43 protein-coding genes and 10 pseudogenes (2 of these 53 cut by a window edge) are annotated in these 57,671 nt (G+C 71.2%); 21 read left to right on the forward strand and 32 right to left on the reverse strand.

The window, feature by feature from the left end:
- Positions 1–118, forward strand: partial view of an alpha-ketoglutarate-dependent dioxygenase AlkB gene (locus ACWV17_RS02355; protein ID WP_455358268.1) — the end only. Its footprint begins 512 nt before the window's first position; 118 of the gene's 630 nt are visible here — the last part of the coding sequence; its start codon lies off the left edge, out of view; it ends in the stop codon at positions 116–118.
- A gap of 12 nt (positions 119–130) precedes the next feature.
- On the opposite strand, the pseudogene ACWV17_RS02360 reads toward ACWV17_RS02355, so the two are convergent.
- The 7 genes and pseudogenes from ACWV17_RS02360 to ACWV17_RS02390 form a co-directional block, all read right to left on the reverse strand.
- Positions 131–381 (reverse strand): annotated as a pseudogene (locus ACWV17_RS02360) (mycothiol transferase).
- Between the two features lie 163 nt (positions 382–544).
- Positions 545–679 carry a hypothetical protein gene (locus ACWV17_RS02365; protein WP_455358269.1) on the reverse strand — a complete coding sequence of 45 codons (135 nt, stop codon included), beginning with the start codon at positions 677–679 and terminating at the stop codon, positions 545–547.
- Positions 680–721: 42 nt separating this feature from the next.
- Complete coding sequence (locus ACWV17_RS02370; RefSeq protein ID WP_455352127.1) at positions 722–1,882, reverse strand: XdhC family protein; 1,161 nt, start codon at positions 1,880–1,882, stop codon at positions 722–724.
- Positions 1,883–1,937: 55 nt separating this feature from the next.
- Positions 1,938–3,401 carry an NCS2 family permease gene (locus ACWV17_RS02375; RefSeq protein ID WP_455352126.1) on the reverse strand — a complete coding sequence of 488 codons (1,464 nt, stop codon included), beginning with the start codon at positions 3,399–3,401 and terminating at the stop codon, positions 1,938–1,940.
- 261 nt (positions 3,402–3,662) lie between these two features.
- The gene (locus ACWV17_RS02380) at positions 3,663–6,080 is read right to left on the reverse strand and encodes a xanthine dehydrogenase family protein molybdopterin-binding subunit (RefSeq protein ID WP_455358270.1); all 2,418 of its coding nucleotides are present in this window, start codon (positions 6,078–6,080) and stop codon (positions 3,663–3,665) included.
- Entirely contained in the window at positions 6,080–6,673 is a 594-nt protein-coding gene (locus ACWV17_RS02385) for a (2Fe-2S)-binding protein (RefSeq protein ID WP_455358271.1), read from the reverse strand. The genes ACWV17_RS02380 and ACWV17_RS02385 overlap by 1 nt, the downstream gene beginning before the upstream one ends.
- A 2-nt stretch (positions 6,674–6,675) precedes the next feature.
- Complete coding sequence (locus ACWV17_RS02390) at positions 6,676–7,566, reverse strand: FAD binding domain-containing protein (protein ID WP_455358272.1); 891 nt, start codon at positions 7,564–7,566, stop codon at positions 6,676–6,678.
- Between the two features lie 314 nt (positions 7,567–7,880).
- Here ACWV17_RS02390 and ACWV17_RS02395 point away from each other — a divergent pair, with 314 nt between their 5' ends.
- Positions 7,881–9,548 carry a PucR family transcriptional regulator gene (locus tag ACWV17_RS02395; protein WP_455358273.1) on the forward strand — a complete coding sequence of 556 codons (1,668 nt, stop codon included), beginning with the start codon at positions 7,881–7,883 and terminating at the stop codon, positions 9,546–9,548.
- Positions 9,549–9,782: 234 nt separating this feature from the next.
- Positions 9,783–10,553, forward strand: a complete 771-nt coding sequence (locus ACWV17_RS02400; protein WP_455352121.1) for a hypothetical protein — start codon at positions 9,783–9,785, stop codon at positions 10,551–10,553.
- 1,617 nt (positions 10,554–12,170) lie between these two features.
- Here ACWV17_RS02400 and ACWV17_RS02405 read toward each other — a convergent pair.
- Positions 12,171–12,902: a GntR family transcriptional regulator gene (locus ACWV17_RS02405; RefSeq protein WP_455358274.1), complete on the reverse strand. Its 732-nt coding sequence runs from the start codon at positions 12,900–12,902 to the stop codon at positions 12,171–12,173.
- Between the two features lie 184 nt (positions 12,903–13,086).
- Between ACWV17_RS02405 and ACWV17_RS02410 the strand changes: the two genes are divergently transcribed.
- Together ACWV17_RS02410 and ACWV17_RS02415 are read left to right on the forward strand one after the other, a co-directional pair.
- Positions 13,087–13,965: a (2Fe-2S)-binding protein gene (locus ACWV17_RS02410; protein ID WP_455358275.1), complete on the forward strand. Its 879-nt coding sequence runs from the start codon at positions 13,087–13,089 to the stop codon at positions 13,963–13,965.
- 202 nt (positions 13,966–14,167) lie between these two features.
- The gene (locus ACWV17_RS02415; protein WP_455352118.1) at positions 14,168–15,217 is read left to right on the forward strand and encodes a DUF2637 domain-containing protein; all 1,050 of its coding nucleotides are present in this window, start codon (positions 14,168–14,170) and stop codon (positions 15,215–15,217) included.
- A 91-nt stretch (positions 15,218–15,308) separates the two neighbouring features.
- Here ACWV17_RS02415 and ACWV17_RS02420 read toward each other — a convergent pair whose 3' ends face one another.
- Together ACWV17_RS02420 and ACWV17_RS02425 are read right to left on the reverse strand one after the other, a co-directional pair.
- Positions 15,309–17,051, reverse strand: a complete 1,743-nt coding sequence (locus ACWV17_RS02420) for a pyruvate dehydrogenase (protein WP_455358276.1) — start codon at positions 17,049–17,051, stop codon at positions 15,309–15,311.
- 75 nt (positions 17,052–17,126) lie between these two features.
- On the reverse strand, positions 17,127–18,746 hold the full coding sequence (locus ACWV17_RS02425) for a protein phosphatase 2C domain-containing protein (RefSeq protein ID WP_455358277.1): 1,620 nt from the start codon (positions 18,744–18,746) through the stop codon (positions 17,127–17,129).
- A gap of 128 nt (positions 18,747–18,874) precedes the next feature.
- On the opposite strand from ACWV17_RS02425, the gene ACWV17_RS02430 reads away from it, so the two are divergent.
- From ACWV17_RS02430 to ACWV17_RS02440, 3 genes are all read left to right on the forward strand, one after another.
- Positions 18,875–19,357, forward strand: coding sequence for a DUF456 domain-containing protein (locus ACWV17_RS02430; protein ID WP_455358278.1), 483 nt, complete (start codon positions 18,875–18,877; stop codon positions 19,355–19,357).
- Between the two features lie 109 nt (positions 19,358–19,466).
- The gene (locus ACWV17_RS02435; RefSeq protein ID WP_455352114.1) at positions 19,467–19,844 is read left to right on the forward strand and encodes a PPOX class F420-dependent oxidoreductase; all 378 of its coding nucleotides are present in this window, start codon (positions 19,467–19,469) and stop codon (positions 19,842–19,844) included.
- 99 nt (positions 19,845–19,943) lie between these two features.
- Positions 19,944–20,516, forward strand: coding sequence for an O-methyltransferase (locus ACWV17_RS02440; protein WP_455358279.1), 573 nt, complete (start codon positions 19,944–19,946; stop codon positions 20,514–20,516).
- Between the two features lie 47 nt (positions 20,517–20,563).
- Here the strand turns inward: ACWV17_RS02440 and ACWV17_RS02445 are convergent, their stop codons facing one another.
- The 5 genes and pseudogenes from ACWV17_RS02445 to ACWV17_RS02465 all read right to left on the reverse strand — a co-directional run.
- Positions 20,564–21,016, reverse strand: coding sequence for a protein kilB (locus ACWV17_RS02445; protein WP_455358280.1), 453 nt, complete (start codon positions 21,014–21,016; stop codon positions 20,564–20,566).
- 34 nt (positions 21,017–21,050) lie between these two features.
- The gene (locus ACWV17_RS02450; RefSeq protein ID WP_455358281.1) at positions 21,051–21,842 is read right to left on the reverse strand and encodes an inositol monophosphatase family protein; all 792 of its coding nucleotides are present in this window, start codon (positions 21,840–21,842) and stop codon (positions 21,051–21,053) included.
- A 69-nt stretch (positions 21,843–21,911) separates the two neighbouring features.
- Positions 21,912–22,748, reverse strand: coding sequence for an SDR family NAD(P)-dependent oxidoreductase (locus ACWV17_RS02455; RefSeq protein WP_455358282.1), 837 nt, complete (start codon positions 22,746–22,748; stop codon positions 21,912–21,914).
- Positions 22,745–23,263 (reverse strand): nuclear transport factor 2 family protein, encoded by a 519-nt coding sequence (locus ACWV17_RS02460; RefSeq protein ID WP_455358283.1) that lies wholly within the window; start codon positions 23,261–23,263, stop codon positions 22,745–22,747. Before ACWV17_RS02460 ends, ACWV17_RS02455 begins: the two co-directional genes overlap by 4 nt.
- Positions 23,264–23,437: 174 nt before the next feature.
- Positions 23,438–23,548 (reverse strand): annotated as a pseudogene (locus ACWV17_RS02465) (IS5/IS1182 family transposase); the annotation flags it as partial.
- 267 nt (positions 23,549–23,815) lie between these two features.
- On the opposite strand from ACWV17_RS02465, the gene ACWV17_RS02470 reads away from it, so the two are divergent.
- From ACWV17_RS02470 to ACWV17_RS02480, 3 genes are all read left to right on the forward strand, one after another.
- Complete coding sequence (locus ACWV17_RS02470; protein ID WP_455358284.1) at positions 23,816–26,740, forward strand: ATP-binding protein; 2,925 nt, start codon at positions 23,816–23,818, stop codon at positions 26,738–26,740.
- A 166-nt stretch (positions 26,741–26,906) separates the two neighbouring features.
- Positions 26,907–28,736: a PKD domain-containing protein gene (locus ACWV17_RS02475; RefSeq protein WP_455352107.1), complete on the forward strand. Its 1,830-nt coding sequence runs from the start codon at positions 26,907–26,909 to the stop codon at positions 28,734–28,736.
- A gap of 195 nt (positions 28,737–28,931) precedes the next feature.
- Positions 28,932–30,143 (forward strand): S8 family peptidase, encoded by a 1,212-nt coding sequence (locus ACWV17_RS02480; protein WP_455352106.1) that lies wholly within the window; start codon positions 28,932–28,934, stop codon positions 30,141–30,143.
- Positions 30,144–30,222: 79 nt separating this feature from the next.
- Here ACWV17_RS02480 and ACWV17_RS02485 read toward each other — a convergent pair whose 3' ends face one another.
- Positions 30,223–30,345, reverse strand: a complete 123-nt coding sequence (locus tag ACWV17_RS02485) for an alpha/beta hydrolase (protein WP_455358285.1) — start codon at positions 30,343–30,345, stop codon at positions 30,223–30,225.
- 82 nt (positions 30,346–30,427) lie between these two features.
- On the opposite strand from ACWV17_RS02485, the pseudogene ACWV17_RS02490 reads away from it, so the two are divergent.
- A pseudogene (locus ACWV17_RS02490) lies at positions 30,428–30,766 on the forward strand (transposase); the annotation flags it as partial.
- A gap of 17 nt (positions 30,767–30,783) precedes the next feature.
- Here ACWV17_RS02490 and ACWV17_RS02495 read toward each other — a convergent pair.
- The 4 genes from ACWV17_RS02495 to ACWV17_RS02510 all read right to left on the reverse strand — a co-directional run bounded on the left by ACWV17_RS02495 (position 30,784) and on the right by ACWV17_RS02510 (position 35,047).
- Positions 30,784–31,290, reverse strand: a complete 507-nt coding sequence (locus ACWV17_RS02495) for a methylated-DNA--[protein]-cysteine S-methyltransferase (RefSeq protein WP_455358286.1) — start codon at positions 31,288–31,290, stop codon at positions 30,784–30,786.
- Positions 31,287–32,735, reverse strand: coding sequence for a DNA-3-methyladenine glycosylase 2 family protein (locus tag ACWV17_RS02500; RefSeq protein ID WP_455358358.1), 1,449 nt, complete (start codon positions 32,733–32,735; stop codon positions 31,287–31,289). The genes ACWV17_RS02495 and ACWV17_RS02500 overlap by 4 nt, the downstream gene beginning before the upstream one ends.
- 135 nt (positions 32,736–32,870) lie before the next feature.
- Positions 32,871–34,043, reverse strand: a complete 1,173-nt coding sequence (rsgA, locus tag ACWV17_RS02505) for a ribosome small subunit-dependent GTPase A (RefSeq protein WP_455358287.1) — start codon at positions 34,041–34,043, stop codon at positions 32,871–32,873.
- Positions 34,044–34,321: 278 nt separating this feature from the next.
- Positions 34,322–35,047: a recombination directionality factor gene (locus ACWV17_RS02510; protein WP_455358288.1), complete on the reverse strand. Its 726-nt coding sequence runs from the start codon at positions 35,045–35,047 to the stop codon at positions 34,322–34,324.
- Between the two features lie 671 nt (positions 35,048–35,718).
- On the opposite strand from ACWV17_RS02510, the pseudogene ACWV17_RS02515 reads away from it, so the two are divergent.
- Positions 35,719–36,397, forward strand: a pseudogene (locus ACWV17_RS02515) (transposase); the annotation flags it as partial.
- Between the two features lie 233 nt (positions 36,398–36,630).
- Here ACWV17_RS02515 and ACWV17_RS02520 read toward each other — a convergent pair.
- The 3 genes and pseudogenes from ACWV17_RS02520 to ACWV17_RS02530 form a co-directional block, all read right to left on the reverse strand.
- Positions 36,631–37,761 (reverse strand): annotated as a pseudogene (locus tag ACWV17_RS02520) (PP2C family protein-serine/threonine phosphatase).
- A 91-nt stretch (positions 37,762–37,852) separates the two neighbouring features.
- Positions 37,853–39,970, reverse strand: a complete 2,118-nt coding sequence (locus ACWV17_RS02525; RefSeq protein WP_455358289.1) for a SpoIIE family protein phosphatase — start codon at positions 39,968–39,970, stop codon at positions 37,853–37,855.
- Positions 39,971–40,072: 102 nt separating this feature from the next.
- Entirely contained in the window at positions 40,073–40,657 is a 585-nt protein-coding gene (locus ACWV17_RS02530) for a protoglobin domain-containing protein (protein WP_455352100.1), read from the reverse strand.
- 501 nt (positions 40,658–41,158) lie between these two features.
- Here ACWV17_RS02530 and ACWV17_RS02535 point away from each other — a divergent pair.
- Together ACWV17_RS02535 and ACWV17_RS02540 are read left to right on the forward strand one after the other, a co-directional pair.
- Positions 41,159–41,920, forward strand: a pseudogene (locus ACWV17_RS02535) (PAS domain-containing protein); the annotation flags it as partial.
- Positions 41,921–41,954: 34 nt separating this feature from the next.
- Positions 41,955–42,809, forward strand: coding sequence for a PP2C family protein-serine/threonine phosphatase (locus tag ACWV17_RS02540; RefSeq protein WP_455358290.1), 855 nt, complete (start codon positions 41,955–41,957; stop codon positions 42,807–42,809).
- On the opposite strand, the gene ACWV17_RS02545 is transcribed toward ACWV17_RS02540, so the two are convergent.
- Positions 42,763–45,804: an AfsR/SARP family transcriptional regulator gene (locus tag ACWV17_RS02545; protein WP_455358291.1), complete on the reverse strand. Its 3,042-nt coding sequence runs from the start codon at positions 45,802–45,804 to the stop codon at positions 42,763–42,765. The two genes, ACWV17_RS02540 and ACWV17_RS02545, sit on opposite strands and share 47 nt — an antisense overlap.
- A 280-nt stretch (positions 45,805–46,084) precedes the next feature.
- On the opposite strand from ACWV17_RS02545, the gene ACWV17_RS02550 reads away from it, so the two are divergent.
- Positions 46,085–46,633: a hypothetical protein gene (locus ACWV17_RS02550; protein ID WP_455358292.1), complete on the forward strand. Its 549-nt coding sequence runs from the start codon at positions 46,085–46,087 to the stop codon at positions 46,631–46,633.
- 128 nt (positions 46,634–46,761) lie between these two features.
- Positions 46,762–48,177, forward strand: coding sequence for an outer membrane protein assembly factor BamB family protein (locus ACWV17_RS02555; protein ID WP_455358293.1), 1,416 nt, complete (start codon positions 46,762–46,764; stop codon positions 48,175–48,177).
- Positions 48,178–48,457: 280 nt separating this feature from the next.
- Here the strand turns inward: ACWV17_RS02555 and ACWV17_RS02560 are convergent, their stop codons facing one another.
- Complete coding sequence (locus tag ACWV17_RS02560; RefSeq protein ID WP_455358294.1) at positions 48,458–48,781, reverse strand: hypothetical protein; 324 nt, start codon at positions 48,779–48,781, stop codon at positions 48,458–48,460.
- 65 nt (positions 48,782–48,846) lie between these two features.
- Between ACWV17_RS02560 and ACWV17_RS02565 the strand changes: the two genes are divergently transcribed.
- Positions 48,847–49,362, forward strand: coding sequence for a DinB family protein (locus ACWV17_RS02565; protein WP_455352094.1), 516 nt, complete (start codon positions 48,847–48,849; stop codon positions 49,360–49,362).
- A gap of 319 nt (positions 49,363–49,681) precedes the next feature.
- On the opposite strand, the pseudogene ACWV17_RS02570 reads toward ACWV17_RS02565, so the two are convergent.
- From ACWV17_RS02570 to ACWV17_RS02580, 3 genes and pseudogenes are all read right to left on the reverse strand, one after another.
- Positions 49,682–50,159: pseudogene (locus ACWV17_RS02570) on the reverse strand (transposase); the annotation flags it as partial.
- A gap of 183 nt (positions 50,160–50,342) precedes the next feature.
- The gene (locus ACWV17_RS02575; protein ID WP_455352093.1) at positions 50,343–50,903 is read right to left on the reverse strand and encodes a hypothetical protein; all 561 of its coding nucleotides are present in this window, start codon (positions 50,901–50,903) and stop codon (positions 50,343–50,345) included.
- A 45-nt stretch (positions 50,904–50,948) separates the two neighbouring features.
- Complete coding sequence (locus ACWV17_RS02580) at positions 50,949–52,154, reverse strand: hypothetical protein (protein ID WP_455358295.1); 1,206 nt, start codon at positions 52,152–52,154, stop codon at positions 50,949–50,951.
- 246 nt (positions 52,155–52,400) lie between these two features.
- Between ACWV17_RS02580 and ACWV17_RS02585 the strand changes: the two are divergent.
- A pseudogene (locus ACWV17_RS02585) lies at positions 52,401–52,568 on the forward strand (carboxyl transferase domain-containing protein); the annotation flags it as partial.
- Between the two features lie 136 nt (positions 52,569–52,704).
- On the opposite strand, the pseudogene ACWV17_RS02590 reads toward ACWV17_RS02585, so the two are convergent.
- The 4 genes and pseudogenes from ACWV17_RS02590 to ACWV17_RS02605 all read right to left on the reverse strand — a co-directional run.
- A pseudogene (locus tag ACWV17_RS02590) lies at positions 52,705–52,970 on the reverse strand (IS110 family transposase); the annotation flags it as partial.
- A 235-nt stretch (positions 52,971–53,205) separates the two neighbouring features.
- The gene (locus tag ACWV17_RS02595; RefSeq protein WP_455358296.1) at positions 53,206–53,784 is read right to left on the reverse strand and encodes a DUF4158 domain-containing protein; all 579 of its coding nucleotides are present in this window, start codon (positions 53,782–53,784) and stop codon (positions 53,206–53,208) included.
- A 25-nt stretch (positions 53,785–53,809) separates the two neighbouring features.
- A pseudogene (gene rsgA / locus ACWV17_RS02600) lies at positions 53,810–54,251 on the reverse strand (GTPase RsgA); the annotation flags it as partial.
- A 248-nt stretch (positions 54,252–54,499) separates the two neighbouring features.
- Entirely contained in the window at positions 54,500–55,168 is a 669-nt protein-coding gene (locus ACWV17_RS02605) for an ArsR/SmtB family transcription factor (RefSeq protein ID WP_455358297.1), read from the reverse strand.
- Positions 55,169–55,254: 86 nt separating this feature from the next.
- On the opposite strand from ACWV17_RS02605, the gene ACWV17_RS02610 reads away from it, so the two are divergent.
- Together ACWV17_RS02610 and ACWV17_RS02615 are read left to right on the forward strand one after the other, a co-directional pair.
- Positions 55,255–56,613 (forward strand): MBL fold metallo-hydrolase, encoded by a 1,359-nt coding sequence (locus tag ACWV17_RS02610; protein ID WP_455358298.1) that lies wholly within the window; start codon positions 55,255–55,257, stop codon positions 56,611–56,613.
- Positions 56,610–57,671 carry the 5' portion of an MFS transporter gene (locus ACWV17_RS02615; protein WP_455358299.1) on the forward strand. It continues 240 nt past the right edge of the window, so 1,062 of the gene's 1,302 nt are visible here — the first part of the coding sequence; it begins with the start codon at positions 56,610–56,612; the stop codon falls past the right edge of the window. Before ACWV17_RS02610 ends, ACWV17_RS02615 begins: the two co-directional genes overlap by 4 nt.

A 57,671-nucleotide genomic window follows, 5' to 3' on the forward strand; every position in this document is an offset into this window, starting at 1 on the left:
CGACCTGCTAGTGATGGGCGGGTCCTGCCAGCGCACCTGGGAGCACGCCGTACTCAAGACCAGCAGGCCCGTCGGCCCCCGCATCAGCATCCAGTTCCGCCCGCGCGGTGTGAGCTGACGGCGGTGTGAGCTAACGACCGACGGACCCGCCGATCTGCTCACGGAGAATGTCGGCATGGCCGGCGTGCCGGGCGGTTTCCTCGATCATGTGTACCAGGAGCCAGCGCATCGATGGCGGAGCCGTCTCGCGAAGCGATCGAGCGCCCGGCCAGTCCAAGTCGTCGCAGGCGTCGATGATCTCGTTGAGGCCCAGGCGAACCAGTTGAGCTCAACCGCGGTCAGATGCTTGACCAGGCCGAGCACACTCGTGCCGGAGGGCACCCCGGCGGTGCGGAGGCCACCAGTGTCGTCTTCTCATCGGCGTTGAGGCTCGGCGGGCGCAGATCGCCGCGTGCATCGGTATCCGTCACGTCGTGACCCTACTCGTCCACCGCAGAACCGCAGCGGATCAAGCGACCCCCGGCCCAAGGCAGTTCGCCGCCGACTACGACACTCCCCCACGCAACAGCACCGGCAGCATGCTGAATCCGTTGGCGATGAACGACTCCACCCGGCGCGCGGTGCGGCAGTAGTGGACGCCGTGGCCGAACCGCTTCTCCGTACGGCAGTTGTTGGCCACGTCGGCCCCAGGGCGTCAGGGGCCGGGCAGCCGAACGGCCGGTCAGGCCACCGAGCCGATCCGCCCCACCGGAGCGTCCGGGCCGTCGTGGTGGATCGGGGTGTGTGCGCCGGTGAGGGAGACCCCGCTGCCGCCGCGGCGGCCCGCGACGATCTCGGCGGCGATCGACAGGGCGGTCTCCTCCGGCGTACGCGCGCCGAGGTCGAGGCCGATCGGCGAGTGCAGGCGCGCCAGTTCGAGTTCGGTCACGCCGACAGCCCGGAGCCGCTTGTTGCGGTCCTCGTGGGTGCGGCGGGAGCCCATCGCGCCGACATAGGCGACGGGAAGCTTGAGCGCCAGTTCGAGGAAAGGGACGTCGAACTTGGCGTCGTGGGTGAGGACGCAGAGCACCGTACGGCTGTCGACCTCCGTCGACTCCAGGTAGCGGTGCGGCCAGTCGACGACGATTTCGTCCGCCTCGGGGAAGCGGGTCTTCGTCGCGAAGACGGGCCGTGCGTCGCACACGGTCACGTGGTAGTTCAGGAACTTGCCGACGCGCACCAGCGCGGCGGCGAAGTCGATGGCCCCGAAGACGATCATGCGCGGGGCGGGCACGCTCGATTCGACCAGCAGGGTGAGCGGCCGACCGCACAGCCTGCCGTCGGCGCCGATCTCCAGGGTCGCGGTCCGGCCGGCGTCCAGCATCGCGCGGGCCTCGTCGGCGACCGCACGGTCCAGCTCGGGGTGTCCGCCGAGCCCGCCTTCGTACGCGCCGTCGGTGGCGCCGGTACGTACGAGAAGCACCCGGCCCAGCAGTTCGGCCGGCCCGTCGGTGACTCGCGCGACCGCCGCCGCCTCCCCTCCGGCGGCGGCGGCCAGCGCTGCCGCGAACACCTCCCGCGAGGGAGAGTCCGCACGTACCGGGGTGACGAGGATGTCGATGATGCCGCCGCAGGTCAGACCCACGGCGAAGGCGTCCTCGTCGCTGTACCCGAAGCGCTCCTGGACGGTCCGGCCGTCCTCCAGCGCCTGCCGGCACAGGTCGTAGACCGCGCCCTCCACGCATCCGCCCGAGACCGAGCCGATCGCCGTGCCCTCGCTGTCCACTGCGAGGGCTGCTCCCGGCTGCCGCGGCGCGCTGCCGCCGACCGCCACCACAGTGGCTACGGCAAAGTCACGCCCCTGCTCGACCCACCGGTTCAGCTCGTCTGCGATGTCCAGCATGTCGGCCTCCTCTGCGGGTCGGTTTCAGTATCGGATGCGTGGAGGGCTACGGGCGTCAGCCGACGCCCAGCCAGTGCTCGATCGGGTTGATCGCGAAGAACATGACGAAGATCACCGTCAGGCCCCACATGAAGGCACCGACCTCGCGGGCCCTGCCCTGGGCGACCTTGATGGCCACGTACGAGATGACACCGGCGGCGACACCCGCGGTGATGTTGTACGTGAACGGCATCAGGACGACGGTCAGGAACGTCGGGATGGCGACGGACCGGTCGCTCCAGTCCACGTGCCGGGCGTTCTGCATCATCATCGCGCCGATGACGACCAGTGCCGCGGAGGCGACCTGCGCCGGCACGATCGCGGTGAGCGGGGTGAAGAAGAGGCAGGCCGCGAAGAAGAGACCCGTGATGACCGACGCGAAGCCGGTACGGGCGCCCTCACCGACACCGGTGGCGGACTCGACGAACACGGTCTGGCCGGAGCCGCCCGCGACACCGCCGATCGCGCCGCCGGCGCCGTCGACAAACAGCGCCTTGGACAGGCCGGGCATCCGGCCCTTGTCGTCGGCGAGCTTGGCCTCGGTGCCGACACCGATGATCGTGGCCATGGCGTCGAAGAAGCCGGCCAGTACCAGGGTGAAGACGATCATGCCGACGGTGAGTGCGCCGACGTCGCCCCAGCCGCCGAACGTGACCTCGCCGAAGAGCGAGAAGTCCGGTGCGGAGACGATGCTGCCGTTCAGCTCCGGCGGAGAGTTGTTCCACGCCTTGGCGTCGAGACCGACGATGTTGTGGATGATCACGGCCACGATCGTGCCGATGACGATACCGATCAGGATCGCGCCGGGGATGTTGCGCGCCTGGAGCATGAAGATCAGCAGCAGGGTGATGCTGAAGACCAGTACGGGCCAGCCCTGGAGCTCACCGTTCACACCGAGGGTGAGTGGTGTGCCGAACTCCGGGCCGCGGCCGACGATGCCGCCCTTGAACAGGCCGATGATCGCGACGAAGAGGCCGATGCCGATGGTGATGCCGTGTTTCAGCGGGAGCGGGATCGCGTTCATGATCAGCTCGCGCAGACCGGTGACCACCAGGAGGCAGATCACCACGCCGTACATGATGCACATGGCCATGGCCTGCGGCCAGGTCATCACGGGCACGACCTGCGAGGCCAGCACACCGGACACGGAGAGACCGGCCGCGAGGGCGAGCGGGACCTTGCCCACGAAGCCCATGAGCAGGGTGGTGGCGGCGGCCGCCAGGGCGGTCGCGGTGATGAGCGCCGGCTGGCTGAGGACGTTCTTCTCGACGTCCGGACCGCCGAGGATCAGCGGGTTGAGCAGGAGGATGTACGCCATCGCCATGAAGGTGGTGACGCCGCCACGCACTTCACGCGAGACGGTGGATCCTCTTTCGGATATGTGAAAGTACCGGTCGAGCCAAGACCTGCCGGCGGGGGTACGAGAGCCGGAGCCCGCGTCCTCGGCGGTGGTCTTCGGCTCCACTGACGACTGGGTCATGGTGTGCCTACTCCCAAGGTTCAAAGGGGCACCCGCATAAAGATTGGTAGCTGCGGGATTTGGGATGGTGCGTGGGCTGCACGACCCGGGGGACGGCCCGAGACGAACTGGGCTTGGAACTGGTGGTGCTGGTGGTGCTGGTTAGACCGGTGTTGCGGGTGGTGCTGTGCTGAGGACCGCGAGCGGGGCGGTACTTCAGACTCCGGGCGGGGCGCCGTGGAAGTGTGACGTTCCCTGGGCCCCCCGCCCGGAGAGCTTGTGTCAGGTTCCGGTGATGTGCTCGGGGCGCACCGGCGTCCTGTTGAGCTCCAGCCCGGTCGCGTTCCGGATCGCCGCGAGGACGGCCGGAGTGGACGACAGGGTCGGGGCCTCGCCGATGCCGCGCAGGCCGTACGGCGCGTGGTCATCGGCCAGCTCGAGTACGTCGACGGGGATCGTCGGCGTGTCGAGGATGGTGGGGATCAGGTAGTCCGTGAAGGAGGGGTTGCGCACCTTCGCGGTCTTCGGGTCGACGATGATCTCCTCCATGACCGCGACGCCCAGGCCCTGGGTGGTACCACCCTGGATCTGGCCGACGACGGACAGCGGGTTGAGCGCCTTGCCGACGTCCTGCGCGCAGGACAGCTCGATGACCTTGACCAGGCCGAGCTCGGTGTCCACCTCGACGACCGCGCGGTGCGCGGCGAAGGAGTACTGGACGTGTCCGTTGCCCTGGCCGGTGCGCAGGTCGAACGCCTCGGTCGGGCGGTGGCGCCACTCCAGTTCGAGGTCGACCGCCTCGCCCTCCAGGACGTCCACCAGGTCGGCGAGGACCTCGCCGCCGTCGGTGACGACCTTGCCGCCTTCGAGCAGCAGCTCGGCGGTGGCCCAGGCGGGGTGGTACGAGCCGAACTTGCGCCGGCCGATCTCCAGGACCTTCTCCCGGACGTTCTCACAGGTGTGCTTGACCGCACCGCCGGTGACGTAGGTCTGGCGGGAGGCAGAGGTGGAACCGGCCGAGCCGACCTTGGTGTCGGCGGGCTGGATGGTCACCTGCTGGACGCCCAGCTCCGTGCGGGCGATCTGGGCGTGGACGGTGACACCGCCCTGGCCGACCTCCGCCATCGCGGTGTGCACGGTCGCGACCGGCTCGCCGCCCACGACCTCCATGCGCACGCGGGCGGTGGAGTAGTCGTCGAAGCCCTCGGAGAAGCCGACGTTCTTGATGCCGACCGCGTAGCCGACGCCTCGTACGACACCTTCGCCGTGCGTGGTGTTGGACAGACCGCCGGGCAGCGCGCGGACGTCGACCGACGAGCCGGTGGCGTCGCCGGTCAGCCACTGCTGCTCGGGCGGCAGCGGCCTGGCCTTGACACGGCGCAGGAGTTCGGCGACCGGGGCGGGCGAGTCGACCGGCTGGCCGGTCGGCATGAGCGTGCCCTGCTCCATGGCGTTGAGCTGGCGGAACTCGACCGGGTCGATGCCCAGCCTGGCCGCGAGCTTGTCCATCTGGGCCTCGTACGCGAAGCACGCCTGGACCGCGCCGAAGCCGCGCATGGCGCCGCAGGGCGGGTTGTTCGTGTAGAGCGCGATCGCCTCGATGTCGACGTCGTCGATGACGTACGGGCCGACGGAGAGGGAGGAGGCGTTGCCGACGACGGCCGGGGAGGCCGAGGCGTAGGCGCCACCGTCCAGGACGATCTTGCACTTCATGTGCGTGAGCTTGCCGTCCTTGGTGGCGCCGTGCTCGTAGTAGAGCTTCGCCGGGTGACGGTGCACATGTCCGAAGAAGGACTCGAACCGGTTGTAGACGATCTTGACCGGCTTGCCGGTGCGCAGGGCCAGGAGGCAGGCGTGGATCTGCATCGACAGGTCCTCGCGGCCGCCGAAGGCACCGCCGACGCCGGAGAGCGTCATCCGGACCTTCTCCTCGGGCAGGCCGAGGACGGGGGCGATCTGGCGCAGGTCCGAGTGCAGCCACTGGGTGGCGACGTAGAGGTCGACGCCGCCGTCCTCACCCGGTACGGCGAGGCCGGACTCCGGGCCGAGGAAGGCCTGGTCCTGCATGCCGAAGGTGTACTCGCCCTTGACGATCACGTCGGCGCGCTTGGCGGCCTCGTCCGCGTTGCCACGGATGATCGGCTGGCGGTGCACGATGTTGGGGTGCGGGACGTGACCGATGTGGTGGTCGTCGCGGCCCTCGTGGATCAGCAGCGCGTCCGGGGCGGTCGCGGAGGCCTCGTCGGTGATGACGGGCAGCTCGGCGTAGTCGATCTTGATCTTGGCGGCGGCGCGGCGCGCGGTCTCCGGGTGGTCGGCGGCGACGAGGGCCACCGGCTCACCGTGGTGCCGGACCCTGCCGTGGGCGAGCACCGGCGTGTCCTGGATCTCCAGGCCGTAGTTCTTCACCGCGGTGGGCAGGTCGTCGTACGTCAGTACGGCGTAGACGCCGGACATCGCGAGCGCCTCGGAGACGTCGATCGACCTGATCTCGGCATGAGCCACAGTGCTGCGGAGGGTGTGGCCCCACAGCATGTCCTCGTGCCACATGTCGGAGGAGTACGCGAACTCACCCGTCACCTTGAGGGTGCCGTCCGGACGGAGCGTCGACTCGCCGATACCGCCCTTGGTCTTCGACCCCTGGGAGATGTTGGTGGGAGTGCCGGCCGGAGCGGTAGCGACTCTGGTGTTCCGTGGCATCAGACCGCCTCTTCCTGACGGGCGGCCGCCAGGCGGACCGCGTCGAGGATCTTCTCGTAACCGGTGCAGCGGCACAGGTTGCCGGAAAGCGCCTCACGGATGTCCTGGTCGGACGGGGAGGGGTTCTTCTCCAGCATCTCGTCGGCGGCGACGAGGAGGCCCGGGGTGCAGAAACCGCACTGCACGGCGCCGGCGTCGATGAACGCCTGCTGGATCGGGGAGAGTTCGACACCCTCGCCGGTCTGCGAGTCCGAGGCCTTCCGGGGGTTCGCCTCCCACTGCTTGGCCTGGTCCAGGCTGGTGCCGCAAGCTCCGGAGGCGCAGCCTGCCTGCTCGGCGCGCTGCTGGGCGAAGTCCGCGAGGCCCTCGACGGTGACGACGTCGCGGCCCTCGACCTGGCCGGCGGCCACGAGGCAGGAACACACCGGCACGCCGTCCAGGCGGACCGTACAGGAGCCGCACTCGCCCTGCTCGCACGCGTTCTTCGAACCGGGCAGGCCCATCCGCTCACGCAGCACGTAGAGAAGGGACTCGCCCTCCCAGACGTCGTCGGCCTCCTGCTTACGGCCGTTGACCGTGAAATTCACGCGCATTGTTATGCAGCTCCTTCAAGCGTGTCGCCGGTGCCGCGGTACTGCTCCCAGGTCCAGCCGAGCGTGCGGCGAGCCATGATGCCGACCGCGTGACGGCGGTACTTCGCGGTGCCACGGACGTCGTCGATCGGGTTGCAGGCGCCGGAGGCCAGCTCCGCGAACTGCTTGGCGATCGAGGGGGTGATGATCTTGCCGCTCTCCCAGAAGCCGCCCTCTTCCAGCGCGGCGTTCAGGAAGTCCTCGGCGGCGCGGGCCCTCACGGGGGTGGGGGCCGCGGAGCCGATGCCGGTCTTGACCGTGCGGGTCTCGGGGTGCAGGGCCAGACCGAAGGCGCAGACCGCGATCACCATCGCGTTGCGGGTGCCGACCTTGGAGAACTGCTGCGGGCCGTCGGCCTTCTTGATGTGCACGATCTTGATGAGCTCGTCCGGCTCCAGCGCGTTGCGCTTGACGCCGGTGTAGAACTCGTCGATCGGAATGAAGCGGGTACCGCGCACCGACTCCACCTCGACCTCGGCGCCCGCCGCGAGCAGCGCCGGGTGGGCGTCGCCGGCCGGGGAGGCCGTACCGAGGTTGCCGCCGACACCGCCGCGGTTGCGGATCTGGGGCGATGCCACCGTGTGCGAGGCGAGCGCCAGGCCGGGCAGCTCGGCCCGCAGGTGCTCCATGATCTGGGTGTACGGGACGGAGGCACCGAGCCGGACGTTCTCCTCGCCGACCTCCCACTCCCCCAGCAGACCGATGCGGTTCAGGTCCAGGAGGTATTCCGGGCGGCGGTGGTCAAAGTTGATCTCGACCATCACATCGGTGCCACCCGCGATCGGCACAGCTGTGGGGTGCTCGGCCTTCGCGGCGAGCGCCTCCTCCCAGCTGGCGGGGCGAAGGAAGTCCATGTGCGGCCTCTTCATTCGTAAGTCGGTTCTACGTCGGTCGGGGGCGTTCACTTCAAGCCAGGAGGCCACAGGCCCTCGACTGGACGTTCACGTGTTGTTAACGCGGTAGGCCCAAGTACACAAGCCCGGAGCTCCCGGGGTGCAGTCACCGAAACCATGAAGGAGTTGGCTGGTCGCCTCCTTCGTCTTGTAGATTCGTATGAAGGGTGGAGATCAGTAATCTCACCGTTTTCCCTGGGGCACACCAGACACAGCCCTCGGGAAGCCTCAGACACGGTTCCACGGCAACATCGAGACAGATCGGCGGCGAGACCATGCGGCTGCGCGCACTGCTGGAAACCAATGCGCTGGGCCTGCGGCTGCTGGGCGGCGAGGACGAGCTCGACCGCACGGTCCGGGGAGTGATGACCACTGACCTGCGGGATCCCAGCCGGTACCTGTCGGGCGGCGAACTCGTCCTGACCGGACTGGCCTGGCGGCGTGACGCCGGCGATTCCGAGCCATTCGTACGCATCCTCGCCGGGGCCGGAGTCGCCGGGCTCGCGGCCGGCGAGGCCGAGCTGGGAGCGATTCCGGACGATCTCGTCGCCGCTTGTGCCCGCAACCGGCTGCCGCTGTTCGCCGTGAACGAGGACGTCGCCTTTGCGACCATCACCGAGCACGTGGTGCGGCAGGTGTCCGGGGAGCGGGCCGGGGATCTGGCCGCCGTCGTGGACCGCCATCGCCGGCTGATGACCTCTGGCCCCGCGGGCGGCGGGCCGGAAGTCGTGCTGGATCTCCTCACCACAGACCTCGATCTGCGCGCGTGGGTGCTCTCCCCCACCGGCCGGCAGATCGCGGGCGCCGGAGAGCCGCTGCCTTCCAGCGTATGCGCGGCCCTCGCCGGGGAGCATCTCGCCGCCGTGCGCACCGGCCGCCGCGGCCCGCACCGGATCTCCCTGCACGGCAGTACGTACTCGCTGTTCCCCATCCGGGGCAACGGCCGCGGCGCGGGCCTCGCCTCCCGCGACGTGCGCGACAGCGTGCTCTCCGACTGGCTGCTGGCCGTCGAGGCGGACGCGGGTGACTGGCCCGCCGAGCGGCTGGACCTGTTGCAGGGGGTCACCCAGCTGATCGCGGTCGAGCGCGACCGGCGCGACGCGGCCCGTACGGTACGGCGCCGGCTCGCCCATGAGGTCCTGGAGCTGGTCCAGACGGGCGCCGCGCCCGCCGAGATCGCCGCGCGCCTGCGGGTCGCGGCGCCCGTGCTGCTGCCCGGGCTGGGCTCGGCACCGCACTGGCAGGTCGTCGTGGCCCGGGTCGACTGGGAGGGCGCCGACATCGCCGCCGGCCCCGTCGCCCAGTCGCTGCTGGAGGAGATCCTGGTCGACCCGGCGGCCTCCGGCCCCGAACCGTCCGACCGGATCGCCGTGGCCCACGCGGGTGACGAGGCCATCGCGCTCGTACCGCTGCCCGCCCTCAGCACCGACGAGGGCGGCCCGGACACCGCCCTGCACGCCGATGCGCTGCTGGAGGTGGTGCGCGCGCCGCTCTCCGGCGGCCTCGGCGACGACGGCCGGCTGACGCTGGGCGTCAGCGCCGCGGTGCACTCGGCGGAGGGTCTGCGCGGCGCCCTGGAGGAGGCGCGGCACGCCCGCCGGGTCGCGGCGGCCCGCCCGGGCCGTGTGTGCGCGGCCGGCCACCACGAGCTGGCCTCGCATGTGCTGCTGCTGCCGTTCGTGCCGGACGACGTGCGCCGGGCGTTCACGGCCCGGCTGCTCGACCCGCTGCGCGACTACGACCGCCGCCACCGCGCGGAACTCATCCCGACGCTCGAAGCGTTCCTGGACTGCGACGGTTCGTGGACGCGCTGCGCGACCCGGCTGCATCTGCACGTCAACACCTTGCGGTACCGGGTGGGGCGGATCGAGCAACTGACGGCGCGTGATCTGTCGCGTCTGGAGGACAAGCTCGACTTCTTCCTGGCGCTGAGGATGAGCTGAGGGGGCGCTCTTAGGCCGGGGGCGGGGGCCGGGGGCGGTAACGGCGAACGGCGAACGGTGAGGAACGGCGACGAACGGCGACGGTGAAGGCCACCGGCCGCCCCCGGCCGCCCTGCGACCTGACGCTTTGTGAATTGATTCACCCATCCCCTTGGCTGATCACCTGAATTCGTGCTGAGATTCGGCCCACAGCTCAATGACGCGCTTGGGGAGGGCAATGTGGCGGATACCGCCATGTCCGGGTCAGGAACTGTCTGGGGGGACGATCCAGTCCAGATCGCGGTATGGCGGCTGCGTTCGCGCGGCTGTTGGACGGATGCGGCAGCGCTGCTCGAACCGGACGCGTCGCGTGCGGGGCCCGCGCTCCAGCGCGCCTCGCTCCTGGTGGAGCGCTGTCTGTTCACCGAGCAGGGCTGGCCGGAGGCGGAGGACGCGCTGCGTACGGCCGAGGCGGTGGCGCGGGACGACGACGAGCGCGGCGCGGCCGCGTGCGAGCGCGGGCAACTGGCGTACGCCTCCACCGTGCTGGGCATCCGCGACCGCGCCGACGAGGCGCGTGCCGCGCTCGGCCGCGCGGCCGCGCTGCTGGCCCCCGACTCCCGGGCCCGCCCGCTGCTGGACTTCCGCCGCGGCCTCGTCGCGGAACACCTCGCCGACTCCCCGCAGTCGGCCCACGCGGCCTACCGCCGCGCACACGCCGGCGCCACCTCGCACGGGGATGTGCTGCTGCTCTCCCACACGTGGCGCCACCTCGCCGGTCTCGCGCTGCGCGACGGCGAACTGGCCGAGGCGCGGCACGGGTTCGCCGAGTCCCTGCGGATCCGCGAGGAGCTGGGCTTCCTGATCGGCACGGCCCCGGCGCTGGTGGCCCTGGCGGAGGCCGAACCGGAGCCGGAGGCGGCCCGCCTGCGGGCGGAGGCGGCACGGCTGTTCCGCCTGCTGGGAGGCGTCCCGACCTGGCTGGCGGGCCAGTTGACACCGCCGGCGGCGGTCACGTCGGGGTGAGGGTGGGTGCGGCCGACGTCCGTGTCCGGGGGCGGGTAGTGCGGGTGGGGGGCCGCCCGGCCGGTGATGATGGCGGCTCCAGGCCGGGCGTCAAGGGCGCTCCCTACGGTCGCGTCGCTGCGCGATGGGCTGCGCCCACCCTGGACTCCCGTCCCTCCACCGCTACTGCTTGTTGAGGGGGCGGCCCCCGGAGCCGGGCCCCGGGGATCCACCGGCTGCTGGTCCCGGTCCGCCCCCGGCCGACGGCCGGTGAGTGGTCGCGGGGCGCGGCAGGCCCGGGATGGGCCCGGCCCCGGCTCAGCGGCCACCGGGTGGTGGGTGGGTGGGCGGCATCCTCGCCCGGGAGCGAGCAGTGCGGGGAGGGGGCCGCCCGGTTGGTGATGATGGCGGCTCCGGGCCGGGCGTCAAGGGCGCTCCCTGCGGTCGCGTCGCTGCGCGATGGGCTGCGCCCACCCTGGACTCCCGTCCCTCCACCGCTACTGCTTGTTGAGGGGGCGGCCCCCGGAGCGGGGCCCCGGGGCTGCTGATCGGTTGGTCCCGGCCCGCTGCCGGCCGCAGGCCGGTGGGCGGTTACGGGACCCGGTCTCTCCGGAATGGGCCCGGCCCCGGCTCAGCGGCCACCGGGCAGTGGGTGATGCGCAGTCGCCTCGGGAGGGGCCGGCCCCGGCTCAGCGGCCGCCGGGTGGTGGGTGATGCGCCATCGGCTCGGGATGGGCCCGGCTCCGGCTCAGCGGCCACCGGGTGGTGGGTGGTGGGTGGTGCGCGATCGCCTCGGTATGGGCGCGGCCCCGGCTCAGCGGCCACCGGGTAGTGGGTGATGCGCCATCAGCTCGGGATGGGCCCGGCTCCGGCTCAGCGGCCACCGGGTGGTGGGTGGCCAGGCGGCGCGACAGGCCCGGGATGGGCCCGGCCCCGGCCAAACGGCCACAGGCCGGTGGGCAGGACGCCACTCGCGGGGGCCCGGCCCGCTCAGCGGCCGCAGGCCGGTGGCCAGGCCGCCATCTTCTCGCGGGGGCCCGGCCACGGCCAAGCGGCCACAGGCCGGTGGGGCGTTGGCGAGTTCGGCAGGCCCGGAAGTGCCCGGACAGGGCTCTGAGCGACTGTCAGGCCGTTGGAACCGAGGTGTGGCGACATCAGTCCGCATGCGGGGTCCGCCGAGCCTCAATCGTGCCCGATTTGCCGGGGTTTATGGCCTGCCTGCGGGCCCCCTCGGCCGCTTGGCGTCGTCCCACCTCGGATTGGGCGTTGTCGTAGGCCAACAGACGGCCGTCGGCCGCTATGCCGGGGCCCGTAGCCCCCGAACCTGGTGCGGGTTTTGCCCCACCTGCCGGGCTGAGGTCACCGACGAAAGCCGGGCCACTCCCGGGGCTCAGGTGGGGCCCCGCTCCCCGGGGCCGCCCGACACTCATCTGCACCAGCGGGACGCGGCTGCTTGTCAAGGGGGGCCGAAGGCCATCGCGCAGCGACGCGACCGTAGGGAGCGCCCTTTACAGGCAGGCGTGGCCCGCCATACTCACAAACCGGGCGGCCCCGGGTTCCCGTCCACGCCTCGCCCCCGGGCACAGTCACCCCCGGCCCCCGCACCCCCCGCCCCCGGCGACCCGCACCCGCCTCCGGTCAGGCTTCCGACCCCGCCAAGTGTTCCCGTACCAGCGACTCCACCACCGTGAGGTCCTGGGCGATCAGGGCCTCCAGCAATGCCGAGTGTTCCGCCGCGTCCGCGACCAGGTCCGCGTGGCGGGTCGGCGGGGCGCTCGACGCGGGCCACTGGGCGCGGCGGTGCAGGTCCGCCGCCACCAGCAACAGTTGCTGGTTGCCGGCGAGGGCCAGCACCGCGCGGTGGAACGCGCGGTCCGACTCGGCGTACGCCGCGCGGTCCCCCCGTGCCGCCGCGAGGCCCGTGGCCTCGGCGAGGGGGCGCAGTTCGGCCCAGCGCTCGGCCGGCACCGTACGGGCCAGCCCGAGCATCACCGGGACCTCGATCAGGGCCCGGATCTCGGCCAGCTCGGCGAGTTCGCGCGTACTGCGCCGGACCACCCGGAAGCCGCGGTTGGGCACGACCTCGACCGCGCCTTCGAGGGCCAGCTGCTGCATCGCCTCGCGGACCGGCGTGGCCGAGACGCCGAAGCGTTCGCCCAGCGCCGGAGCGGAGTACAGCTCACCGGGGGCCAGATCGCCGTCCACCAGAGCCGTGCGCAGCGCGTCGAGGATCTGGCCGCGCACGGAGTGCCGGACGAGCCGTGACGCGGACGGCTCGCCGTGGGTGTGCTCCCCGCGGGCCTGCTCCGGCACCCGGGGCACGGCAGACACGGCCGACGCGGCGGCGTCACGCGCTCGGGCCTGCTCCACTCGGGTCCTCCTCCGGCGGTCCTGTCCGGCCCCGATCACGTGCGGCGGGGCCTGCCTGCACGATAGGCGGGCGAGGTCACAAATGGGCCTCTGGGAATGCCCCCCAGAGGGTAAGGGCAAACATCGAACGCATCGGGTAAGGTAAGGCTAACCTGCTAACGATCGCGATTCGGTGGTCCCGCGCATGACCGTTCCGGCTTTGCTCCCCAGCGCAGCGACGCGCGCCCCGCGCGCCACTGTTCCGACCGGCTCCCCGGTCGCGGACTCGTACGCGCGGCTGGCCGAGGTCTTCCCGGGGCTGCAGATCAGGGAAGCCGCCGAGGGCACCGCCGCCCCACGCGGCCCCGGCTGGGTCGGCGCGGACGAGCTCGCGGCCGGCGGCCCCGCTCTCGACGCCTTCCTCGCCTGGGACAACGCGCAGGTCCTGAAGGACTACGGGCAGCAGGCCCGCCCCGACGTGATCGCCAGCTTCGGGTTCCACCGGTACGCCTGGCCCGCCTGCCTGCTCGTCACGGTGCCGTGGTTTCTGCACCGCCGGGTCCCCCGCGTCCCGGTCGGGAACGTCAGCTTCCACCGCACGCTGGGCCGGATGACCGCCCAGGTCGAGAGCTTCGCCTGCCTGCCCGGCGACCCGGCCGGCCAACTGCCCGGCGCCAGGATCGTGGCGGACGAGGAGGCCCTGCGCGCCGAGGTGCGGGAGGCCGTCGCCGAGCACATCGGGCCGGTCCTGGAGGGCTTCGGCCCGCGGATGCGGCGGGGCAGGCGCGCCCTGTGGGGCATGGCGACGGACGAGATCGTCGAGGGCCTCTGGTACATCTCGCACCTCCTCGGCGAGGAGCAGCGCGCGATGACCGAGCTCGAACTGCTGCTCCCCGGCACCACGGCCCCGTATGTCGGCTCCACCGGTTTCCGTACCCTCACCGGCCCGAACGGCGAGGCGCTGCCCACCCGCGACCGGGCCAGCTGCTGCCTCTTCTACACGCTGCGGCCCGAGGACACCTGCGTCACCTGCCCGCGTACGTGCGACGCCGACCGGATCGCCCGGCTGGCCGCCTCCGCATAGCCTCACGCCACTCGATGCAGTGAGTTAAATCGAACTCAACCACCCGCGCACGAGCGGCAGTTCGACTCAGATCGCCCTATCCGGAGGCTCCCGCACTCCGTTGGCGTCCTCTTGCTCCGAACCCTCATCAGCGCCAACCGGAATCCGCAACCATGGCGGCCGAAACAGCCTGACGCGATGTACGCGATGCAAGGGACACCGGATGAGACTGACCGACATATCGCTGGACTGGCTGCTTCCGGGCGCCCTGTTGCTCCTGGGTGTCATGGCGGCGGTGGCGGTGCTCGCACGCGGGAAGCGCGCCGGGGACAAAGCCGCGGCCGAGGACACCTGGGAACGCAGCGAGGAACGCCGCCGGCGCAAGGAAGCGGTCTACGGAACCGCCTCGTACCTGCTGCTCTTCTGCTGCGCCGCGGTCGCCGCCGCGCTCTCCTTCCACGGCCTGGTCGGCTTCGGCCGGCAGAACCTCAACCTCACCGGCGGCTGGGAGTACCTGGTCCCCTTCGGCCTCGACGGCGCGGCCATGTTCTGCTCGGTGCTCGCCGTACGCGAGGCCAGCCACGGCGACGCGGCCCTCGGCTCCCGCCTGCTGGTGTGGACGTTCGCGGGCGCGGCCGCCTGGTTCAACTGGGTACACGCGCCCAGGGGCCTGGGCCACGCCGGCGCCCCGCAGTTCTTCGCCGGCATGTCGCTCTCGGCCGCGGTGCTGTTCGACCGGGCGCTCAAGCAGACCCGCCGGGCGGCGCTGCGCGAGCAGGGCCTGGTGCCCCGCCCGTTGCCGCAGATCCGGATCGTACGGTGGCTGCGGGCCCCCCGCGAGACGTTCGGCGCGTGGTCGCTGATGCTGCTGGAGGGCGTACGCACGCTGGACGAGGCGGTCGACGAGGTCCGCGAGGACCGGCGGGAGAAGGAGCAGAACCGGCTCCGCCGACGGGATCAGCAGAAGCGGGAACGCGCGCAGATCAGGGCGCTGGGCCGGCAGTACCGGGCGTTCGGCCGGGGTGGCGGCCGCCAGGTGGAGGTGACGGGCATCTCCCCCGGAGCCGCGCCCGCGCAGCTCGGCGCGGACCCTGCCATAGCAGAGCCGGGACAGCTGCCAGTGCGCCCCCGGCCCTCCCTCCAGGCCGTGACCGGTACGACCGGCTCTGAGGCCAGGACCGTCGACCTCACCGCCGAGGACGACACCCAGACCCTCCCTCGGCTCGACTCCCTGGAACGCAAACTCAAGGACCTGGAGCAGCAGTTCGGCTGAACCCGGGCGGGGTGTCCCCCATGAGCGCGCGGGCACCCCGTCCGGTCGTACCCCGTCCGGTCGTACCCCGTCCGGTCGGACCCCACCGGCACTAGAGGCGGGGCACATTACGCAGGTTGGAGCGCGCCATCTGCACCATCCGGCCCACTCCGCCGTGCAGCACGATCTTGCTCGTGGAGAGCGCGAAGCCCGTCACCATGTCGGCGCTGATCCTGGGCGGGATGGACAGCGCGTTCGGGTCGGTGACCACGTCCACCAACGCCGGGCCCTTGTGCTTGAACGCGTCCTTCAGCGCGCCCGCGAGCTGCTTCGGCTTCTCCACGCGCACGCCGTACACGCCGGCCGCGCGGGCGATCGCCGCGAAGTCCGGGTTGTGGTTCGTCGTTCCGTACGAAGGAAGCCCGGCGACCAGCATCTCCAGCTCGACCATGCTCAGCGAGGAGTTGTTGAACAGGACGATCTTCACCGGCAGGTCGTACTGCACGAGGGTGAGGAAGTCGCCCATCAGCATGGTGAATCCGCCGTCGCCCGACATCGAGATGACCTGGCGGTCTCGGTCGGTGAACTGCGCGCCGATCGCCTGCGGCAGGGCGTTCGCCATCGAGCCGTGGCTGAACGAGCCGATGATGCGCCGCCGGCCGTTCGGGGAGAGGTAGCGGGCCGCCCAGACATTGCACATCCCGGTGTCCACGGTGAACACCGCGTCTTCGTCGGCGAGTTCGTCCAGCACGGACGCCACGTACTCGGGGTGGAGCGGTACGTGCTTCTCCACCTTGCGGGTGTACGCCTTGATCACGCCTTCGAGGGCGTCCGCGTGCTTCTTCAGCATCCGGTCCAGGAACCTGCGGTCGGCCTTGGCCCGCACCCGCGGGATCAGACAGCGCAGCGTCTCGCGCACGTCGCCCCACACCGCGAGGTCGAGCTTGGAGCGGCGGCCGAGATGCTCGGGGCGGACGTCCACCTGGGCGATCTTGACGTCGTCGGGGAGGAAGGCGTTGTACGGGAAGTCGGTGCCCAGCAGGATCAGCAGGTCGCACTCGTGTGTGGCCTCGTACGCGGCGCCGTAGCCGAGCAGTCCGCTCATCCCGACGTCGTACGGGTTGTCGTACTGGATCCATTCCTTGCCACGCAGCGCGTGCCCCACCGGTGACTTGATCCGCTCGGCGAACTGCATCACTTCGGTGTGCGCTCCGGCCGTGCCGCTGCCGCAGAAGAGGGTCACCCGGTCCGCCTCGTCGATCATGCGCACCAGCTTGTCGAGCTCCGCGTCGCCCGGCCGGACGGTCGGGCGCGAGGTGACCAGCGCGTGCTCCACCGTCTTCTCGGGAGCCGGCTGCGCGGCGATGTCACCCGGGAGGGTGACGACGCTGACCCCGCTGCGGCCGATCGCGTGCTGGACCGCCGTCTGGAGCAGGCGGGGCATCTGCTTCGGGCTGGAGATCATCTCGCTGTAGTGGCTGCACTCGCGGAACAGCTGGTCGGGGTGGGTCTCCTGGAAGTAGGCGAGGCCGATCTCGCTCGACGGGATGTGCGAGGCGAGGGCCAGCACCGGGGCCATGGAGCGGTGCGCGTCGTAGAGCCCGTTGATGAGGTGCAGGTTGCCGGGACCGCAGGAGCCCGCGCACGCGGCGAGCCTGCCGGTGATCTGGGCCTCCGCGCCGGCCGCGAAGGCGGCGGTCTCCTCGTGCCTGACGTGGATCCAGTCGATGGCGGAGTTGCGGCGGATGGCGTCGACGATGGGGTTGAGGCTGTCGCCGACGACTCCGTACAGGCGCTGTACGCCCGCACGGACGAGGATGTCGACGAACTGCTCCGCCACGTTCTGCTTGGCCATGAGTGCGCGCGCCTTCCGGTCTGGTCTGGTCCGGTGTGGTGGATCTCCGGATCCATCAACCCATGCGCGTCCCGCTTACGCCTCCCAGACGGCGGCCGCCGTACGGTCGTCCGCGTACCCCTTCACCCGGAGCTGCGTGTCCGCCAGGAACGCCGCGAGGCCGGGCGCGTCGGGCGGCGCCCAGCGCTCGGCGAGCAGCTCCGCGAGCGCGGGCTCGCCGCGCAGCGGTTCGGCGAGGCCGTTGCTGCAGAGCAGGAGAGTGTCGCCCGGACGGGCCACGGACGCCCGGAAACGGAAGGGTTCCGTACGGGGCGGCAGGCTCTCGACGTACGGCGACGGGGCCGTGGTGATGCCCAGGTCCATCGTGAGCCGGTCCCCCTCGGCGCTCTCGCTCGGCACCGAGCCGTAGCCGACGACGGGTTCGCCGGTTGCCGCCGCGACCTGCGGCTCGATGTCCTGCCAGGCGCCGTCCCGGAGGCGGAACAGGCCTCCCGCGCCGATCCCGAAGAACACCCGGGTCCGGCACTCCGGGTCGGCGGGCAGCAGCAGGCAGCGCAGCGTGGCGGTGTACTCGCCCGGCTCCAGGCCCAGTTCGGCGGCGCGGGCGCGCAGCTTGCCGTAACTCCGGTCGGTGAGCCGGTGCAGCCCGGACTTCAGGTCACCGCGCCGGCCTGCCCTTATGTCCTCGGACAGCCGGGCGTGGCTGCGGCCGACGGCCCCGCCGATCCACCGGCAGACGTCGGCGGCGGCCGGCTGGGCGCCCTCGGCGGCGCGGGCACCGCCGGCCAGGGCGACCAGGACGAGGGCGGCCTCACCGGTGCCGAAGCGAGCGGTGAGCAACGAGTCGCGGCGCGGCTCGCCGCGGTAGCGGGCGGAGTCGCCGCGCAGGGAGACGGCGCGCAGGGTGTACGTGCCGTACCGGGCGCCGTCGAGCACGGTGTCGGCGACCAGGTCGTCCAGCGTGGCCGGTTCGGCGGCGGGCAACGCGGTGGGCTCGGGGTCGTACGTGGGCGGCCGGCCCCCGACGTACCCGACGACGGGCGGGGGCGGCGGGGGCGCGGGGGCGGGTGCGGCGTGGCGCGGCCGACCGCCGGTGCGCGCAGCACCGGCGGGGCGGGGCGGGGCGGGCGGGCTCACCGGGGGCGGGGTCGACGGTGGGGCGGGAGGCACCTCCCGGCCGGCCGAGGAGGGCGGCGCCGACGGGTCCGGCGAGGCCGCCGGTACGGCGGTGTCCGACGGCTTCGGCGGTACTGACGGGGGTGGCGGGTCCGGTGGCCCCTGGGCCGGGGGCGGCGGGGGCGCGGGCGGCGCCGGGGCTGCGGGGCCGTCGCTCTGTGACGCGTGTGCGCCCGGCCGCGCCGCCCTCGGGTCCTCGGCCGCCAGGGGGGTGGAAGGTTCCGGTGGTTGTTCAGGGATCGGCGGGGGCGCGTTGTGCGCGGCTGCGGGGCCTGCCGCGGCGAAGTCCGTTGCCGTGGCAGGCGGTTGGGCGGCTGGAGGCTCCCACGGGGCTCGGGGACGGGGTGGGGCGGCCGAAGGCGGGGGCGGTGGAGTCACCGTTCCCGCCGCCGAGTTGAAGCGGTCTTCCAGGGTGTCGGTGTCGCCCGGCGCGGACGCCATGTCCGGGGCGGATTCGTCGTACAGCCGGTTCCACCAGTCGTCCTCGCCGCTGGTGGACCTCTCCCCCTGCTGACTCATGCCCCTATTGTCGACCGCGCGGGCCACGCGAAAACGGGGCAGCACGAAAAAGAAGTCCGTCGGGCGACCCCGCGTGCCGCGGCGGCCCGCGACCTGCGGTTCCCGGTCCGGTCCTGCACGCTGGTCAGATGGGCGTGTCGCAGCTCCTCCTGGTCGGGCTGGTGATGCTGCTCGGCCTGCTCGGGGTGCTGGTTCCCGGCGTGCCCGGCACCTGGCTGGTGTGGGCGGCCCTCCTGTGGTGGTCGCTGCATGTGAAGACCGGCCCGGCCTGGTGGCTGCTGGTGGGCGCCACCGTGCTGCTGCTGGTCACCCAGGTGGTGAAGTGGCTGCTGCCGCCCCGCCGGCTGGGTGAGGTGGGCGTCAGCCGCCGGATGGCGGTGTTCGCCGGGGCCGGGGCGCTGGCCGGCTTCGTGCTGCTGCCGGTGATCGGCGCGGTGCCCGGGTTCATCGCCGGGATCTACTGCTGCGAGCGGCTGCGGCTGGGCCGGCACGGCGAGGCGGCGGCCGCCACCCGGGCGGTGATGCGGGCGATCGGGACGAGTGTGCTGGTGGAGCTGTTCGCCTGCCTGCTGATCTTCGCGGCCTGGGTCGGAGCGGTGGTCGCGGGCTGAACGTGCGGGGTCCGCGCCGGGTCCGCGCTGCCGGTCCGCGGACGTAGGACCTCCGGGCCGGGTCCCGCGTCCGATGCGCGAGTGGCGGGAGGCGTGTGAGGCTGGGCGTATGACCGAATTCAGCGAGGCCGAGCGCGTGTACCTCAGGTCCCAGCACCTCGGGCGACTGGCGACGGTGGACCCGCAGGGCCAACCGCAGGCGAACCCGGTCGGCTTCTACCCGCAGGAGGACGGGACGATCCTGGTCGGCGGACTGGCCATGGGCAAGACGAAGAAGTGGCGGAACCTGACGGCGAATCCGAAGGTCGCCCTGGTCGTGGACGACATCGTCAGCCTCAGGCCGTGGCGGGTGCGGGGAGTCGACATCCGCGGCGAGGCGGAACTCCTCACGGGCCCGCACAGCCTGGGACCGCACTTCAGCGAGGAGATCATCCGCATCCACCCGCGGAAGATCCACAGCTGGGGCCTGGAGAGCGACGCCCCCTAGGGTGCTTTGACCGGGAAGTTTGCCGGTTCTGGATGGGCGAAACTCCTGGTGGACGCCTCTGTAGGCGGATAGCGTCATGCTCACGGTGAAGGAGGGTTCGTGATCATGGCAGAGCGTGCGATTCCGCCTCGCGTGGTGGCCGCGGGGCGTGTCGCCTCCGAGGCGGGTTTCAAGAAGAGTTGCATCCCTGAGGTGGGCAGGTTGCTCAGGCTGGCCGCCGCTGCGAAACCCCACGGAGTCATTGCGGAGAGCGGCACCGGCTCGGGCGTGGGCACCGCCTGGCTGCACAGTGGGCTTGGCGCCGGTGCCCGCCTGGTTACCGTGGAGTGTGACGAGGAACTGGCCCGTCGAGCGGCCGGTGTCTTCGGGGACGACGACCGCGTCAGCGTCCTTGCTGGGGACTGGCGGCTGCTTGAGCAGCACGCCCCCTTCGATGTCTTCTTCTGCGACGGCGGAGGCAAGCGTGACGACCCCGAGGGGGTCGTCGGGTTGCTCGCTCCCGGTGGCCTTCTTATCCTGGACGACTTCACCCCATCGCCCCATTGGCCGCCTCGTTTCGGTGGCGAAGTGGATGAGCTCCGCCTGTTCTACCTCACTCATCCAGCCCTGGACGCCACTGAAATACTCACAACACCCACCAGTTCAGCGGTTGTTGCGGCACGCCGCCTCTAGGGCCTGTCCGGCGGATCAGGGCCGGACAGGCCCTAGCCAGAAAGAAGTCAGGCCATGGCTCGGCCGGCGGCGGCGACCAGTTCCTCAGCCGCTGCGATGGCGGCCTCGCGGCAGGAGGCCAGGTCGGCGTGGTTGGTGGCGTTCCGCAGGTTGAACGCGGCCAGGGCAGCCCGGCGAGCCGGCTCAGCAAGGGCCTGTTCCAGGACAGAGACCGCGACCAGTGGGCCGGTTACGGCCGAGCGCGTGGCGCGGGAAGCCGTGCGGGCCGCCTCGATGGCTTCCTCGCTCGCGCCGTCCAAACACAGGACTTGGCGATGCCACATGGCCCGTCGGTGGTCGCCCAGGGCGGCCACCAATTCGCCCAGCGCCCTCCGCAGTGCTTCGGCCCTCTGGTCAGCACGGGCAGCCTGCTGAGCGATCCGCGCACTCTTGATCTGAAGCAGCCCGGTGAGCGCGCCCCCGAGCAGTGTGCCGACCACGGCAATGATGCTGGGCCACATCGCGAAGTCCTCCTTGGACAGCAGTAGTGAAGCTTCAGCTACGGATCATCGACATCAGCAGCTGGTGGGTTTCGCCGTCCGCGGCCGCCACAAGTCCGCGGCCCGCCTGTCCGATCGGGCCGCCGTCGATCCCGGTGACTACGCAGCCGGCGGCCTGGCACAGAGCGATGCCGGCAGCGAAATGCACGCTCCCGGACAGGTCGCCGCCATCCGTGACGTATGCGGCGCGCTTGCCCGCGGCGACCCAGGCCAACGCCAGAGTCGTGGACACGACCCGGGGCCGGAACCGTTCCACGAACCGGTGCTGGGCCAGCAGGTCCACAGCCCGGAAGCCGGGCGCGCTGGGAAACGGCGGATCCAGATTGACATCCACGAGTTGGGTGGCAGATGTGGGCGCCAGCTGGGCATCGGCACCATCGCGTCGCACCCAGGCGGTCTCACCATCGGTGAAGAAGATCTCGTCGCTGAAGGGGTCGGCCACCGCGGCCGCACTGCCGCGCAGCGCCACGTTGACGGCCACGAGCTTGTTGCCGACGGCGTAGTTCAGCGTGCCGCACAGGGGATCCACCAGCCACTGGCGCGCGGCCTCCGCGGCACCCTGCTGCCCGCCCTCTTCGCCCAGCACAGCGTCGTCGGGCCGGGCAGCATGGATGATGCTGAGGATCGTCTCCTCGGCCTCAACATCGGCGGCGGTGGCGAAGTCCCCGGCGCCCTTGTCGGTGCGGGCGAGTCGCCGGCCGTACATGTCGCGCACGACGTCCGCGCCGGCACGTGCCGCAGCTATCGCGACCTCAGCATCGTCAAGGCCCGCATACGAGTTGATCACGTCACGCAGGATATCGGCGGCAGAGAGGCTCAGATCTTCGCCTGCCAGTGCGGTGGGGCCGGTCGGCCGTCAGTACAGCGGGCCGCCGCCGAAGGCCGCGCGGTGTGAGGCGGCGCGCCGGCCGTCCGGCTCGGTCAGGCCGTACTCCTCGGCGAGTTCGGCGACGACGTGCGTGTGCCCGCTGCGCTCGGGCAGCCAGGTGTCGTCCGCGAGGCGGGCGATGACGGAGCCGACGAACTCGGGCGACTCGGCGTCCGCCAGCTTGAACCCGGCCACCTCCTCCACACCGGCCTCGACCAGCCCGTCCGTGCGCACCAGCCCGGGCCAGAGGGAGAGAGCCGACACCCCCGCCGCGCGCAGCTCGTGCGCCATGTCGGCGGCCATCTTGTCCAGGCCCGCCTTGGAGATGCCGTAGAGCACCGAGTGCAGCGGGGCGCGGGCGCCGAACGAGGAGATGTTCACGATCAGTCCGCTGCCGCGGGCCACCATGTGCCGGGCCGCGTGCACCGAGGCGACGTAGTGGGCGCGCAGCCCGATGCCGACCAGCGGTTCCCAGTCGGAGACGGGCCGGGTCCAGAACGGCTCCTCGAACCCGGCCATGCCGTCGGGCGCCGCCCACACGTTGTTGACCAGCAGGTCCAGCCGGCCCCGCTCGCTCGTGATCCGCGCGATCAGCACCTCGACCTGCGCGTCGTCGCGGTGGTCGCAGCGCAGGCCGACGCCCTCGCCGCCGGCCTCGGTGATCCGGTGGACGGTCTCCGCCTGCGGGCTGCCCGGGCCCGGCTCGCCCCGGCCGGTGACGTATACGGTCCAGCCGTGCGCGCCGAGCGCGGTGGCGATGCCCCGGCCGACGCCCTTGCCGGTGCCGGTGACCAGCGCGACGCGGGCCGCGGTCTCGTCGGTCACTGAAGCCCTCGCTCGTCGACGGCGTACCCCTTGGGCAGCGGGCGGGTCAGCGACCACAGGGTGCGGAAGTGGTGCTTGGCCAGACGCCATGCGCCGTCCTCGACGACGTACCGGTCGTCGTACTCGCCGCACAGCACCCGCTCGGTCTCCTCGGCGCGGTTGAGCTGCCGGAAGCGCAGCGTCCAGCGGCCACTCGCCTCGGAGAGGGAGCGGAAGGTGATCTGCGGGTGCAGGCCGTGGTGCATGTCCAGGACGATGTGGCTCTCGCCGCCGCGGGCCAGCGCGATCCGTCTGAAGAGGGTGACGAGGTCGTCGACGGTGGCGAAGGTGCCCAGTTCGCCGTAGTCGATGTCGGCGCCCTCGCGGATGAAGCAGGCGCGGAACTCCTCGGGGTCCTTGTGGTCGCAGGCGCGCAGGTAGCGGTACTTCAGCTCCTCGATCTCCTGCCGCGCCTCCAGACGGGCGACGCGCTCGGCAAGGCTCGGGCTCGGCGGGGCGGCGGACTCGGACGGCATGGCCGGCTCCTCTCGGCGGACGGATGGAGTGGCGGCGACGCTAGGCGGCAGGCGCGGGCGCAGGCCAGGGCGGGTTCCCGGTCAGCGGGAGAAGCGGATATCCGGCCTAAGGGTTGTCCCATAAAGATCCTCGAGTCAGTGCGACCGTGACCGGCTGCTGTCTGATCTGCTCGCTTAACCAGCGAGGGCGAGGTTGTGCAGGCGGGCGATTCCGCGGATCGCGTGGTGGACGCCGTCCCCCTTCAAACGGCAGTCGCGGAGGATCTTCCAGCTCTTCATGCGGGCTTGTCGCCGAGCTCGGCGCGCGCTGAGCCGGGGGCGCGGCGGCGGGGTCCCACGTGCGTCGCCGGAGGGGCGGCCGCCGCCGGTCCCATTCTGGCCAGGAAGCGACGTTGACGAGACCGTCGGGCGTGTCTACCTTCGACCCACCGATCTGTCCCGTGGAGTGGCTCTCCCCCTCCGTCCCACGGGCGGTGACGTGCACGGTCAAGTGCCGGGAGCGGGGTTGCGGAATCCCGCTCGGTGGCTCCGACTCGGCCCACAGGTGGTGGCATGTCGATCGGCCGGAACAGGCAGCCCGTCTCGCCCGTGCACCTGGTCTCCCCCTCGTTGATCGGCCGTGACAGGGAGTTGCGGACCCTGGTGCAGCAGTCGCTGGCACCGCCCGCGGTGGTCCTCGTCGCCGGGGAGGCGGGGATGGGCAAGACCCGGCTCGTGGCCGACGCGTTGGGCGTCCCGGCGCTCGCCGGGACGACCACCCTGGTCGGACACTGCTTCCACCTGCGTGAGCCGCTGCCCATCGCACCGGTTGTGGACGCCCTGCGCCGGGTCGGCGGCGTCCTGCCGAACCGGCAGCGGCTGAATCCGGTGACCGGAGCGCTCAGGCCGCTGCTGCCGGAGCTGTCGGCGCAACTGCCGCCCACACCGGAGCCGCTGGGCGATCCCGGTGCCGAGCGCTACCGCGTCCTGCGTGCCGTCGTGGAGACGCTGCGCGCGATCGGTCCTGCCGTCCTGGTCGTAGAGGACCTGCACTGGGTGGACGGCGGCACCTGCGATTTGCTCCGCTTCCTCGTCAGCGAGATGCCGGACCAGCTCACCCTGGTGCTCACCTACCGGCACGATTCCCCCAGCCCGGCGAGATCGTTCGTCACGTCGGTCCGCCTCCCGCGGCACGTCGCCCTGACGGAACTGACCCTGGGACCGCTGAGCCGGTCCCAGGTCCACACGATGGCGGCGGAGATCCTGGCCACACCAGACGTGTCCGGCGAGTTCGCCGCGTATCTGCGTGAGCACACCATGGGCGTCCCGTTCGCCGTCGAGGAGCTGCTGCGGCTCATGCCCGACCAGCGGGCCCTCGCACGGAGCGACCGCCGCCGGGCCAAGCTGACCATCGAGGGGCTCGGCGTCCCGGCGGCGCTGCGCAACGCCGTGCTGGAACAGCTCGCGCACACCCCGGCCGACGTCCGTCTGCTCGTCGCCGCGGCGGCCGTCCTTCGCCTGCCCGCGACGGAGACCCTGCTCGGGTCGGTCGCGGGGCTGTCGACGGAGCGGGCCGGCGGTGCGCTGTCGCGTGCTCTCGCCCAGGCGCTGCTGCACGAACAGGGCGCCGGGCGCTACGGATTCCGGCACGCGCTGGCTCAGCAAGCGGCGTACGACTCGCTCCCGCCGCACGAGCGAAGGCGCCTGCACCATCGGGCCGCCCGTGAGCTGGAACGCGGGGTCGCTCCGCTGCCCTATGTCCAGCTCGCTCACCACTGCCGGCAGGCAGGACGTCATCAGGCGTGGACGCGCTACGCGGAGACGGCCGCCGGCCGTGCGTCCGCGATGGGGGACGACGCCGCCGCCACTCGCCTGCTGCAGCAAGTCCTCGCGTCCGCCGAGCTGCCGTCCGCGACCCGGGTGCGGCTCGCGGTCAAGCTGGGACAGGCCGCGGTGACCGGCCTGGACCACGCCGAGACGGTCGTCGCGCTGCGCCGGACCCTGGCGGAGGAAAGAATGCCGAAGGGTGTGCGGGGGGAACTGCGCTACCGGCTCGGCCTGCTGCTGCGCAACCAGACCGGAGCGGGTCTCGAAGGTCTGGGCGAGATCGCCGCCGCCGTCCCCGCGCTGCGCCGCCGCCCGCGTATGGCCGCACGCGCCCTGGCATCGCTCGCCGTGCCCACGTACCTGGCGGGGGGACACCTCACCGACCATCTCGCCTGGGCCGAGGAGGCCATCGCCACGGCGGCACGCCTCGACGACCCCGTGGCCACCATCAACGCGGCCGGCAGCTACGCCGTCGCCCTGATGCACACCGGCGACCGCAAGGCCCTCGATGCGGTGCGCCGGCTTCCTGTGTCGGCGACAGACCCGACCCAACGCCGCGATCTGGCACGGGCGTTCAACAACCTGGCGCACGCCGCCGCGGGCACGGGCCGGCTGGCCGCGGCCGGGGAGTACCTTGACCGGAGCGTGCGCCTGCTCGCCGACACCGACGCCGCCTACGTGGCCGGTCTCACCCACTCCACCCGGCTGCTCCTGGACTGGGAGCTCGGCCTGTGGCAGGGCCTGGACCTGCGGGCCCTGCGCACCCGGGCGGTCCTGGCCGATGTTCCGGAGCTCGAGGCGGAGGCGGTCCTGGTACTCGGGCTGCTGGCGCTCGCCCGTGGCGAACTCACCGGCGCGGAACGCCATCTGCGGGCCGCCGCCGACGCATGTCGGCAGCAGGGAGCCGTCCCCGTGCTGCCCGCCGCCCGGGGCGCCCTGGCCCGGCTGCTCCTCTCCCGCGGAAACCCGCAGGGGGCCTGGGAGGAGGTGGCCCCGCTGCTGGACGGCGTGCGGAACAAGGGAATCTGGGTCTGGGCCGCCGCGGTGGCACCCGCCGCCGTCGAAGCGCTCGCCCGGACCGGCCGCCGGCAGCGGGCGCACGAACTGCTCACGGAGTTCGTCGATGGCATCCACGGCCGGAAGGCCCCCGCCGCCACGGTGGCGGTCCATCTCTGCCGTGGTGTGCTCGCCGAGACGGGCGGCGCGTTCGTCAAGGCAGGCGCCCATTACGGCGCCGCGGAGGCGGCGAGCCGGGCCATGGGCTCTCCGTACGCCGCTGCCCGGGCGCTCGAGGGCGTGGCTCGCTGCGCGCTGGCCGCCGGTGACACCGGCGACGTAGGACTCACCACCGCGCTGGCCGCGTACCGGTCGATGGACGCCGGATGGGACGCGGCCCGCTGCCGGCGGCTGCTGCGTGAGTACGGGATGAGCGCGCCGCATCGGCGCGGACGCAAGGGCTACGGCTCCGAACTCTCCCCGCGGGAGCGGGAAGTGGCGGCCCTGGCCGCGGCCGGCGGCACGAACCGGGAGATCGCAGAGGCGCTGTTCCTGTCGCCACGTACGGTCGAGGAGCACTTGGCGCACGCGCTGCGCAAACTCGGCGTCGCCTCCCGGGAGGCGCTCAGCGCCGATCATCCTGCACTGGCCGGGCTCCCGGTCCCTGCTCACTGAGCCGGCATCCCCCGTCCCCAATTAGCCCGTATCCCCTCCGGGTTGCAGCGGCTTGCCGTGACGGAGATCGTCTGACGGCGGCCGCACGCACGTCCGGTACCGGCTCTCCCACGTCGCCGGTACCGGACTCCACCCAGCCATCCGGCTCCCAAGGAGTGGTACCGGCATGCGAGGAAAGACGAAGCTCACTGCAGGACTGGGGCTGAGCGCGGTGGTTCTCGCGCTGACCGCGCCCGGCGCCGCCGGCGCCGACCAGTCCGCCACCGCGTCCACGAGCACGTACATCATCACGCTGAACGGCAAGGTCGCTCATCCCGAGGACTTCGCCGCGGACCACGCCGAGGAGTTCGGCGGCACGGTTCACGGTGTCTACCGGCACGTCCTCAAAGGCTATTCCATGACCCTGCCGGACGCCGCCGTACCGGCACTGCGGTCGCTGCCTCAGGTGCTTGCCGTCGAACGGGACGGCGTCGTAAGGGCGTTGGAGGTCCACGTCGCCGCCAACCGCGCCTACCTGAACGCCGACGGGCCGAGCGCCGCCGCGCAGGAGATACCGACCGGCATCAGGCGGATCTTCGCCGACCAGAATCCGAATCTCGACATCGACGGCCAGGACGACGTCCGCATGGACGTGGACATCGCCATCACCGACTCCGGCATCGACTTCGACCATCCCGACCTCAATGTCGCCTCCCGCACGGACTGCACGTCCGGCACCTGCCGGGAGAACCAGGGCGATGACGGCAACGGACACGGCTCCCACGTCGCCGGCACCGCCGCCGCGATCGACAACGGCACCGGCGTGGTCGGCGTGGCACCCGGCGCACGGCTCCACGCGGTGAAGGTGCTCGGCGACAACAACCAGGGTCAGTGGTCCTGGATCATCGCCGGCTACGACTACATCGCCGCCCGCTCCGGCACCATCGACGTGGTCAACTCCTCCATCGGCGGCAGCGGTGAGCCGGCGGCACTCGGAACCGCCGTACAGAACCTCGTCGGCAAGGGCGTACCGCTCATCGTCTCCGCCGGCAACGACGACAAGGACGCCACCACCAGCGCCCCCGCCAAGTTCCGCGACGCCCTGACCGTCTCGGCCCTCGCCGACTCCGACGGCAAGCCGGGAGGCAGCGGCGGGGCGCCCGCCTGCCGCTCCGACCAGGACGACACGCTCGCCGACTTCTCCAACTGGGGTTCCAAGGTGGGCATCACAGCACCCGGAGTCTGCATCCACTCGACGTTCAAGGACGGCGGATACAACCGGAACTACAGCGGCACGTCGATGGCCGCCCCGCATGTCACCGGCGCCGCGGCGCTCCTCGCCATGGTCGACAAGCCCGCCAACCGGGACGAGGTGCACGCCCTCTACCAGTACCTCGCGGACCACGGCAACACCGACTGGAGGGACGACTCCGGCGACGGCACGCAGGAACCTCTGCTCGATGTCGGCGACCCGCAGGAGTTCCCGCCCGCCCAGGACGGCAACCGGCGCCCCACCGCCTCCTACACCCACAGCTGCGACGACGTCACGCTCGACTGCACCTTCGACGGCGGCGGCTCCTCGGACCCGGACGGCAGCGTGAAGACGTGGGAGTGGGACTTCGGCGACGGCACCACCGCCACCGGCAGGACCGCGGCCCACACCTACGCCGAGAAGGGCGCCTTCACCGTCAAGCTGACTGTCACCGACGACAAGGGGGCCACCGGATCCACCACGAAGACGGTCCGGGTGGGACCGAACCAGGCACCCACCGCGGCCTTCACGGCCGACTGCCGCAACGTGGTCGGCACTCGCTTCTGCAAGTTCGACGGGGCGGACTCGTCCGACGCGGACGGCTCGATCAGCTCCTACGCCTGGGACTTCGGTGACGGCAGCACCGGCAGCGGTGCCCAAGCCGACCACATCTACGGTGCCGCCGGCACCTACAGCGTGACCCTGACGGTGACGGACGACGAGGGCGCCACGGACTCCGAGACCAGGCCCGTACGAGTCCCCTGAACCGGCGTCCGGCAATTACCCCGTACCCCCTCCGGATTGCTACCGCCGAACGCTGAAGGGACCGTCGAACCCGTCACATCGGCCGCAGGCCCGCCGGCCCCCCACGGCGGGCGGGCCTGCCCTTCCTCACGGCGCGACCTCACCTTCCCCCGTACCGGCTGCGATCCGGTCAACGAAAGGCCAGGTGCTCCACAAGTGACCTCCATCCCCCGCCGACTCGGCGCCGCCCTGCTTCCCGCCGCGCTGCTCACCGTCGGCCTGCCGTTCGTCCTCACCCCCGCACACGGCGCGGCCGCACCACCCGCCGCGCTCCGGCTCGCCCCGGCCGGCGATGCGATAGCGGACAACTGGATCGTCGTCCTCAAGGACGGGACGAAGTCCTCCCCGGCGGCCGTCGCCCGTGAGCTGGTGGACCGCGGGGACGGCGAGCTGACCCATGTGTACACCAGCGCGGTCAAGGGCTTCGCCACCGAGATGTCGCTGCCCGAGGCGCGGACACTCGCCGCGGATCCGCGGGTCGCGTACGTCGAGCAGGACTCCGTCGTCCGGGCGAGCGAGACCCAGTCCAATGCGACCTGGGGTCTCGACCGGATCGATCAGCGCAATCTTCCGCTGAGCGGCACGTACACCTACAACACCACGGCCTCGAACGTCTCGGTGTACGTCATCGACACCGGACTGCGCACCTCTCACGGCGAGTTCGGCGGGCGAGCCTCCATCGGCACCGACACCGTCGGCGACGGGCAAAACGGCAACGACTGCAACGGGCACGGCACCCATGTGGCGGGCACCGCGGCCGGCTCCACGTACGGCGTCGCCAAAGCCGCGAAGATCGTCGGGGTGCGGGTGCTGAACTGCGAAGGCTCCGGGTCGACATCGGGCGTCATCGCGGGGGTCGACTGGGTCACCTCCCACGCGGTCAAGCCGGCCGTCGCCAACATGAGTCTGGGCGGCGGGGCCAACACCTCACTGGACGACGCCGTGAAACGCTCCATCGCCTCGGGCGTCACCTACTCGCTCGCCGCCGGCAACGGGAACATCTTCGGCCAGCCGCAGAACGCGTGCAATGCCTCGCCTGCCCGGGTGCCGGAGGGCATCACCGTCGGGGCCACCGACAAGGACGACAAGCGGGCCTCATGGTCCAACTACGGCACATGCCTCGACCTGTTCGCACCCGGTGTGAGCATCACCTCCGCCTGGAAGGACGGAGACAGCTCCACCAACACCATCAGCGGTACTTCCATGGCGGCGCCGCACACCGCCGGAGCGGCCGCCCTCTACCTGGCCGATCACCCCGGTGCGAGTCCCGCCCAGGTCCGTGACGCTCTCGTGGGCGGGGCCACCACCGGCAAGGTCCAGGACCCGAAGTCGGGCTCGCCCAACAGGCTCCTGTACACGCTGTACTGACCGCGGCACCCCGGGGGAGGCCCACGGTGAGCGGGACTTGGCGCGACCGTACGAGGGTCGCGCCAGGTCCTTTCCGGCTTCAGCAGGTGGGGCTGGGACGGACGTTCTTCAGCTTGGCGAGGTAGGCGCCGACGGCGTTCTCGACGCACTTGTTGCTGCGGCCGTAGGCGATCTGCCCCAGGCCCTCGTAGGTCAGCAGCATGCGCCGGGGAACTGCTCTGCCAGGCTCTCGGCCTCCTCGGCGTCTGATCAACGGCGGATCCGATGATCAAGGAGGCGCTGAGCGAGACCTCAGCCACCTCGGTCCCCTGCTCGCGCTCAAGCCCCGCAGACGGTTCCGCAAGGACACCGTGCTCATCGTGGACGGAACCCTGGTCCCCACCCGCGACCACACGGTGGCCGAGCAGTCGAAGAACTACCACTACTCCACCAACCATCAGGTCGTCATCGATGCCGATACCCGGCTCGTCGTGGTGGTCGGCCGGCCTCTGCCCGGCAACCGCTACGACTGCAAGGCGTGGGCACTGTCCGGAGCCAAGGACTCCGTCGGCCGCACCACTGTGATCGCCGACGGCGGCTACCGGGGCACCGGCCTGGTCATCCCGCATCGCCGCGAGCGCGGATCTTTACGGGACAACCCTTAGGTCCTGTCCGGGAGCGGGGGCCACGCGTCTTCGAGGGTGAGCAGCTGCTGCTGGCGCTCCAGGCCGCCCGCATAGCCGGCCAGTGTGCCGCCGGCGCCGGTCACCCGGTGGCAGGGGCGGACGATGAGCAGCGGGTTGGCGCCGAGCGCGCCGCCCACCGCCCGTACGGCGGCACGGGAGGCGCCGATACGGCCGGCCAGGGCTCCGTAGGTGACGGTCGCTCCGTACGGTACGGAGTCGAGCGCGTCCCAGACCCGCTCGCGGAACGCCGTGCCATCGGTCCTGAACTCCAGGTGGAATGCCTTCAGTTCGCCCGCGAAATAGGCGGCGAGCTGCTCCTCGGCCGCCCGGAAGACCGCGGGAACCCGGAGCCAGCCGGGCTGGACGGTGCGTCCGCGCTTCTGTCCCGGAACGGACAGGGAGGTGAGCCCCGATTCGTCGCCGGTGAGGAGGAGTTCACCGATCGGGCTGTCGAGAGTGCTGTAGAGCGTCGGTGCGGTCATCGGTGCTTCGTCTCCATGTCGCGTGCGGTCCACAGGTGTTGGAGGGCGTACGAGCGCCACGGCCGCCACGCCGCGTCGTCCGGTTCGCCGGGCGGTGCCACGTCGGGGTCGCCCAGGGCGCGCATCCGGATACGGGCGGCCGTACGCGGGGTGAGGCCGGGGAGGGCGAGCAGCGCCCGTTCGGCGTCGTCGCGGTCCGCCCCGGGATCGAGCCGTACGGTGCCGTCGGCGAGGGCGGCGGCGAGCGCGCGCAGGGCGGGGTCCGGGTGGCCGGCGAGGGCGCCGGGTTCGGGGAAGAGGTGGGTCAGCCCGTCGCTGGGCGCGTCCAGGGCTTTGCCGTACTCCGCGACGAGCGCGGCGGCGGCCTCCCGCCCGACCAGTTCCCGTACGGCCAGTTCCTCGGGATCGGCGGTACCGGGCGAGCGCAGCCCGGGGCGGGCGGCGACGAGCGGTGCGAGCCGCGGATCGGCGCGGAGGCGCTCATCGACGGCGTACGGATCGGCGTCGAGGTCGAACAGCCGGCGCACCCGCTGCACGGCGGTGGTGAGATCGCGTACATCGGTGAGCTGCACCTGTGCCTCCAGCCAGCCACAGTGCGCGGCGCGCCCGCGCGGGTGGCGTGCCTCGTTCACCGCGACGACGCCGCTGCCGTGGGGCAGCCGCAGCGTGCGGCGGTAGGTGCGGCGGCCCGGGAGACCCTGGACCTCCTCCACCTGGGCGATCGCCTCCCGCGCGAGCAGATCGAACATCTCCCGCGCCGCACAGGGCCCGCGGTACGCGAGGCGGAGCGGGATGCCCGCCGCCGGGCGGGCCGGTGCCCGCCTAGGGTCTCTCGTTTGGATCTTGCCGGGCTCGCGGGGTCTGGCCTGATCCAAACGAGAGACCCTGGGTGCGGCGTCCGACCGCAGGTCGCTCGGCGTGCGGGCGTAGATCTGGCGGATCGTGTCGTTGAACTGGCGGACGCTCGCGAACCCCGCCGCGAACGCGATCTCCGTGACCGGGAGCCCGGTCGTCTGGAGCAGCACCCGCGCGGTGTGCGCGCGCTGCGCGCGGGCCAGTGCGACCGGCCCCGCCCCCAGCTCGGCGGTGAGCTGGCGCTGCACCTGCCGGGCGCTGTAGCCGAGGCGTACCGCGAGGCCGGGGACGCCCTCGCGGTCGACCACTCCGTCGCCGATCATGCGCATCGCGCGGCCCACGACATCCGCGCGGACGTTCCACGCGGCGGAGCCGGGCACGGCGTCCGGCCGGCACCGCCGGCAGGCGCGGAAGCCCTGCCCCTGGGCGGCGGCCGCGGTCGGGTAGAAGCGGACGTTCCGGCGCTTCGGGGTGACGGCGGGGCAGCTCGGGCGGCAGTAGATTCCGGTCGTCACGACGGCGAAGAAGAACTCTCCGTCGAAGCGCGCGTCACGGCTGCTCACCGCCTCGTACCTGGTCTCGTCGTCCATCACGAGATCCAGTGTGCGACACCGGACCCGCTCCGGCTGGCGGGATTCGGACAGGGTGCTGGGACGCCGGAGACACCCGGCGCCCCACCCCACGCCGCGCGGGTACGGCCACGGCCACCGCTACTACGGCTACGGCTACGGCTTGCGCTGCCTGCCGCGCTTCGCCTCCATGTTCGCCCGCCCCTCCGCGTGCTTCATCTTCCACTCGCGCCGGATCTCGCCGCGCAGCCGCGCGTCCGTCTTGGCGACGATGCGCTGGTTCTCGCGCATCAGCTTGCGGTAGCTGTCCAGCCGCCGCTCCGGCAGCGCGCCGTCCTCGACCGCGCCGAGCACCGCGCAGCCCGGCTCCGCCTCGTGCGCGCAGTCGTGGAAGCGGCAGCCGGTGGCGAGCGCCTCGATCTCGGAAAACACCTGGCTGACACCGGTCCCGGCGTCCCACAGCCCGACCCCGCGCAGCCCGGGGGTGTCGATCAGCACTCCCCCGCCGGGCAGCACCAGCAGATTGCGGGTGGTGGTGGTGTGCCGGCCCTTCCCGTCGACCTCACGGGTGGCCTGTACGTCCATGACGTCCTCACCGAGCAGTGCGTTGGCGAGGGTGGACTTTCCGGCACCGGACACCCCGAGCAGCACGCTCGTCCCGCCCGCGACGACGGCGGCGAGCACATCGATGCCCTCGCCGGTCGCGGAACTGACGGGCAGCACCTGCACGCCGGGCGCGGTGGTCTCCACGTCCTGGACGAGGTGCGAGAGCCCGGTCGCGTCCGGGACCAGGTCGGCCTTGGTGAGCACCACCAGCGGCTGGGCACCGCTCTCCCAGGAGTCCGCCGACGTACGCAGCAGCGCATCACCACTCGAACTGGACATCGCGAGCGCGAGGAACCGTTCGATCCGCCCGAGGTCGAGTTCGACCGCGAGCGACACACAGATGATGATGTGATCGATGTTAGTGGCCAGCACCTGACCTTCGGAACGCTTGGACGACGTCGACCGCACGAAGGCCGTACGGCGAGGGAGGATCGTGCGCGCGTACCGCGGATCACCGCCCTCGGGATCGACGGCGACCCAGTCCCCCGTGCACACGACCTTCATCGGGTCACGGGGAACGACGAACTCGGTGTCGGCCCGGATGACGCCGGCCGCGGTCATGACGTCACACTGGCCGCGGTCGACCCGTACGACCCGGCCGGGGACCAGACCCTGCGCGGCGTACGGAGCGAACTCGGCCGCCCGGCCTTCGTCCCAGCCGTAGGCGGCGAGGACGTGCTGAGCATCAGAAGTGGAAGAAGTGTTGAGCGAAGCGTTGAACAAGGGGAACCCTTCGGAGGGCGGCCCCGGCGGCGCGCTCTGCGCGCGGAAGTCGAGTGGGTGTCAGCCGGAGGCCACAGGGGTGGAAACGATGAACTCCTGAATGCGGGCAGCGCCCGTCTCCATGACAGTCATCAATGTCCTCACCTCCTGCTTCTTCTCAACGAACGAACACCGTTCCCTCGGGAACGGACGAGCAGAACCATAGCCTCGCCCCAGGGCACAGCACCACCGATTAAATGCAGGGCCTTACCCACGACATCTGCAGCCGAAGACCGACGTCACGCCGCGAGTCGTACAGCAGCCTGGGCGAGGGCCTGGGTCCTGCCGACCTCAACGACCGGCCGCCGGTAGCTCACGGCGATCCCGGAGCGCGTGGGGAACTCCACCAGTTCGTATCGCAGCACACCCAAGGCCGGAACAGCCGCCGCGTCCAGATCAGCAGCGAACGCGGGCAGCTCGGCAGCGAGTTCCCACGAAGTCGATACGAGGGAGAACTCACCCAGCTCGGGAAGGTCCGCCAGCCGGAAGCCGATTCGGACTTCCGGCGTCGGCCCGCGACCTGTCTGGGCTGCCGCCTTGCGGTCAGCCAGGCTCGCCGGACAACCACACAGCGATCCACGTGCGCCCGCCGGCTCCAAGAACCGAGTTCCGTCGCAGACATGGAAAGTCTCACCAGCTCCGCGCATCACCATGCGAAGCGAGACGGCTCCGCGGCCACCCAGCAAGACAGGGATGTGATCGCGGTGAGTCAGGACCTCGACGACACGCTCGTCGCCGGTGTCCAACAGCTGCGGCACACCTCCATAGAGCCCACCCACAGCGTCAGCGACCGCATGGTCCTCCGTTGTAATGCGCCACGCCGACACCGCAATGGGCCTTCCCCCTTGCTGTCGCGCCTCATGGAAACGGCCCACGGGATCCGACGCGGATACGCGCGGCCGATCCGCCCTAGCGTCGTCGAGCTTCTGCCCGCGACTGGGGCTGTGGTACGGGTGGGGAGCCATGGTCTTCCTCCGGCGGCGCGATGTTCAGAGGCTCCGAGGATCCGAAGTACTCGCCGCTTGGCCTAACCGGAATTCACGTGTAGAGAGATGCCAGCCCGCATGTCATCAGGTCCGAGCAAGGTCTCATCAGTTCCACCAGCACCGCCACCTCAGCGGCGGCCCAACCGCGCACCCACGCATTACGAGACCATGAGCGATCACGTTGCGTGGTGCCGCCTCCTACGGCGTAGCGACGTTCTTCCTGATCAGAGCACGTGCGGCAGGTTGGCCTGTGCCGCCCTGTGTTGCACCGTCCAAAGGCGTCTGTCCACCCGGCTGTCCACCGGCTGTCCACCGGTGGAGCCAGCGGCCCACTGGCGCGACCTCAGTTGAGCTGGCTGCGCCAGGTCACCCCGTTCGAAGCAACGAGCACCGGTCGCTGTCGGACCTCTACAAGCCGTTCCACCGCCATTGCTGAGCGCCCTGGCCACCCCTGATCCTCGGTCGACCCCGATTCCCCCGGAGCCGGAGGTGTAGACGCCGCGCATGGCCACCATACGGAACATCGGTTCGCCGCCACCGCAGTCTCTGCCGTGCCGAGAACGTGCCGTCTAGTGCTGTGACCGGGAAGGTTCGCCGGGTTGGCCGTTGGGGCGGTTGGATGGGCGCTGACGTCCGCTCCGACCGCTGGAGGCGTGAGTGGCCAGCGCACCAAGACCTGGAAGGAGCCCCGACCGCGACGCCACGCTCGACCGCATCGAGCACGTCCTGGAGCACTTCCCGGACCGGGTCTTCGCCTTCGACGAGTTCGGGCCCCTTGGGATCCGGCCGACCGCGGGCTCCTGCTGGGCGAAGCAGGGCAAGCCCGACCGCCTGCCGGCGACCTACCGCCGCACCCACGGCGTCACCTACTTCCACGGCTGCTACTCCGTGGGTGACGATCGGCTGTGGGGCGTCATCCGGCGCCGCAAAGGCACCGTCAACACCCTGGCCGCACTGAAGTCGATCCGTGCCGCCCGGCCCGACGGCGCCCCGATCTACATCATCATGGACAACCTCTCCGCCCACACCGGCGCGGACATCCGCCGCTGGGCGAACAAGAACAAGGTCGAGCTGTGCTTCACCCCGACCTACGCCTCCTGGGCCAACCCGATCGAGGCGCACTTCGGCCCGCTGCGGCAGTTCACCCTGGCCAACTCCAACCATCCGAACCACCCGGTGCAGACCAGGGCCCTGCACGCCTACCTGCGCTGGCGCAACGCCAACGCCCGCCACCCCGACATACTCGCCGCACAACGCAAGGAACGCGCCCGCATCCGAAGCGAAAAGGGCATCCGCTGGGGCGGCAGACCACTACCGGCAGCGGCATGACCACCCAACCCGGCCACAGCACTACGAGCTTGCGGCCTCCGCCAGGACGCGTGCGAGATCGCGGGGGCAGGTGGCCATCGGCCAGTGGCCCGGGTCGAGGTCCACCTACGCCTGGTTCGTCGAACGCTGCTGCGTCTCGGCGGAACAGGGAGCATGACGCAGCGGCGCGCCCGGCTCCTCACGCCGTCCGGCGGCCGACGACCCGGCGGTGAGCGCCGTGACAACTGCCTGCGTCACAGGCGAAGGACGACCAGGGCGGTGTCGTCGGTGGCACCGGCAGGCGGGATCAGGTCGGTCAGGAGGGCGTCGGCAAGTGTTTCGGGGTCGACGCCCCGGTGGCGGGGGAGGGAGTCGGCAAGGCGGGCCAGGCCTGCATCGATGTCCTCGCGGCGGCGTTCGATCAGCCCGTCGGTGTACAGCACCATGGTGCCCCCTCCGTGAACGCGGTCTCGGCCTGGGGGCGGGGGGCGTGTTCGGGGCGGGCGCCGAGCGGGGGGTCGGTGGCCTGGTCGAGGAAGTCCACGGCGCCGTCGGGGTGCAGCAGGGCCGGCGGAGGGTGCCCGGCGCTGCTGTAGGCGATGGTGTGGCTGGTGTCGTCGATGACGGACAAGAGCGCCGTGGTCGACTCCGCGCCCTCGATGTGCGGCGGCCAGGCCGTGGCCGACGGCGTCGCCGACGGCCACCGCGATGCGGTTGTCAGGGAGGTCGACCAGGTCGTACCAGTCCCCGCAGACGTTCAGGGCCCCGACCGCCGGGAGGTAGCGTGCTGATGCGCGGTGATGTCTCGAAGGCCCGAGGGCGGGCAGCATCGCCTCTTGCAGGCGCAGGGCGACTTCGCGTTCGCGGGCGTGGGCCTTGCGTAGTCGTTCGTTGACTTCCTGCAGTTCCCGGGCGCGGGTGTACAGCTCGGTCTCCAGTACCCTCGCCCGGTCTCCGCTGCCTCGGACATTGCGCGTGCGGACCAGCTCGGTGATGTCCTCTTCCCAGTGCAGCAGCAGCGCCATTTTCCCGTCCGGACCGAAGACGGGGGCACAGACCGCACTCCAGTACCGCTCCTCCCGCTCCCCGGGCCGGTCCAGGGACTCCACGTCGTAGCGGTGCAGCGTCATGGCGTCGCGTTCCCCGGTGGCGGCCACCCACCGCAGGGAATCCTGCAGCTTGCGCATGCCGGTCACGTCGGGGACCTTGGGGTCGTCAGGGAAGGCATCAGACAGGCAGCGGCCCACCAACTGATCACGGGTACGCCCCAGCATGCGCAGGAACGCCTCATTGACGTCGGCGTACACCAGATCCGTCGTGAACAGGGCCACCGCGTTCGGCAGCAACTGGAAGACCGCCTCGTAGTCGATCTCGGATGCATCCACGACGGCCACCTGCCCGCGACGCTGTGCCGATCACCTGGTCTTTTCACGATAAGCACCGGCGGCGCTCCGGGCAGGTCCGTACCGGGAGCACTCAGCCGCCCGGCATCCCAGAGACGTCATCACCGTCGTAGCAGTGCTCGGCGGTTCCGATGCGGGCGACGAGGATGGCGATGTCGTCCTCGGCCGTGGCCGGAGCGAGTTCGGACAGCAGGGTGTCGCAGAGTTCGTCGACGTCCCGGTCCGGGCCTTCGACGAGTTTGGTCAGTTCGTCGAGGCGCTCGTCGAGGTCGGTTCCCCGGGCTTCGACCAGGCCGTCGGTGTAGAAGACGAGGGTGCTGCCGGGTTCGAGGCTGAGGGAGGTCGTGCTGTAGCGGATGCCTCCGATGCCGAGGGGTGCTCCGGTCGGCAGGTCGACGAGTCGGGTGGCGCCGTCGGGGGTGATGAGGACGGGCGGGGGGTGACCGGCGCGGGCGATGCGGCAGCTTCCGGTGGCTGCGTCGCAGACGGCGTAGAGGCAGGTTGCCGTCAGGGGGTCGTCGAGTTCCAGCAGTGTGGTGTCGAGTTGGTGCAGGAGGAGGTTCGGAGGTACGTCGAGGCGGGCGAGGGCGCGGGCGGTGGTGCGCAGTTGGCCCATGACGGCGGCGGCCTGGATGCCGTGGCCCATGACGTCGCCTATGACGAGGGCTACTTCGCCGGGGGCGAGAGTGGTCATGTCGTACCAGTCGCCGCCGACCTCGTTGACGTCACTGGCAGGCCGGTAGCGGTGGGCGATCTCGATCCCGGCCGGCGGGCTGGGGTGCGGGGGCAGCATGCTGCGCTGGAGGGTCAGGGCGGTGTCGTGTTCGCGGTTGTACAGGCGGGCGTTGTCGATGCACAGGGCGGCGTGGGCGGCCATGTCCTGGGCGAGGGCGACGTCTCGTCGGTCGAAGGCGGGGCTGTCGCCGGCGCGGAGAAAGGTGACGATGCCGAGCACGAGGCCCCGGGCCATGAGGGGGGCCATCATCAGCGAGTGCACACCTGCCTGCCGGAGTTTCTCCGGAGTCTGCGTGTGTGCGGCGGCCGGGGCGATGACGCGTGCGTCGATCCGGGGGAGCAGGAAGGGCCGGCGGTCGATGAGGGCCTGTGCGTAGGGGGCGGCGGACGGGAAGTGCAGCACACCTCCTACGGGGGTGAGCAGAGCGGCGACGGCGGAGCCGTGTGAGGGGGATTTGCCGAGCCGCCGCATGGCCGTACCGCCGCTGAGGCCGGACAGCGTCTCCCCGCCCTGGCTGACGGGCTCCAGGACGTCGACGGTGGCCACATCGGCCAGCCGTGGGACGGCCAGATCGCAGAGTTCCTGCCCTGTTCGGGCGACATCGAGAGTCGTACCCACGCGCAGGGAGGTTTCGTTGAGCAGCTCCAGCCGGCGCAGGCCGGGCGCACTGTCGAGGTCGCCCTCGTAGTCGCGGGTGGCGTCGATGATCCAGGCGCTGACCCCCACCGGCCGGCCCGACGAGTCGTCCAGGCGGTAGTAGGAGGTGGACCAGACACGGTCGTGGTCCGGGTCGGCGGGAGTGCGGCCGATCCGTCTGAAGTTCATCACCGGCTCGCCGGTGGCAAGCACCCGGCGCATCGCCGCTTCGGCCTGCTCGCCGTTGACCCCGGGGAGGACCTCGGTCATCCGGCGGCCGATGTGAGCCGGCGCAGGGACACCGTTCATCGCCGCAAGGGCGGGGTTGACCCTCAGGAACCGCACATCGGTGTCGAAGACCGCCAGGCCGATCGGGGAGCGCGCGAACAGCCCCTCCAGCAGCGCACCTGCCCCTCGTGCCCGTCGCGCCTGCCGGGCGTCGACCGCGAGCGCGAGCAGCCCCCACCCCTCACCTGCCTCCCCGGAAGCGCCGGCCAACGGAGACAGCCACGCCTCTAGCTCCACCGTGGAGCCGTCCTTGCTGCGTACGGGGAACACGCCCGTGACGCTGTGCCCAGAGGCGACTGCATTCTGTAGGGCACGAACCGTGGAGCGCTCGGAGGCCGGAACGAGGTCGAGACTGGCCCTGCCCACGACCTGGTCGGCCGTATAGCCGAGCAACTCCGGTGCGCCCATGGCCCACTGGAGGATCCTGCCGCTGCTGTCGGTCTCCACGAGAGCGACCGGACGCACGTCCCACCAGGCACCGGCCCGCTCGCCCCTGCCCGCAGGTTTCCCCGTAGTTGCACGTTCCGCCATGGTTCAGACCCCAGCAGAAATCGCATCAAGTGTCGATTTCAGTATGAACCGAGGCACAACGCGCCACACCTGGCAGCAGCTGGGCCTGCGGAGGGGCCCCTTTTACCAGTCAATGCCCGCGTAAGGCTGCGCCCAGAGCGTGACCTGCAAGGTGACCGCCTTGCACCAGGCCTGGTGCATCTTCTCGACCGCGTCCGTGTCGTCACCGCCCTTCGCAAGGAAGGGGCGCATCGTGGCCGTGATGGGGTAGATCAGCGCGATCAGGTGGCGCAGCGGGATGTGCCGCGTGGACTGGACGTTGTCGGTGGTGTTCTTCTTCAAGTGCGTGTGGCGCAGGGCGATCTCCTGCGCGTAGGCCAGCCACTGCTCGTCGTGCGGGCGGGTACACGTGTCGCGGATCCACTGGCCGAAGCGGTCCCGCACGCGAGCCAAGTAGCTGTCGACCGGTGCGCCGTCCGGGTCGGTGAATGCGGCGAGCAGATGCGGGTTCGCGCCCACGAACCCGTACCAGACGTCGAGCACGTCCTCGATCTGCCCGTCGAGCACCTGCGCCGCCCGGGCCAGGGAAGCCGCGTCCTCGTCCGTCCACAGCACGCTCGCCTCCAGGGCGCGCAGCTCCTCCGGCGTCACCGGGGACGGAGCGAGGCCGGAAGCGTCGTAGTCGTAGCCGGCGATCGTCTCAGGCATGTCACCTCCAGCATTTGATTCGGAGTCCAACCCCCTGTGGCTGAATCTAGGCCCCCATGCGGGGTCCGGCGATGGGCCACGCCGGGACCGGAGGCTCTCCCGCGTGCCGCAGACCAGGACTGCCGCCCGCTGGGCGGGGGAGAGACGCGCGGAGCCCGCTCGAGCCACCTTCCGGTGGCGGGAAATCGCCGGCCCGGTATGCGGCTGGTCGCGAGGAGCGGGCTCCCCGGAGCCTTCACCCGGGGGTGGGAGACGATCTCCTACAGCGGTTCGGCGGCTCCCTCCCGCGTCGTGCGAGAGGACGGCGGGTTCATCTGGCTGCCCACCCTCGACGCTCCCGAGCAGCTGCTCGGCAAGCCACCGGTCACCATGGAACCCTGTGGCCTCCCTGCCGGCTCCGGTATCGCGGCCGTGGCGCTCCCCGGACCGCAGGGACCGCTCGGCGCGCTGTCCCTGATCACCCCGCCGTCCGGTGAGCCCGGCCCCGGGGACCGGGCGTTCATGGAGGACGTGGCCAGATGGGCGGGAGGACGGCTGCGTCTGGCGGTGCCCAGGCCGGAGGGGCTGTCCCCCGCGCTGCTGACCTCGGCCGGCGAACCGGAGCTGCGGCAGACGCCCGGGGAAGCGAAGGGCGGCGCCTGGGAGTGGGACCTCGACAGCGGGGCGTTCACCGTCGACACGGCCTTCACGACGGCGCTCGGCATCGACTGGATCGGCGTCGGCCTGGTGGAGAGCTGGGGCGATCTCATCCACCCCGACGACCAGCCGTATGTGGTGCACGGGGTAGAGGAGGCGATCCTCAGCCATGGGCCGTACGACGCCGAGTACCGCATGGCCTCCACCGACGGCGCCTACGTCTGGATCCGGGCCCTGGGCCAGGTGGAACTGGACGCGGAAGGGCGCGCCGTCCGGCTGACGGGCACGTTTCAGGACACCACCGAGGCGCACGCCGCCCTGGAGCCGGTGGGCCGCGCGCTGCGCCACATGACCGACGGCTTCCTGTCCGTCGGAAGCGACTGGCGGATCGAGTTCGCCAACGTCGCGGCCGCACACCTGCTCGGCTCCGCATCGAGCCTGACCGGCAGACTGCTGTGGGATCTGCCGGCCATCCAAGGTGTCCCACGGCTGGAAGAGCGATGCCGTCAGGCCGTCCACACGGGCAGCCCGACCGGTTTGGACGTGCCCTGGACGGACAGCGACCGCTGGTACCACCTGCGACTGGTCCCCGTACCCGGCGGCCTCACCCTCTACTGCACGGACATCACCGAACGGCGGCTGCGCGAAGCCGAACGGGCGGATGCGGAACGGGCGGCAGCCGACCGGGCCGCACTCGTGGGCGCGCTCACCCGCTCCCTTTCCGAGGCTCACCGTCCACGACGTCGTCACCGCCGTCACAGCCTGCATGATGCCCCGCTTCGGCGCGGACGGCCTGCTCGTCGCGACGGTGGCCAACGACCGGCTGTGGGTGGTCGGCTCGAAGGGCTACTCCCCGGCGTTCCTCGACCATTTCCACAGGCTGCCATTTTCGGGCGTGAACCCCGCGACGGAAGCACTGCTCCGCCGCTCCGCGTCCTTCATCGAATCGGAGGACGAGTACAGCCTCCGCTACCCGGAGGCAGCCGCATTCGCAGCCCATACCGGGAAGAAGGCCGGCGCCTTTCTGCCGCTGATCGCCTCGGGCCGGGTGGGCGTCTGCGTCGTCTCCTACGCACAGCCACACGCGTTCAGCCAGGAGGAACGCACTCTGCTCGAAGAGCTCAGCGGCCTGATCGCGCAGGCCCTGGAACGGGCGAGCCTGTACAACGCGGCCACCGCGCGCGCCCGCGAACTGCAACACGCCCTGCTGCCAGGAGAGTTGCCGTCCGTGGCAGCCGCTTCCGCCGCCGCCCGCTACCTTCCGGCCGGGCAAGGGGCCGAGATCGGCGGGGACTGGTACGACGTCATCCCCCTGTCCGCCGAACGCGTGGCCCTCGTCGTCGGCGACGTCATGGGCCACGGCATGGCCGAGGCAGCGACGATGGGCCGGCTGCGCACGGCCGTCCGAACGCTCTCCGAGCTCGAACTCTCCGGGTTCGCCCAAGGTTCGGGGCGCGATGCCGGTTCGCTCAGGGCACGTCGGAGCCCGTGGTGTCTTCCTCCGCAGGACCGCTGACGCCGCTCAGCGCGTCACGTGCCAGGGTGAACTGCCGGGGGTGGTCGGTGGCACCGGGCAGGGAGAGCGCCGTCTGGAACTCTCGCCGCGCCTCGGCACGGCGGCCCGCCGCTGCGTAGGTGCTGCCGAGACGGATGCGGACCTCCATCTCCAGCCCCGCGCTCGTGTGCCCGGTGAGCGTGGCCAGGGCCTTGTGGTGGGTGTCGACCGCGGAGAGCAGACTGCCCTGGATGTGTTCCACTGTCGCGAGGCGCGACAGGCTTGCCGCGCGCAGTGGCAGGTCCTCGGCCTCGCGAGCCAGTTCGGCCGCCCGCCGCAGCAGGTCCTTGGCCTCTGCGTATTGGCCGACGGCCAGCCGGGTGTCGGCGGCGAAGCACAGGACATTGCTGATCGCTCTGGGCCGGCCGCTCTTCTCCGCGAGGGCGAGGGCCGTTGCGTTGTGCTCGAATGCCTGCTCGTGCCGCCCCTGCTGTGAGCGGATCGCGCCGAGGCTGGAAACCGCTATGCCGGTGAGCCAGTCGTCGTCGAGCCGGTCCGCCAGTTCCACCGCCTCGTTCAGGTGGGCGAGCGCGTCCTCGATGCCGCCCAGCATCCACTCCGCAATGCCCGCCCCGGCGATCGCCCGAGCCCGTTCCCGCAGGTCGTCCTGGTCGCAGGCGTGGCGCTGCGCTTCGGTGAACCAGGTGTGCGCCCGCCGGAGCCGCCCCTGGTAGACGTCGATCATTCCCAAGCAGTTGCGCAGCGAGGCGGACATCCGCCGGTCGGTGGCGCGGTCCGCGCACGGAAGTGCGAGGTCCAGCGCGGCACGGCACTCGTGGTACTGGCCCTGGCGGACCAGATGATCGACGAGGGCTTCGGCGATCCAACAGGCTTCGTCGAACTGGTCGGCGGCAGCCGCGTACGCCACGACGTCGACCAGTTCTCCGCCCGCTGCGTTCAGCCATGCCGAGGCTTCCCGCCAGCTCCCGAAGGGGGAATCGGCGACGTCGGGGCCGGTCGGGAAGCCCTCGGGACCCCAGTCGCCGGCGATGCGGCCCGCGGCCGTATAGAGGTGTAGTACGGCGGCGCGGTCCGCGGCGGCCTGCTCGGGCGCCTCGGTGGCGAGGCGCCGCGCGTGTGCCCGTACGAGATCGTGGAGCCGGTAGCGGCCGGGATGCGGCTGCTGCAGCAGGCTCGCGTCGACCAGGTCTTCCAGGAGACCTTCGGCGTTTTCACGGGAACCGCCCAGCATGGCGGCGAGGGTGAGCCCGTCGAAGCCGGCGGTCGGCGCCAGGCCCAATGCGCGGAAGCCGCGCCTTAGCGCGGGCGTGAGCTGGTCGTACGACATCCGGAACGCCGCTTCCACGCTGCGGTCCTCGGCCCGCAGCTCGCCGAGGCTGCGTGCGTCGTCCGACATCCGGTCGGCAAGGAAGGTCAGGGTCCAGGACGGGCGGTTCTGGAGCCGGGCGCTCGCGATGCGCAGCGCCAGCGGCAGACCGCCGCACCGCCGAGCGAGCTCGAGAGCTGCCTCCGGTTCGTAGTCCGCCCGGGATTCCCCGAGGAGCTCGCGGAGCAGGCCGACAGCCTCGCCCGTGGCCAGTGGCTCCACGGTGAGCCGCAGATCGGCGTCGAGGCCGAGCAGGCGCTGCCGGCCTGCCACCAGGACCCGGCTCCCCGGTCCGGCGGGCAGGAGCGGACGCACCTGCTCGGCGCTGCGGGCGTCGTCGACGACGAGCAGCAGCCGTAGTGCGCTCGTGGCCGCACGCCAGGCCGTGACCAGATCCCCCAAGTCGTCCAAGTCGTCCAAGTCGCCGAGATCGTCAGGGAACTCGTCACCGCTGCCGCGGACCGCACGCAGCAGTCGGCGCAGTGCACGCTGCGGGCCGCCCCTCTGATGGGGGGCGCCGTGCGCGTGGAGGTCCACGAACAGGCAACCGTCGGGGTAGGCATCACCGAGCGCCCAGGCGGCGCGCACCACCAGGGAGGTCTTGCCGACCCCCGCCGTGCCGTCGACCGCGACCACGGACACGGCTTCCGGGGACATAGGGGCGGTGAGCAGGGCCAGTTCCTTCTCGCGGCCGACCAGGCAGGCGGTGTCGCCGGGGAGGTCGTTCCGGCGAGGGCGCGGACGAGGGCTGGGGCCGAGGGCCGCCAGGGTGATCGGAACCGTTGGCGAGGCGATGACCGGGCGGGGACCCCCGGGCCGGCTGCCCTCGGGAGCGAGGTCGGCTGCCGTCTGCTGCCCCGCCGCACGGCCGAGCAGCAGCCGGTCGTCCCGGCGCAGGACGGCCTGGTGCACACTACGCAGCTCCTCGCCGGGCTCCACGCCCAGCTCGTCGAGGAGCCGCCGCCGCATCTCCTGGTGGACGGCCAGTGCCTCGGCCTGCCGTCCGCTGCCGTACAGCGCCCGCATCCGCAGTGCGGCGAGCGGCTCGTCGTGCGGCTGCGCCAGGGGTGCGGCCAGGAGCTCGTCCAGCGCCTCCGGGTAGCGGCCGAGCGACATCAGGCACTCCGCCCGGTCCTGGTGCAGCATGCGCCGCTGCCGGGCGAGGCGTTGCCGCTCGCTGTCGGCGAGCGGCCCCGGCAGGCCGGGCAGTGGTTCGCCGCGGAACAGCTCCAGGGCCCGACTGCCGTGTTCCAGTGCGGCGTCGAGGTCACCGGAGACCTTCGCACGCCGGGTACGGGAGGCCTCCTCGGCGAGCTCCGCGAGGTCGGTCCGCGCTCCGCCGGGCACGAACCGGTAGCCGCCGCGCCCGCCCTGAATCACCGACCGGTCGGGCCCGGCGGCTGCCGCGTCGAGCGTCTTGCGCAGCGCGTAGACGTAGCTCGGCAGGACCTGGTGGCCCGTGGCTGGGGGATCGGCTCCCCATACGTCCGCGAGGAGCTGCCGATACGTCACGAAGGTCGGCGCACGCAGGATCAGGGCCGCGAGAACCGCCTGTCGTCGTACCGGGCCGAGTGCGAGCGGCGCATCGCCGCGAAGGGCCCGGACCGGCCCGAGCAGATCGATCCGCAAGCCCCCGCTCGCGTGGGCCTCGCTCCCGCCCGACCCGTGTGAATCCTCCACGCCCACTGCCAAGCCCCCGTGTCCCCGTGCGCCCAGTGCCTGCTCAGCGCCGGGTCAGTCTCTCTGATCCTTGGTTCATGAGGATTTCATCGGCCTTGCAGAGCCTCACGACAGAGTCTGCCCGGTTGCGCAGGCGAACCGGACTCAGAACGAGCGGCCGTCGGTGTGATCACAGCCACGCGGTCCCGGAACTACCGGCCGACACCTCATCGAGAGAGGACATTTCGCAATGTCGCACGTCAACCGCTCACCCGGCACAGGACCCACCCGCCGTGGTGGGCGGTGGGAACGCTACCGGGTTGCCCACCCGTTCTCCCTTCAGGACCAGGCGGCCATGTGGGGGTCGATCGCGGGCGTCGTGGCACTTGCCGTAGTGCTCGGCTGGGCACTCGACATGAAGGGCGGCGTGGTCATCGTCGCGGCCATGCCTTTCATCGTTTCCTGGTTCGAGAAGCGACGCACGGCGTTCCAGTTCGACGCGGCCGGTGTCCGGTTCGGCGAGGTGCTGCTGCCGTGGGCCGACGTCACCCAGTTCGTCGTCGCCACACCACAGGACGGCCCGCACGCGCTGATCGGTGCGAGGCTGCGTTCGGGCGCGTCCTTGCCGGCGGGCATGAGCGTCCCGTCGCAGCACCCGGCCATGCCCGCACCCGTCCACGTCACCGTTCCGCGGTCCAAGTTCGATCTGGCGAAGATGGTCCGCAAAGCGCGCAAGTACGCCCCGCCGCACATCCGGATCGTGGTCGCCGATCCGTCCGGCGAACGTGTGGCGGCCTGACGATGCCGCACGCGCCGCAACCCTGGTACAAGTCACGCCCGCAGCAGCAGCCGGTTGCGGGGAACCCGTACGCCCAGGAGGGCACAACCGGGCCGCCGGGCCGCCGTAGACGCGTCGGCAAGGGGCCGGTGATCGCCACGGCCGTCGTCCTTCTGCTTCTCGTGGCAGGCGGAGGGCTGTACGCCGTCACCGACGGCTGGTCGCGAGGGCCGTCCCGACCAGTGGCGGAGCAGGCGCCCGACCCCTCCGGGACACCTTCCTCCCACCGCATCCCCGCGGTCCGCACGCCCGAACCCAGGCGGATCCCGACGTCGGAGGAGATCAACGCGGGCCGCGAGCCGGGGGACGCGACGGCGTGGATCGCCGATGACCGGACCGACCTGCCCCGACGCAACATCAAGCTCTACGATCTGTGGATCGTCGGCGACACCGTCGTCCAGGCCGTGCACAAGAGGGTCGTCGCCCACCGTCTCTCGGACGGTGCGGAGGTGTGGAGCGTGCCGTTGCCCGCCCCTGTCTGCGAGACACCGGTCAACCCGACCCCTGACGGCAAGGTCGTCCTGGTGTACAAGAGCAGCCAGGCCGTGCGCGGGAACCGGTGCAACCAGCTTCAGATGATCGACCTTCGGACCGGGAAGGCGGGCTGGCACAAGGAGCTCACCGAGACCGGATCCAAGGACCATACGATCACCGTCAACACCGCCATCAGCGGCGATGTCCTCGCGATCGTCCAGTTCATGAAAGCCGCCGCGTACCGGGTCGGCGACGGTGCCAAGCTCTACGACATCCCCATGGAGAACCCCGGCAAGTGCTACCCCGACGACGTGGCGGGCGGCCCCCGGCTCCTGGTGAAGTCCGACTGCGCGATCAGCGTCGACCGCAGCAAGAGCTACAGTCAGCTCCGCGAAGTCGCCCCGCGCACCGGGAAGGTCCTGTGGCGCTTTCGGACCCGGCAGGGCTGGGAGGTGGGCAATGTGCTCTCCGTCCGCCCGGTCGTCGTCACAACGTTCCACGCCGAGGAGCGCACGGACGACTGGCGGGTCGTCGCCCTCGGGCCGGGCGGGAAGCTCCGCACCACCGTCGACGCCAGGCCGAAAGGCTTCAAGTACTGCGCCGACCTGGGAGACTCGGGCGAGAACATCCAGACCTGCAAGGGCGTGGTCGTCGGCGAGGACACCGTCTTTCTGGGGGGCACCGACAGGGTCGGCGCGTACGACCTCGGCACAGGGAAACTGGTCTGGGGCGTGAAGTCCGCAGACAGCACCTTTCACCCTCTGCGTGCGGAGGGCGACGCTTCCGCGCTCGTCTACGAGGCGGCCTCGTCGAACCGGCCGGGCGGGATCGTCCGGTTCGGCCCAGGCGGCGTTGACACGAAGCAGCAGGTGCTGCGGCATCCCGAGACGGCCCGGGCCACGGAGGCCGGAATGCTCAACGGGAATCTGACCTACGCGAACGGCCGGATCGTCATCACGCCGTCAGGCGTGAGCGGCAACGACGCGTGGCCCGAAGCCCGCATGATGTCCTTCGCCCCCGGGACGTCATGAGCGGACCGAAGGATGCCTGCTCCCGTACAAGGGAGAGACCGTGCTCCGGAGCCGGATGAATCCCGATCGTCAAAGCACTGGTCGGACAACTGTGCAGTGCCTCACGCCGGCCGGCCCGAACCGGTGCCCTGCCGTAGGGGTGGGGAAGTCAGCCAAGGGGAGTGGTATGGCCACGGTTACGAGATTCGATCCCGTGGCCGAGCACGAGTGGACCCGCGCCGCGCTGGGGGCCGCGGTTCCACGACTGGTCCGGCTGCTGCGCGACGTGCCCGACCTGGACTCAGCCTCCGGTGTCCCGGTGTGGACAGTGGGCGACGTCGGCGCGCACCTGCACCAGCGTGGCCAGCAGCCGGTCGGTAAACACCAGCTCGTACTTCGGCCCGGCCCCTGCCTCACGTCGGCGCGAGCCCTGACGCCGGTCATGACGTTCGGACTCGCAGCGGGCCTCCCAGCGCGCAGCGAGCTCCGTAACCAGTTCGCCCAAGAGCCACTCCGGGACACCGCAGAACGCGGGATGCGCCATCACCGCACGGATTTGATGAGCCATCACAACCCGGATAACTCGTACGACCACCCCGATGTCCCCGACCGTGACGAAGATCATCAATCGCGGAAGAGCCCGTGAATCCAGGTGTCCCTCTCCAGGCCGCCCCGGTAGCGTGCGCCGGCATGACATCGGAACTGGAACGCCCCCCGCTCCAAGCGGACGAACGCACCGCGCTCATCGGCTGGCTGGACCTGCAGCGGCAGATCCTGCGCTGGAAATGTGAGGGACTGAGCGATGAGGACGCGCACCGCTCGGTCATCCCGACCTCACCGGCCATGACGATGGCCGGTCTCATCTCCCATATGCGCTGGACCGAGCACATGTGGCTGGAGGTGCTGTTCCTCGGCGGCGACGAGAAGCAGAACCCGTCGTTCGACGAGTCGAGCGAGGACGCCGACTGGCACACCGACGGCCGCCCCCTCACCGAGCTCCTCGCGGAGTACGAGGCTCAGTGCGCCCGCAGCAATGAGATCGTCGCCGCGGCCTCCCTCGACGACGTCGGCCGGCACCCCGACTTCCACTCCGGCAGCGCCAACCTCCGCTGGATGCTGATCCACCTCGTCGAGGAGACGGGGCGGCACGCGGGGCACGCGGACATCGTCCGGGAGTTGCTCGACGGCGCGAAGGGCTATTACTAGCGCGGCTCCGCGTGGCGGGCCCCTTGTCTCAGTAGCCAGGCCAACACGCCTCACGACCAATCGCGGGAGAGCCCGTTACCGCCGGCCTGGCCCCAGGCGCCCGGGTCGTGGGCAGCGGGGGTTGTGACGAGTTCAGGACCGGGTCGACGATGCGCCATCAACTGCGCTGCCGACGAGGACGAGACCATTCGCCCCCGTGGTGGCGCAGCGCATGACGTCGGCCGGCTTGGAGCTGCGCTGGTACGGCAGGGCGACTTGTGAGCTGAACTGGGAGGCTGTGTCGCCCCCTCATGCCGTGCAGCTGGCCTCACCCATGGAACGCCGTATGCCGGCGAGAAGTCGCGTGCACCAGCACCCCGTCGATATCCACGATCACCGATCCGTCGGCGGCCGGAGCATCGGCCCCGGCCAACTCCCAGACCCGCTGACGTACCTCGGCGCGAGCTGCGCGGATCGCTGCGAGGGCCTTCGGCCCGGCGGCGGCAAGGGTGTCGACGAGGCGGGAGATCGTGGGGTCGGAGGTCAGCGGCCCGAACACTTCCGGCTCGGCCCGCAGCATGGCGACGTCGGCCAGGCAGTCCCCGCCCAGGGCGGTCGCGAGTGCGACATCCAGCAGGATCTTCCCCAGGTCGTGCAGGCCCGCGGCTTGCGCCACGACGTCAGTGCCGCCGATATCGGGCGTCCAGGCCGGACTTGCGGACCGTCTCGACCAGCAGCACCGACCCGGCCTGCGAGACCACCGAGCGGCCACCGCCCTCGACGCGGACGGACGGATAGGACCCGATACTCTTCTTCACCTGGGAAGTGCTTCTTTCCTCGCCACGTACAGGACCCTCAGCAAGTCCTATCGTTGTGGGTCAGGAGCACTTTCTGCTTTCCCGGCCACCTACTGGACACCACTCGTGGTGAAAGCCCGAGGCTAGGGATCGGAGCGTGCCCGACGGGTCGGCCACTCCTGGTGACGAGGGGGCAGGGCGGGCTCACTTCCAGACGGCGAACGCCTCGTCGTCGCTGCTGCGCAGCAGGCCGCCCTTGACCCACTCGACCTTCTCGGGCTCCGCACTGGAGCCCGACTCGGAGAGGTAGACGGAGCATGCCTCGTAGCTCTCGCCCGCCGCAGCCTTCTCGAACGTACTCGAGTCGTGCTCGTCGAGGCACTTGTCGAACTTCGGCGCGTCCTTGTAGCTGAGCTGCCCGTCCTCGCCCACGACCGGCTCCGGGAAGGCGCTCATGATGTCCAGCCGCGTCAGAAGGTCCCCGTCCGCCGTGACATCGAAGGAGGGCCCGTTCACGTCCCCGGCCTCGGTCTTGGTCACCCGGTAGTGGACGTAGTACGGCGTACGGCCCTGGTACTGGGCGGCGTCCTGGAGCACGGATAGGTCGCCGGAGGTTCCGGCGTCCACGCGCAGCACGCTGACCTCCAGGTTGTCCTTCTTCGCCTTGGCGCCGAAGGACAGCTCCTGGGTGTCGTCGGAGCACCCGGTGAGCGCGAGCGCAGCGACGGCGGCGGTGAGGACAGCGAATGCGGTACGGGTCTTCAAGGCTCCCCCTGGAGGTGGTGGTCGTAAGGATCGGTCGGTCGGTGGTCAGTACGGGCCGATGCCGGGCTGGTAGGGGCCGGACTTTCCTGAGCTGAACTGGTCGGGCCCGGCCGCGCGGCCCCCGCCCCGGGCGAGCATCAGGTCCATGGCGACGAACGCCGCCAGTCCCAGGAACGCGCCCAGGTGCAGCAGCCACCAGCCGCTCTCGTAGTCGCTGAGGGGATGGCCGTCGAAGGCGTCGTTCGCGAGGAGTACCAGCGGAAAGGCGACGGCGCACAGGAGGCCCACGACCCTGAGCGCGCGCGATGGCGCGTGCGGCCCGAGGGCGCGGTAGGCGAGGGTGAGTGCGGCCAGGAGGAAGAGCAGCGACGGCCAGGTCACCAGCCCGCCCGGGGGGCCGCCGGGCGGGAAGTCGGACAGCCCGAGGACGTCCTCCGTCCCCACGGCGATGCCGCCCGTCGCACCCGCGCCCTCATACGGGAAGACCATGGCTATCCGGGACAGTGCGGCAGCGAACACCGCCCAGACCGCGACACACGCCAGCACCGCGGCCACGACGAGGCCCCAGCGAGGCCCATACCCGTCGGGCAGCGCGGTCCGCAACTGGCCGGCAACCACGCCCGGTTGCCCGGCCGCCGCATAGTGGTTGCCGGCGACGGGCTGGCCGGTCACGTACGGACTACCACCCGCGTACGGATCGCCACCCGCGACCGGGCCGGCCCCGAACCCCGCGGAAGCCCCAGCCGCCGCGTCGACGATCTGCACATGCGCCGGCGCATACCGCCGCGCCTTCGCGGTCAGCTTCCCGAGGTCGAACTTCCGCCGCTCGACCGCCACATGGAGCTGCGCGGGCATCGCCGGATCGGGTGGCAGCACCTCGGCCCCCGCGGGTATGAGCGTGCCGTCGCGCAGCTGCGTGCCGATGAGCACCTGCGGCCCGAGCGCGGCCGAGTCGGCGACGAGGAAGGCGGTGACGTCGGCCCACGGCAGCTGGACGTTGCCGATACGCACGCCGGAGGGGTCGAATTGGAAGAGGACGCGCCGCGCGTCGAACCACAGGAAGACATACGGCGCGGCCACCACGATGACCGTGCCACCCTTCACGTCCAGCACCCAGCCGCAGAGCAGCGCGACGCCCATCAGAGCGCCCATCAGGCCCCAGAGCTTCGCGAGATCAGCGGGGGAGAACGGCCCCGTCACCCGGTAGCGCTCCCAGCGCGCACGGCGGCGCGGGGCCGACGGCCCCGGCACGGGAGAAGGCTGCGGATAGGGCATGTCGTGGTCCCCTGCTGAACGTCGTAGACCAGCACGGCACGTCGCACCCCGCAGGCGCCCCCCCACCGCCACGAGCCCCGGTCGGCCCGCGGAACGTTTGTACCGCACCCAAGTGACAGATCGTCTACATCGTCCACAACCGGAGACGAAGATCACAAAACTGAAAGCCAACTCGCTGAGCAGTGTGCATCTTGAAGTTGCTACTCACGGGCCTGGCGTGAGTTCCTGCTCTCCCTGCTGCCGTCCAACAACCGTGAGACGGCGCCCCTCCAGCCCTCGGACGACCCGGCCGACCGGCTCACCGAGGCGCTTTCGGAGATCGTCCCGGCCAACGCCAACCAGGCGTACGACGTACGGGCGGTCATCGAGGAGATCGTCGACGACGGCGAGTCTGGTGCTGTCCTCCGCTGTCGCCCTGGAGGTCGGCAGGTCTACCGCACATGGCGAAGTGCGGCTGACGGCAGGACAGCAGGTCGGCTTCGCCCTCTTGCAGGCGAAGGGCGACCTCGCGTTCGCGGGCGTGGGCCACGTCGAGGGTGGCGGTGCCGGGGACGACGACGGTCTGTTCGTCGAGCGCGTCGAAGATGTCGTTGACCAGGCGTTCGGCCATGCGCGGGGCCTTGGGGCGTATCAGGTTCACGAGTCGGCGGCGTCCAGCCTTGCGCAGGGCGGCCGGGGAGCCGTGTCTCTCCAGCAGGTGTGTGATGGCCGGAGGTCCAGGCGCGGGCCGAGAACGCGCTCGAGATAGGGATGGAACTGGGTGAGCAGGCCGCGCAGCCGGTTGCTGCTGCGGCGATGGTCTCGGTCTCGGGCCGGGCCAGTTCGCCGACGGTGCGCGCGGCTTGGTGCATGGCGGTGATGTCGAGGAGGTCGAAGCCGGATCGGACATCCTGCTCGGGGTCGGCGGCGGCGTGGGAGAGGGTGCTCCACGCCTCGCGCAACATCAGGGCGGCGGCATCCAGGTCGCCCAGGGTGCGCATGCGCTGCTTGGCGGCCAGGTTCGCGGAGGTACGGGCGAGGTCAGACATCAGCATGTCGAAGACCTCGATCGCCTCGTCCGCCGAGCGGCGCGCATCGCGGCGGCGAACGCCACCAGGGTGGCCATCCTGCGCGGCTCGGCGAGGTCGGCGACCGCGCGGGTGCGCATCGAGGAGGCGGAGCGGGACAGGGAGTGCACGCGGCCGGCAGGGATAGCGGCCAATTCCCAGTCGGCGGCGCCGAGCTTGTTGAGCTCGATGAATCGGTCGACGGCCTTGCCCGCGCCGGGACCGGTGATGTGACGCGGGGAGCGGCGCAGCCGGTCCAGCTTGGAGGTGCGGCGGCTGTCCTCGACCGGCATGCGTTCGAGGACGGTGGCACCGGGCAGCAGCACCCTGTTCTCGACCAGGTGCAGCGTGGCGAGGTAGAACAGGGCGATGGGTCGCTCGTTGCCCGACCAGCACCGGTCCCACAGCCAGCGGGCCAGTTTCCACCAGGCGTCGCCCTTCAGATCCCGGTAGCCGTAGGCATCCTTGATGACGTTCCAGTGGTCCCAACGTGTGCGCTCGGCGCCGTACCCGGCCAGCACCGACGCGGGGTGGCCGAGCTGGTCGGCGACGTACCCCACGACTTCGGCCGGCGCGTCCTCCGGGTTGTCCAGGCCAGGGCGAGGAACCGCTCGATCCGGCCGAGGTCCAGCTCGACGGCGAGCGAGACCGCGATGATCGCGTGGTCCACGTTGGCCGCGAGGATCTGGCCCTCGGACCGGCTGGAGGAGGTGGAGCGTACGAACGCGGTGCGCCGCGGCAGCAGCGTCCGGACGAACCGCGGGTCGCCGCCGGGCTCGACGACGGCCCAGTCGCCGGTACAGATGACCCGCATCGGGTCGTGCGGGGTGACGAACGCGGTGTCGGCGCGGACGGTGCCCGCGGTGGTGACGACGTCCGCCTGCCCGCGGTCCACCCGTACGACACGGCCGGGCAGCAGGCCCTGCGCGGCGTACGGGGCGAACTCGGCAGCCCAGTTCTCGTCCCAGCCGTAGGGGGTGAGCGAGTGCGACGAGGGTGAAGCCGGAAGAGAAGAAAGGGAAGACAAGGGGTGACCCTTCACAAGGGTGGCCCCGGCACCGCGCTCACTGGCGCGGGAGAGGAATGTGGTCAGCCGGAGGCCACGGAGGTGGACTGGATGAACTTCCGGATGCGGGCAGCGCCCAGCTCAACGACAGCCATCGTTCACACCTCCTCAACCAACCCAAGTCGCCTGCGACAACCCGGGTTGCCGCTCGAACACCACCGACCCTAGAGGCACACGGACCTCGGCGCCATCCAATTACGTGGGCGGGGTCATGCGGCTGTCTCCGCCTCCACGGGCAGCGCCGCCAGCCGCCATTCCAGCATCCCGTCCACCAGTCGGACCGCTCTGCGGCCCTGCTCGTGCAGGAGGCGTACGGCGTCGTGGGCCAGCACGCAGTAGGCCCCCCGGCAATACGCCACCACCTCGGTCTCCTCCGGCAACTCGGCGATGCGGTCGGCGAGTTCACCGACCGGGATGGACAGCGCGCCGGGGATGTGCCCCGCCGCGTACTCCTCCGCCGGACGCACATCGAGGACGACGACCTCCCCGGCCGCCGCGCGGGCGAGGAGTTCCTGCCGGTCCACCTCCTCCGCGTCGTCCGTGCCGAGGTAGGCGCGACGGGCCGGCTCGACCGCCTCCTGATGAGCCTGGGCGACCTGACGCAGCAACGCGTAGAGGGCGGCGACGTCGTCCCCGGCCAGCCGGTAGTGGATGCGCACGCCCTCGCGGCGGGTGGCGACCAGGCCGGCCTGCTTGAGGGTCTGCAGGTGCGCCGACGCGGTGGTCAGGTTCAGCCCGGCGGCCCTGGCGAGGGCCTCGACGGTGCGCTCGCCCTGAGCCAGCAGGTCGAGCAGTTCCAGACGTTTCCCGCTGCTCAGCGCCTTGCCAGTGCGGGCGAAGGCGTCGTACAGCGCGGTCTTGCGCGCGGCGTCTCCCATGGCTTCCTCCGTTAATCCATGGAATATTGTATCTATGGGTGAGCGTGGAGGCCACCCGGCCCGTACCGTGACACCTGGAGGACCCGATGGGCTTCGCCGACGACCACCTCGTACCGCTCGTCGACGCCGGGCTGGGCAACAGCGCTTACCTTGTCGACCTCGGAGACGGCCGCGCCCTGGCGGTGGACGCGAGCCGGGACCTGCGCTCGCTGCGCACCGCCGCCGAGCAGCGCGGGCTGACCATCGCGTACGCCGCCGACACCCACCTGCACGCCGACTTCCTCACCGGCGCGCTCCAGCTCGCCGCCGACTACGGATCAACCGTGCTGGCCTCCGCCGCCGGACGCCGCACCTTCCCGCACTCCGCGCTGGCCGACGGCGACGAGGTGGACCTCGGCGGGCTGACCCTGCGCGCGCTGTCCACCCCCGGCCACACCGACGAGCACCTCTCCTTCCTGCTCCTGGACGGCACGAGGGAGTTGGGCGTGTTCACCGGAGGCTCGCTGATCGTCGGTTCCGCCGCCCGCACCGACCTGCTCGGCGCCGACCGCGCGGAGGAACTGGCCCGTGCCCAGTACCGGTCACTGCGGCGGCTGGCCGAACTCCCGGACGCGACCGCGGTGTGGCCCACACACGGCGCCGGCTCGTTCTGCTCCGCCCCACCGGGCGCCGAGCGCACCACGACCATCGGCACCCAGAAGCGGGCCAACTCCCTGCTCACCGCACCGGATGAGGACACCTTCGTACGGGAACTTCTGGACAGCCTCGGCTCCTATCCCGCGTACTTCGACCGCCTGGCCGAGATCAACCGGCGCGGCCCCGCAGTCCTCGGCGCCGCGCCCTCGATCCCCACCCTCTCCGCGTCCGCCGTACGCACCCTGCTCGGCCGGGGCGCGCAGATCGTCGACGTACGACCGCTGCCGGACTTCGCCGCCGGGCACATCCCCGGTGCGATCTCCATCCCGCTGCGCGACCAGTTCGCCACCTGGCTGGGCTGGCTGCTGCCCGACGACACCCCGCTGGTCTTCGTCACAGCATCCGGCCAGAACCTCGCCGAACTGACCTGGCAGGCCCTGAAGATCGGGTATGAGCGACTGACCGGCCACCTGGACATGCACGCCTGGACGGCCGACGGCGGAGACCAGCAGATCATCGAGCTTCTCACCGCCGATCACGTCGCGGACCGCCCTGTCCTCGACGTCCGCCAGCACTCCGAGCGCATCGCCGGGCACATCCCCGGCGCCGCCGGCATCGAACTCGGCCAACTGGCCGCCCGTACGGACGACGTACCGTCCGGCGCGGTCGTGCACTGCGGCCACGGCGAACGCGCGATGACCGCCGCCAGCCTCCTCCAGCGCGCCGGGCACCACGGCCTCGCCGTCCTCGACGGCGGCCCCGCCGACTGGGCCGACGCCACCGGCCGCCCGCTCCAGGAGGGCGCGTGACCTCCCCGAAGTTCTCGGCTCCGCTCGATCAGGGGGGACCCCCATCGACCACCCCCGGCGGCATACGGCTCGGACTGCGCGCCAACCTCGCCCAGTTCACCCTGCTCGTCGCCGTCAATGCCCTGGTCGGCGGCATGCTCGGCCAGGAACGCACCGTGCTGCCGCTGCTCGCCGACGACGTCTTCCACCTGTCCGCCTACACCGCCGCCCTCACCTACATCCTGGCCTTCGGCGCCACCAAGGCGGTCACCAACTTCTTCGCCGGCACCCTCTCCGACCGCTACGGCCGCAAGCCGGTGCTCGTCGCCGGATGGCTGATCGCCCTCCCGATACCTGCGATGCTCGCCTGGGGCCCCTCTTGGGGCTGGATCATCGCCGCCAACGTCCTTCTCGGGGTCAACCAGGGCCTGACCTGGTCAACCACCGTCATCATGAAGATCGACCTGGTGGGTCCGGAACGCCGCGGCCTGGCGATGGGCTTCAACGAAGCCGCCGGATACGTCGCGGTGGCCGCCACCGCCATGGCCACCGGCGCCATCGCCGAACACGCCGGACTGCGCCCCGAGCCCTTCCTCCTCGGTGCCGCCTACCTCGTCCTGGCCCTGGGCCTGTCCACCTTCGCTGTCCGCGAGACCCGCGACCACGCCCGAGCCGAGGCCGCGCTCCACCCCGTACAGACGACGACGGACGTGACCACCGCGCAGATCGCCCGCCGCACCAGCTTCACCGACAAGGCCCTGTCCGCCGCCAGCCAGGCCGGCCTGGTCAACAACCTCAACGACGCCCTCGCCTGGGGCATCTTTCCGCTGCTGTTCGCCGCGCACGGCCTGACCGTCGGACAGATCGGCATCCTCGCCGCCCTCTACCCCGCTGTGTGGGGCGCGGGCCAGATGCTCACCGGCTGGTGGTCCGACCACGCCGGCCGCAAACACCTCATCACCGCGGGCATGCTGCTCCAGGCCGCCGCCATCGGCCTCGTCGCCGCCGGAACCACGTTCCCCGTCTGGGCCGCCGCCCAGATCCTGCTCGGCATCGGCACCGCACTCGTCTACCCGACC

This window comes from Streptomyces mabaensis, from assembly GCF_053763515.1.

Bases quoted from the DNA above. Each gene is read 5' to 3' on its own strand.
- ACWV17_RS02420 (WP_455358276.1), bottom strand. From the start codon at position 17,051: ATGGCCAAGCAGAACGTGGCGGAGCAGTTCGTCGACATCCTCGTCCGT.
- ACWV17_RS02565 (WP_455352094.1), top strand. From the start codon at position 48,847: ATGACATCGGAACTGGAACGCCCCCCGCTCCAAGCGGACGAACGCACC.
- ACWV17_RS02410 (WP_455358275.1), top strand. From the start codon at position 13,087: ATGACCGTTCCGGCTTTGCTCCCCAGCGCAGCGACGCGCGCCCCGCGC.
- ACWV17_RS02550 (WP_455358292.1), top strand. From the start codon at position 46,085: ATGTCGCACGTCAACCGCTCACCCGGCACAGGACCCACCCGCCGTGGT.
- ACWV17_RS02380 (WP_455358270.1), bottom strand. From the start codon at position 6,080: ATGCCACGGAACACCAGAGTCGCTACCGCTCCGGCCGGCACTCCCACC.
- ACWV17_RS02485 (WP_455358285.1), bottom strand. From the start codon at position 30,345: ATGCTGCTGACCTACGAGGGCCTGGGGCAGATCGCCTACGGCCGCAGC.
- ACWV17_RS02610 (WP_455358298.1), top strand. From the start codon at position 55,255: ATGGGCTTCGCCGACGACCACCTCGTACCGCTCGTCGACGCCGGGCTG.
- ACWV17_RS02375 (WP_455352126.1), bottom strand. From the start codon at position 3,401: ATGACCCAGTCGTCAGTGGAGCCGAAGACCACCGCCGAGGACGCGGGC.
- ACWV17_RS02460 (WP_455358283.1), bottom strand. From the start codon at position 23,263: ATGCCGTCCGAGTCCGCCGCCCCGCCGAGCCCGAGCCTTGCCGAGCGC.
- ACWV17_RS02510 (WP_455358288.1), bottom strand. From the start codon at position 35,047: ATGGCTCCCCACCCGTACCACAGCCCCAGTCGCGGGCAGAAGCTCGAC.
- ACWV17_RS02540 (WP_455358290.1), top strand. From the start codon at position 41,955: ATGCGGAACGGGCGGCAGCCGACCGGGCCGCACTCGTGGGCGCGCTCA.
- ACWV17_RS02395 (WP_455358273.1), top strand. From the start codon at position 7,881: ATGCGGCTGCGCGCACTGCTGGAAACCAATGCGCTGGGCCTGCGGCTG.
- ACWV17_RS02500 (WP_455358358.1), bottom strand. From the start codon at position 32,735: ATGGACGACGAGACCAGGTACGAGGCGGTGAGCAGCCGTGACGCGCGC.
- ACWV17_RS02525 (WP_455358289.1), bottom strand. From the start codon at position 39,970: ATGGCGGAACGTGCAACTACGGGGAAACCTGCGGGCAGGGGCGAGCGG.
- ACWV17_RS02415 (WP_455352118.1), top strand. From the start codon at position 14,168: ATGAGACTGACCGACATATCGCTGGACTGGCTGCTTCCGGGCGCCCTG.
- ACWV17_RS02400 (WP_455352121.1), top strand. From the start codon at position 9,783: ATGTCCGGGTCAGGAACTGTCTGGGGGGACGATCCAGTCCAGATCGCG.
- ACWV17_RS02605 (WP_455358297.1), bottom strand. From the start codon at position 55,168: ATGGGAGACGCCGCGCGCAAGACCGCGCTGTACGACGCCTTCGCCCGC.
- ACWV17_RS02435 (WP_455352114.1), top strand. From the start codon at position 19,467: ATGACCGAATTCAGCGAGGCCGAGCGCGTGTACCTCAGGTCCCAGCAC.
- ACWV17_RS02475 (WP_455352107.1), top strand. From the start codon at position 26,907: ATGCGAGGAAAGACGAAGCTCACTGCAGGACTGGGGCTGAGCGCGGTG.
- ACWV17_RS02370 (WP_455352127.1), bottom strand. From the start codon at position 1,882: ATGCTGGACATCGCAGACGAGCTGAACCGGTGGGTCGAGCAGGGGCGT.
- ACWV17_RS02445 (WP_455358280.1), bottom strand. From the start codon at position 21,016: ATGTGGCCCAGCATCATTGCCGTGGTCGGCACACTGCTCGGGGGCGCG.
- ACWV17_RS02425 (WP_455358277.1), bottom strand. From the start codon at position 18,746: ATGAGTCAGCAGGGGGAGAGGTCCACCAGCGGCGAGGACGACTGGTGG.
- ACWV17_RS02560 (WP_455358294.1), bottom strand. From the start codon at position 48,781: ATGATCTTCGTCACGGTCGGGGACATCGGGGTGGTCGTACGAGTTATC.
- ACWV17_RS02385 (WP_455358271.1), bottom strand. From the start codon at position 6,673: ATGCGCGTGAATTTCACGGTCAACGGCCGTAAGCAGGAGGCCGACGAC.
- ACWV17_RS02495 (WP_455358286.1), bottom strand. From the start codon at position 31,290: ATGACCGCACCGACGCTCTACAGCACTCTCGACAGCCCGATCGGTGAA.
- ACWV17_RS02530 (WP_455352100.1), bottom strand. From the start codon at position 40,657: ATGCCTGAGACGATCGCCGGCTACGACTACGACGCTTCCGGCCTCGCT.
- ACWV17_RS02390 (WP_455358272.1), bottom strand. From the start codon at position 7,566: ATGGACTTCCTTCGCCCCGCCAGCTGGGAGGAGGCGCTCGCCGCGAAG.
- ACWV17_RS02470 (WP_455358284.1), top strand. From the start codon at position 23,816: ATGTCGATCGGCCGGAACAGGCAGCCCGTCTCGCCCGTGCACCTGGTC.
- ACWV17_RS02430 (WP_455358278.1), top strand. From the start codon at position 18,875: ATGGGCGTGTCGCAGCTCCTCCTGGTCGGGCTGGTGATGCTGCTCGGC.